The organism is Endozoicomonas sp. ALD040 (assembly GCF_049275945.1).
Lineage (GTDB): Bacteria > Pseudomonadota > Gammaproteobacteria > Pseudomonadales > Endozoicomonadaceae > Endozoicomonas_A.
The window spans coordinates 519044-576714 of record NZ_CP184829.1; the positions used below are offsets into that span (position 1 = coordinate 519044).

The 57671-nt window shown below is 47.7% G+C and carries 16 protein-coding genes and 5 tRNA genes (2 of these 21 running past the window's edge); 2 read left to right on the forward strand and 19 right to left on the reverse strand.

Going from position 1 to position 57671, the window contains the following annotated elements:
• A protein-coding gene (locus ACOJUN_RS01890; RefSeq protein ID WP_422137136.1) for a recombinase family protein crosses the window boundary here: on the forward strand, window positions 1–356 show its 3' end. 1228 nt of this gene lie to the left of the window's left edge; 356 of the gene's 1584 nt are visible here — the last part of the coding sequence; its start codon lies beyond the left edge, outside the window; the stop codon is at window positions 354–356.
• On the opposite strand, the gene ACOJUN_RS01895 is transcribed toward ACOJUN_RS01890, so the two are convergent.
• The 6 genes from ACOJUN_RS01895 to ACOJUN_RS01920 all read right to left on the reverse strand — a co-directional run bounded on the left by ACOJUN_RS01895 (window position 315) and on the right by ACOJUN_RS01920 (window position 1686).
• Window positions 315–390, reverse strand: a tRNA-Asn gene (locus tag ACOJUN_RS01895). The two genes, ACOJUN_RS01890 and ACOJUN_RS01895, sit on opposite strands and share 42 nt — an antisense overlap.
• A gap of 7 nt (window positions 391–397) precedes the next feature.
• Window positions 398–473 (reverse strand) — tRNA-Lys (locus ACOJUN_RS01900).
• A gap of 56 nt (window positions 474–529) precedes the next feature.
• A tRNA-Asn gene (locus tag ACOJUN_RS01905) sits at window positions 530–605 on the reverse strand.
• A gap of 6 nt (window positions 606–611) precedes the next feature.
• A tRNA-Lys gene (locus ACOJUN_RS01910) sits at window positions 612–687 on the reverse strand.
• A gap of 67 nt (window positions 688–754) precedes the next feature.
• Window positions 755–830: transfer RNA gene (locus ACOJUN_RS01915), tRNA-Asn, on the reverse strand.
• Between the two features lie 253 nt (window positions 831–1083).
• Window positions 1084–1686, reverse strand: a complete 603-nt coding sequence (locus tag ACOJUN_RS01920; protein WP_422134992.1) for a peroxiredoxin — start codon at window positions 1684–1686, stop codon at window positions 1084–1086.
• 483 nt (window positions 1687–2169) lie between these two features.
• On the opposite strand from ACOJUN_RS01920, the gene bfr reads away from it, so the two are divergent.
• On the forward strand, window positions 2170–2643 hold the full coding sequence (bfr, locus tag ACOJUN_RS01925) for a bacterioferritin (RefSeq protein ID WP_422134993.1): 474 nt from the start codon (window positions 2170–2172) through the stop codon (window positions 2641–2643).
• A gap of 41 nt (window positions 2644–2684) precedes the next feature.
• On the opposite strand, the gene grxD is transcribed toward bfr, so the two are convergent.
• The 13 genes from grxD to ACOJUN_RS01990 all read right to left on the reverse strand — a co-directional run.
• Window positions 2685–3017, reverse strand: a complete 333-nt coding sequence (grxD, locus tag ACOJUN_RS01930; protein ID WP_422134994.1) for a Grx4 family monothiol glutaredoxin — start codon at window positions 3015–3017, stop codon at window positions 2685–2687.
• A gap of 296 nt (window positions 3018–3313) precedes the next feature.
• Complete coding sequence (locus ACOJUN_RS01935) at window positions 3314–8629, reverse strand: hypothetical protein (RefSeq protein WP_422134995.1); 5316 nt, start codon at window positions 8627–8629, stop codon at window positions 3314–3316.
• A 383-nt stretch (window positions 8630–9012) separates the two neighbouring features.
• Window positions 9013–11892: a hypothetical protein gene (locus ACOJUN_RS01940; protein ID WP_422134996.1), complete on the reverse strand. Its 2880-nt coding sequence runs from the start codon at window positions 11890–11892 to the stop codon at window positions 9013–9015.
• Window positions 11893–11895: 3 nt separating this feature from the next.
• Window positions 11896–14097: a hypothetical protein gene (locus ACOJUN_RS01945; protein WP_422134997.1), complete on the reverse strand. Its 2202-nt coding sequence runs from the start codon at window positions 14095–14097 to the stop codon at window positions 11896–11898.
• A gap of 542 nt (window positions 14098–14639) precedes the next feature.
• Entirely contained in the window at window positions 14640–19811 is a 5172-nt protein-coding gene (locus ACOJUN_RS01950; protein WP_422134998.1) for a hypothetical protein, read from the reverse strand.
• Between the two features lie 380 nt (window positions 19812–20191).
• Window positions 20192–25057 carry a hypothetical protein gene (locus ACOJUN_RS01955; RefSeq protein ID WP_422134999.1) on the reverse strand — a complete coding sequence of 1622 codons (4866 nt, stop codon included), beginning with the start codon at window positions 25055–25057 and terminating at the stop codon, window positions 20192–20194.
• 380 nt (window positions 25058–25437) lie between these two features.
• Window positions 25438–30186, reverse strand: a complete 4749-nt coding sequence (locus tag ACOJUN_RS01960) for a hypothetical protein (RefSeq protein WP_422135000.1) — start codon at window positions 30184–30186, stop codon at window positions 25438–25440.
• Between the two features lie 502 nt (window positions 30187–30688).
• A complete protein-coding gene (locus ACOJUN_RS01965; protein WP_422135001.1) occupies window positions 30689–35623 on the reverse strand; it encodes a hypothetical protein in 4935 nt (1644 codons plus the stop codon).
• A gap of 503 nt (window positions 35624–36126) precedes the next feature.
• Window positions 36127–40752: a hypothetical protein gene (locus tag ACOJUN_RS01970; RefSeq protein WP_422135002.1), complete on the reverse strand. Its 4626-nt coding sequence runs from the start codon at window positions 40750–40752 to the stop codon at window positions 36127–36129.
• 504 nt (window positions 40753–41256) lie between these two features.
• Complete coding sequence (locus tag ACOJUN_RS01975; protein ID WP_422135003.1) at window positions 41257–46203, reverse strand: hypothetical protein; 4947 nt, start codon at window positions 46201–46203, stop codon at window positions 41257–41259.
• A 538-nt stretch (window positions 46204–46741) separates the two neighbouring features.
• A complete protein-coding gene (locus ACOJUN_RS01980) occupies window positions 46742–51199 on the reverse strand; it encodes a hypothetical protein (protein WP_422135004.1) in 4458 nt (1485 codons plus the stop codon).
• Between the two features lie 379 nt (window positions 51200–51578).
• Window positions 51579–56378 (reverse strand): hypothetical protein, encoded by a 4800-nt coding sequence (locus ACOJUN_RS01985; RefSeq protein WP_422135005.1) that lies wholly within the window; start codon window positions 56376–56378, stop codon window positions 51579–51581.
• 380 nt (window positions 56379–56758) lie between these two features.
• Window positions 56759–57671 carry the end of a hypothetical protein gene (locus ACOJUN_RS01990; protein ID WP_422135006.1) on the reverse strand. Its footprint extends 3368 nt past the window's final position, so only the last 913 of its 4281 coding nucleotides appear in the window; its start codon lies off the right edge, out of view; the stop codon is at window positions 56759–56761.

Sequence of the window (57671 nt, forward strand, 5' to 3'; positions counted from 1 at the left end):
ATCCGGAAGGGCCCGCAAACCTGGGAGATCTGATACCACGTCTGAGAGAAAATAATCAGAAGATCAAAACACTGGAGGAAGAGCTGGAAAAGCTTGCCCAAGAAAAAGCTCCAGAATTTGAAATCAGTGATGCAATGGTCGATGAAGTCGCAGACTTTTTTGCAGACCTGATGAGGGAGCAAAAAAACCCGAGGAAGATTCGTCAGTTCCTCAGTTCATTCATTGATGATATTTCGATAGGGGATGAAGAGATCAAGATTTCCTATGATCCCGCTGTCATTATCGACTCAACAGCGGTTCATAGTAGAAAAATATGGCTCCCCGAGCTGGACTCGAACCAGCGACCCAATGATTAACAGTCATTTGCTCTACCAACTGAGCTATCGGGGAATAAAAGTGGTGGGTCGTGTAGGATTCGAACCTACGACCAATTGGTTAAAAGCCAACTGCTCTACCAACTGAGCTAACGACCCACTGAACTTTCTGAATACACAATCCAGAAAGCTAACCCTTGCTAAGGAGTTTAAAATGGCTCCCCGAGCTGGACTCGAACCAGCGACCCAATGATTAACAGTCATTTGCTCTACCAGCTGAGCTATCGGGGAAGAAATTGGTGGGTCGTGTAGGATTCGAACCTACGACCAATTGGTTAAAAGCCAACTGCTCTACCAACTGAGCTAACGACCCAAGCCGTCTATTAAACACGCAGTTCAATAAACATTCAACTCTTCAATCAAAAGTGATTAGAAAGAGCTGGCTCCCCGAGCTGGACTCGAACCAGCGACCCAATGATTAACAGTCATTTGCTCTACCAACTGAGCTATCGGGGAATCGTTGTCGACGATGCTTTGCGTCATCACCTAACGGCAGCGAATATTAATGAGATTTCCGGCTGAGTCAAGTCCTTCTCCTCAGCTTTGTTCAAAAAGTTTCTGAAAAAAAGCACTGGAAATAACTTACTGATCTATAAAACAGGAGCCGAACGCCCGTAAGTTCTGGGCCTGTTCTCTAATACGCACCAACAGAAAAAAAAGCCGCCCGCAGGCGACTTTCTTTTCAATCATCAAATGACGAAGTCTGTAATTACAGGCCTTCAGCACTCTCAGACAGGTACTTGGCAACACCCGCAGGGGACGCGTCCATACCCTTATCACCTTTGCTCCAGCCAGCCGGGCAAACTTCACCGTGCTCTTCGTGGAATTGCAGAGCGTCAACCAGACGGACCAGCTCATCCATGTTACGACCCAGAGGCAGATCGTTAACGATCTGTGAGCGCACAACACCGTCCTTATCAATGAGGAAAGCACCACGGAAAGCGACACCGCCCTCAGACTCAACGTCGTAGGCTTTACAAATGTCGTGAGCCATGTCAGCGGCCAGAGTGTACTTAACAGGACCGATGCCACCTTCACTGACAGGCGTATTACGCCACGCGTTGTGAGTGAAGTGAGAGTCAATGGAAACACCGATAACTTCAACGTTGCGCTCTTTGAACGCATCGATGCGGTGATCCAGAGCGATCAGCTCGGATGGACAAACGAAAGTGAAGTCCAGTGGGTAGAAGAACAGAATACCGAACTTGCCACGAATCGCCTCGGACAGGGTAAACTCTTCAACAATCTCGCCATTGCCCAGGACGGCAGGAACAGTAAAGTCAGGAGCTTTCTTGCCAACCAGTACGCCCATGAATTTAATCTCCAAGGTTAAGTATGTATCACTGCGATCATGCAATCGTTGCAGTCATCGCAATCATTGAAGCGACATCATGATACACCTGATAACGGCCTTAGCCTATAAACCCCTGCACAAATATCTATAAATTTTCTCTTTCAAATGATAGATAAAATCTATCAAAGTCGACTAATCCATTTATTTCGGTGATCCGCTCATCCCATGCGATGGAAAATATACCCCTCTGAGACTTGATAGCGACCACAACCGATAACGCTAATAAGAAATATTCTCATTGTTTTTCAGACAGTTATCTTTGACAGAAGCCGATGAGGCTCCATACTTCCTGTGCCTGTAGTTTTTTGGAGAGAAGTATTCTACAGCTCCTGGAAATAGTTCCTGGAAAAAGTCCCTGGAAATAGTTCCTGGAAAAAGTCCCTGGAAATAGTTAATGGAATGAAAGCCCCCTTTAATTCATGACTGTATGGAGCCCCTGTTATGCAAGGCGAAAAAGGTGTTCTGGATCATCTGAATCAAGTACTTATGAATGAACTGACTGCCATTAATCAGTACTTTCTACACGCACGAATGCTAAAGAACTGGGGAGTCAACAAACTCGGCCAGTATATATATAAGGAATCCATTGACGAGATGTGGCATGCCGACTGGTTGATTGAGCGAATTCTTTTTCTGGAAGGCATGCCTGACTTCAAATACATGCAAAAGCCGATCATTGCCGCAGACGTTAAAGGCATTCTGGAAGCTGACCTGCAACAGGAGTTGAAAGCGATTCCACCTCTGAAGGATGCCATCGATGTCTGTGAAAAGGTGGGTGATTACGGCTCACGCCAGTTACTGGAAAAAATTCTGGCTGCGGAAGAAGAGCATATGGATAGTCTGGAAGTCCATCTGTACCGTATCAAAACCATGGGAATGGAAAATTATCTGCTCTCTCAGAGTGAGGAAGACTAGGCGGGAGGATTCTGTCCTCCCCACCTTGAAGAAGGCTGAAATTATTCAGCACCTTCCTCTTTGCCGACAGCAGCCTTGATCATCTTCTGAAGGTCGCCGCTGTTGTACATCTCGATCAAAATGTCGCTGCCACCCACCAGCTCCCCCTTAATCCAGAGCTGCGGGAAGGTTGGCCAGTTGGCGTATTTTGGCAGGTTGGCACGAATTTCCGGGTTAGCCAGAATGTCTACGAATGCGAACTGCTCGCCACAAGCCATCAGGACCTGCACAGCTTTGGAGGAAAATCCGCACTGAGGCAGCTTGGGAGAACCTTTCATATAGAGCAGAATGTCATGTGTTTCAATCTGCTCTTTAATTTGATCCATGATATCCATGAAATCACCTCATCACCGAAATGGAATCAACGGCTTTTCAAATAAGCTGTTGGAACTGGGGCTCTGCATTCTAAAGAAAATACCTGACTTACACCATTGGTTATACCGAAATCCGGTCAGATAATGACTGCCCAACCACTGCATGACCTACGGATTCAACCTTTCAGTATTCGCCTGAGCTCCTCAATTTCAGCCTCGTCAGCAAAATCTGTGGCGCATTTCTGTGTCGAAAGTGCTGGCAACCTCTTTCCAAGAAAGCTTTCTGGCCCAGTTTGCCAGAACGACACAAATCTTTTTTAGAAAATACTCCCACACCCATCAAGCAACTCCAGTTCCTGACAACTCTGATAAACATCAGGATCAACATCGGATAATAAAGGGTCTTGCTTTTTTAAACGCTCTATTTTGCTGCATGCCCGTTGCCTCCATACTTCCAGTATGTGGGTAGCGCTATCGATTTTGGCTTTTTTAAGGAGGGTCACTGTATGCATAAGCTCTATTTCATTCTCGTACTCCTCCAGTAAATTCAGTATTTCGGTGCCAAAAATTTCTGTCTGGTTCAGCTTTAACCATAAACTGGCAAAGGCCTGCTTTTCTCGTTTGTCGTCCAGAATAGCCAGAATATGAACAGGTAGCGGATTAAAGGAGGCTGCTTCAACAGCACCGTTTGCTCCCGGCTCTCCGTTTGCGGTCAGTCTGGCTTTGCGTCTTTGGATGTATACCGGGTCATCGGAATTTAAACGCCTTTGCCATTGGTCTGCTGTCACATAATAGTGTTCAGACGTCTCGGTGATTTTCAAAACAGTCCTGAACTGTTCCTCTGACCAGTTGCTGATTACCATTTTTTCATCCTGTATTTCCAGCTGTGGCATTGGAAAGCGGTAGTTTTGAACTCCGTCTCCTGGCAGTTCAACCTCAAGCCATTGCCCTTTGACGGTGAAAGACATCTCATTGAGGTTCTGCATCAACACAGCAATATAGCTCAGGGCTAACTGTTCTCCTGATGGGATAAGTCCAGTGACAGGTATCTCAACATGGTTATTGTCGGTTGTTCGCATCCCGGACAGAAAGTGATCGGGAATATCGTTATCCCAGGGTAGCAGACTATGGGTTTTGAGCAGCGCTTCGAACAGTATCTGGATGCCTTCTTTGGTAATGTCATGGGTTGTTAGTTGCAGGCAGGCTTCAAGCAGCTTGCTTAACCAATGGGTAGAATGCTCTTTGCTGAGTTTTTGCAAAGCGCTCAACGAGGGAAACAGATTGAATACAGCCCGGGCATGGCTGGTATCCAGAAAACGCAGCTGATCATCTTTTGTTAAGGGTTGCAGAATTTCCAGATAGAGCCCTTGCATATATTCGAGCTTCAGCACCGCCGACAATGGTTGCAACCGGGCTGAGTACTGCTCCCATAGTCCTTTATCCGGCAATGACTTCAGCCGCTTGGCAAAAAAGACAAAACGCTCCCTGTCTTCATCGGAAGAAAACAGAAACATTGCTCTATTTAACACGCGCAAAGGCACGGCTTTCATTGAATGGCGCCACAAAAAATGCTTATCCAGTTGATTAGCCTGAAGGTAACGTTTGACGCTTTTCCCTCCAGAAGAAGATAAAAGCCCTATCAATGATTCCAGCATCAGAACCGTTTTAGTCTGTACATGAAATTGGCAGAACTGTTTTAAAACCGTCCATTTTAGCGACCAGTCTGGCTTAGGGGTGGAAAGATAAAGAGCGACTGTTTTTATCTGGCAATTGTATTTGTCACCTTCTTCATCCTCTGAATCGCTATTGTATTCGTCATTTCCCTCATTATCCGGACTGTTATGTTCTCCAGTAAATTCTGTAGACAGCCACTGTTTCATTTGTGTTTCCTGATGTTGAAGCACTTCAGTAGCAGGTAGCCCCTCTGATTTCCAGAGTCTGGTCATAATTTGCAATAGCAGATAATTGGGTGCCCCCTGGTAACGTATCCAGCCCAGCACTTTTTTCACAGGCTCATATTTGGGCAAGCCTCGGCCATTATTCATGGACGAGAAAGCGCGGAACAACTTCATATTGAACACGCCATCTTTGTGTTTCCATTCCGGCCAGTTCAGCACCTCTTTCACTTTTTCATGTTTGAGCATGCCTCTGGTATTTTTCATGGACGAGAAAGCGCGGAACAGCTCCATATTGAACTCGCCAGCCTTGTCTTTCCATTCCGGCCAGCCCAGCACCTCTTTCACTTGCTGATGCCCGGGCACACCCCGACCATTATTCATCGACGAGAAAGCGCGTAATAACTTCATATCAAACACACCATCTCTGTCTTTCCATTCCGGCCAACCCAGAACCTCTTTCACTTCCTCATGTTTGGGCAAACCTCTTGCGCTGAACATTGATGAGAAGGCGCGAAACAGCTCCATACTGAACTCACCATCCATGTCTTTCCATTCTGGCCAGCCCAGCACCTCTTTCACTTGTTGATGCCCGGGCACGCACCGACCATTATTCATGGACGAGAAAGCGCGGAATAACTTCATATTGAACACACCATCCCTGTCTTTCCATTGCGGCCAGCCCAGAACCTCTTTCACTTCCTTATGTTTGAGCATGCCTCTAGAGGTGTACATCGATGAAAAAGAGCGGAACAGTTCCATATTGAACTCGCCATCTTTGTCTTTCCATTCCGGCCAGCCCAGTACATCTTTCACTTCCTCATGTTTGAGGATGCCTCTGCTATGATTCATGGACGAGAAGGCACGGAATAGATTCATATTGAACTCGCCATCCTTGTCTTTCCATTCCGGCCAGCCCAGCACCTCTCTCACTTCATCATGTTTGAGCATGCCTCCAGCGGCGTACATCGATGAGAAAGAGCGGAACAGTTCCATACTGAACTCGTCATCCTTGTCTTTCCATTCCGGCCAAGACAGCACCTCTTTCACTTCCTCATGTTTGAGCATGCCTCTGCCATGATTTATGGATGAGAAGGCACAGAACAGCTCCGTATTCAACTCGCCATCCTTGTCTTTCCATTCCGGCCAGCCCAGCACCTCTTTCACTTCCTCATGTTTGAGCACGCCTCTGGTGTGATTCATGGATGAGAAGCTGCGGAACAATTTCATATTGAACTCTCCATCCCCGTCTTTCCATTCCGGCCAACCCAGCACTTTTTTTACTTCCTCATGTTTGAGCATGCCTTTATTACTGTTCATGGATGAGAAGGCGCGGAGCCGCTCCATACTGAATGAGCCATACTTGTCGTTCCATTCAGGCCAGGCCAGCACCTCTTTCACTTCCTCATGGTTGAGCATGCCTCTGCTATGGTTCATGGACGAGAAGGCGCGGTACAGCTCCATATTGAACACGCCATCCTTGCCTTTCCACTCCGGCCAACCCAGCACCTCTTTCACTTCCTTATGTTTGAGCATGCCTCTGGTATGATTCATGGACGAGAAGGATCGGAACAGCTCAATGTTAAACTCGCCATCCTTGTCTTTCCATTCCGGCCAAGACAGCAACTTTTTCACTTCCTCATGTTTGGGTAAGCCTCTAGTGTTGTACATGGATGAGAAAGTGCGGAATAGCTCCGTATTGAACTCGCGATTCTTGTTTTTCCATTCCGGCCAGCCCAGCACCTCTTTCACCTGCTTATATTTGAGCATGCCTTTGCTACTGTTCATGGACGAGAAGGCGCGAAACAGCTCCATACTGAATTTGCCATCCTTGTCTTTCCACTCCGGCCAGCCCAGCACCTCTTTCACTTCCTCATGTTCAAGCATGCCTCTGCCATGGTTCATAGACGAGAAGGCGCGGAACAGCAACGTATTGAACTCGCCATCCTTGTCTTTCCACAACGGCCAGCCCAGTACCTCTTTCACTTCCTCATGTTTGGGCACACCATGGCCATTATTCATGGACGAGAAAGAGCGGAACAGTTCGATATTGAACTCGCCATTCTTGTTTTTCCATTCAGGCCAGCCCAGTATTAATTTCACTTTCTTATGTGTGGGCAAACCTTTGCTATTATCCATGGACGAGAAGGCTCGGAACAGTTCCATATTGAACTCGCCAGCTTTGTCTTTCCATTCCGGCCAGCCCAGCACCTCTTTGACTTCCTCATGTTTGGGCAAGCCTCTGCCATGATTCATGGACGAGAAAGAGCGGAACAGTTCGATATTGAACTCACCATTCTTGTTTTTCCATTCTGGCCAGCCCAGGATTGCTTTCACTTCCTTATGTGTGGGCACGCCTTTGGTATTATTCATGGACGAGAAGGAAGTCAAAACATCCAAACTTGCTAAATATTCGAGTTCACTCTGGCTACTTTCTGCAAAACTACGGATATGTTTTTTACTATTATGTAGCATGCCGGTCAGCATGCCTGTATTTTTGAAGTTTTCAGAAAGGTGCCCAAAAAATGCGGTGGCATTATCGAAGAGGCCATTAAAAGAATTTCTCTCTACGAAACCAAGCAGCTTATAAAAAGAGTCCTTTACAGTGATGTTTTTTTTCTTGAATACCTCTATCAGGGTTTGCGCTTTTTCCAGCTCTTCCTGACTTAATTTGTACTTGATATTTGCTTTTATTTTTTCCAATGGGTCATCGGGGATCTGAGTGTCTGGCGGTTTCTTTTTTTTGGCCGCTGGTTCAGCAACAGCTGTTGAATTTTTTCTCTTTCTACCCGGGCCCTTCTTTTTTTTCGGAGCGGGCTCTGGTGAATCCGGTTCTGCTTCTTCCCGGATTCGCCCTACCCTTTTGTTACCCTGAATGCCCGACAGGCACTTGTTGCACAACAACGCTGAAGCTGCCGTCTGATTTGCTACACGTCCTAATTCCTGTGGATTCAATGCCTTGTCACACCTCGAACAAGCGACAAGCGAATGTCTGGTATTCTGCTCAGCTGAGGGTTTCAGTGGGTCATCGCCTCCACGACCATTGGCGCCTGTCGAACCGGTTCCCAAGTTACGGGCAGAAGGTCCGCTTGTCTGGCCGGTCTGACCAGTTGTCGCGGTCGTTGATGCTTTGGTCGTTCGGGAGGATTTGTTCTTTTTCCCGTTGCCCGTCTGTCGGCCAGAATATTTGCCAGAAACCATCTCACGGTAAACTCTGAGTTCCTGACCATTCTCTGCCAGCCATGTTTGAACCAGCCCCGGTTGCATCGTGCCGGGGGCTGAGCTTTCCAGATCAAGAAGATCGGCTTCAATTACCATGATCCGGTCTGACAAAATTCGGGCAAGTGTGGTTTGGCCTGTCATAATTGCCCAATGTCGTTTGATTCGTAATATTGGAAGCAGTTGCTTTTTTTGCTGCAGACAAGTTTGGACAGGGTCAGGAATAAGGGTAAGGTCAGGTTGGGGCTCTGAGTCAAGACTCCCGCTGTTTCTGTCAGGTGGCTTATCGTCATCATCTCCTCCGGCGGTGCCCCTGACGATCAGTCCATTAGAAGTGTTCTCCAGAACTTCAGGGGGCACGTAAAACTCTAACAACTCGTTCCCAGGCTCCGGAGGCTGTCGCAAAAGCCCAATAACTCGTTCCCACGCTCCGAGGTCGTCATTTCCGCGAAAGCGGGAATCCAGCGCCAACGGTGGATCCCTGCCTTCTCGGGGATGACAAGGCCAATGGGGAACCATAGTTTTGTGACACCCTCGAAGAGGATCGGGCTGTCCAGGTTCAGCCAACTTATTGGAATACAGGAAATGAGCTGGTAGCGGGCTTGAGCCGACTAATTCCAATGCATGCATCGAACTCCCAAACAACATCGTCACTGGCAGAAGCAGTGATCGGACCATCAAGCAGGCAGTTTTTTTTTGTTGTGAGCGTCTCATAGATCCCGGCTAACAAAATCAGCTTCTGTGAATCCATTCGCTAGTGGAAAAAATCCGTACGTCATCCGACTTAGGCCTGATGATTCACGTTTGCGCTAGATTTTATAGCACCGCACTGGCAAGGTTGCCATGAACGGAGTTGACAGACAGTTTGTTTTCAGAAGCCTTATCAGACGACACAAGTCTTTTTAGAAAATACTCCCACACCCATCAAGCAGCTCCAGTTCCTGACAACCCTGATAAACATCAGGATCAACATCGGATAATAAAGGGTCTTGCTTTTTTAACTGTTCTATTTTGTTGCACGCCCGTTGCCTCCATGCTTCCAGTATGTGGGTAGCGCTATCGATTTTGGCTTTTTTAAGGAGGGTCACTGTATGCATAAGCTCCATTTCGCTCTCATACTCATCCAGTAAATTCAGTATTTCGCTGCCAAAAATTTCTGTCTGGTTCAGTTTTAACCATAAACTGCCAAACGCCTGTTTTTGTGGTTCCAATTCATTCGCCGACTGACATGCTTCAGCTTGCCTGGATTGAACGTTATCCAGTTTCTGCCATTGATCTGCAGTCAAATAATAGTGTTCAGATATCCCGGTGATTTTCAAAACAGTCCTGAACTGTTCCTCTGACCAGTTGCTGATTACCATTTTTTCATCCTGTATTTCCAGCTGTGGCATTGGAAAGCGGTAGTTTTGAACTCCGTCTCCTGGCAGTTCAACCTCAAGCCATTGCCCTTTGACGGTGAAAGACATCTCATTGAGGTTCTGCATCAACACAGCAATATAGCTCAGGGCTAACTGTTCTCCTGATGGGATAAGTCCAGTGACAGGTATCTCAACATGGTTATTGTCGGTTGTTCGCATCCCGGACAGAAAGTGATCGGGAATATCGTTATCCCAGGGTAGCAGACTATGGGTTTTGAGCAGCGCTTCGAACAGTATCTGGATGCCTTCTTTGGTAATGTCATGGGTTGTTATTTGCAGGCAGGCTTCAAGCAGCTTGCTTAACCAATGGGTAGAATGCTCTTTTCTGAGTTTTTGCAAAGCGCTCAACGAGGGAAACAGATTGAATACAGCCCGGGCATGGCTGGTATCCAGAAAACGCAGCTGATCATCTTTTGTTAAGGGTTGCAGAATTTCCAGATAGAGCCCTTGCATATATTCGAGCTTCAGCACCGCCGACAATGGTTGCAACCGGGCTGAGTACTGCTCCCATAGTCCTTTATCCGGCAATGACTTCAGCCGCTTGGCAAAAAAGACAAAACGCTCCCTGTCTTCATCGGAAGAAAACAGAAACATTGCTCTATTTAACACGCGCAAAGGCACGGCTTTCATTGAATGGCGCCACAAAAAATGCTTATCCAGTTGATTAGCCTGAAGGTAACGTTTGACGCTTTTCCCTCCAGAAGAAGATAAAAGCCCTATCAATGATTCCAGCATCAGAACCGTTTTTGTCTCTTTATGGTATTGGCAGAACTGTTTTAAAACTGTCCATGTTAGCGACCAGTCTGGCTTAGGGGTGGAAAGATAAAGAGCGACTGTTTTTATCTGGCGACTGCATTTGTCCTCTTCATCATCTGAGTCGCTATTGTATTCGTCATCTCCTTCATTATCCGGGTTGCTGTGTTCTCCGGTAAGTTCTGTAAGCAGTAACTGTTTCAGTTGTGTTTCCCAGTGTTGCAGCATCTTGATAGCAGGCAGCCCTTCTGATACTAGGAGCCTGAGCATTATTTGCAGTAGCCTGTGATTGAGCGCCCCTCGGCAACCTATCCAGTCCAGCACTTTTTTCACAGACTCATGTTTGGGCAAGCCTTGGCCGTGATTCATAGAGGAGAAAACGCGGAGCAGCTTCATATTGAGTTCGCCACCCTTGTGTTTCCATTCAGGCCAGCCGAGCACCTCCTTCACGCTTTCATGTTTGAGCATACCTCTTCTATTGTTCATGGATGAAAAGGCGCGGAACAGTTCCATATTGAACTCGCCATCCTTGTGTTTCCATTCAGGCCAACCCAACATCTCTTTCACTTGCTCATGTTTGAGCATGCCTTTACCACTGTTCATGGATGAGAAGGAACGGAACAGATCCATAATGAACTCGCCACCCTTGTCTTTCCATTCAGACCAGGCCAACACCGCTTTCACTTCCTTTTGTTTGAGCATGCCTTTGCCACTGTTCATGGATGAGAAGGCGCGGAACAGCTCCATACTGAACTCGCCAAACTTGTCTTTCCATTCCAGCCAGCCCAGCACCTCTTTCACTTCCTCGTGTTTAATCAATCCCTTGCTGCTATTCATGGACGAGAGGGCGCGGAACAGCTCAATGTTGAACTCGCCATACTTGTCTTTCCATTCCGGCCAGCCCAGCACCTCTTTCACTTCCTGTTGTTTTAGGGTGCCTTTGCCATGATTCATAGATGAGAAGGCGCGGAACAGCTCCATACTGAACTCGCCATCCTTGTCCTTCCATTCCGGCCAGCCCATCACCTCTTTCACTTCTTTTTTTTTGAGCACGCCTTTACCATTGTTCATGGATGAGAAGGCGCGGAACAGCTCCATACTGAACTCGCCATCCTTGTCCTTCCATTCAGGCCAGCCCAGCACCTCTTTCACTTGCTCATGTTTGAGCATGCCTTTGCGATTGTTCATTGACGAGAAGGATCGGAACAACTTCGTATTAAACTCGCCATCCCTGTCTTTCCATTCCGGCCAGCCCAGCACCTCTTTCACTTCCTCTTGTTTGAGCATGCCTTTGCCACTGTTCATGGATGAGAAGGAGCGGAACAGCTCCATACTGAACTCGCCATCCTCATCTTTCCATTCCGGCCAACCCAGCACCTCTTTCACTTGCTCATGTTTGAGCATGCCTTTGCCATGATTCATAGACGAGAAGGAGCGGAACAGCTCAATGCTTAACTCGCCATCCTTGTCTTTCCATTCCGGCCAGCCCAGCACCTCTTTGACTTCCTCATGTTTAATCATGCCCTTGCTGCTATTCATAGACGAGAAGGCGCGGAACAGCTCCATACTGAACTCGCCATCCTTGTCCTTCCATTCTGGCCAGTCCAGCACCTCCTAGACTTCCTCATGTTTAATCATGCCCTTGCTGCTATTCATAGATGAGAAGGAGCGGAACAGCTCTATACTGAACTCGCCATCCTTGTCCTTCCATGCCGACCAGCCCAACACCGCTTTCACTTCCTTTTGTTTGAGCATGCCTTTGCCACTATTCATGGATGAAAAGGCGCGGAACAGCTCCATACTGAACTCGCCAAACTTGTCCTTCCATTCCGGCCAGCCCAGCACCTTTTTCACTTCCTTTTTTTTGAGCACGCCTTTACCATTGTTCATGGATGAGAAGGCGCGGAACAGCTCCATACTGAACTCGCCATCGTTGTCTTTCCATTCCGGCCAGCCCAACATCGCTTTCACTTCCTCTTGTTTGAGCATGCCTTTACCACTGTTCATGGATGAGAAGGAGCGGAATAGCTCAATACTGAACTCGCCAACCTTGTCTTTCCATTCCGACCAGGCCAGCACTTCTTTCACTTCTTCATGTTTAATCATGCCTTTACCACTGTTCATGGATGAGAAGGCGCGGAACAGTTCCATACTGAACTCGCCATCCTTGTCTTTCCACTCCGGCCAGCCCAACACCTCTTTCACTTGCTCATGTTTGAGGATGCCTTTGGCATGATTCATAGACGAGAAGGATCGGAACAACTTCGTATTAAACTCACCATCCCTGTCTTTCCATTCTGGCCAGCCCAGTATTGCTTTCACTTGTTCATGTGTGGGCACGCCTTTGCCATTATTCATGGACGAGAAAGAAGTCACTACATCTGAACTCGCTAAATATTCGAGTTCATCCTGGCTACGCTCTGCAAAACTACGGATATGTTTTTTGCTATTATCCAGCATGCCGGTCAACATGCCTGTATTTTTGAAGTTTTCAGAAAGGTACCCAAAAAAGGCGGCGGCATTATCGAAGAAACCATTAAAAGAATCTCTATCTACGAAACCAAGCAGCTTATAAAAGGTCTTTTTTACAGTGATGTTTTTTTTCTTGAATATCACCATCAGGGTTTGCACTTTTTTCAGCTCTTCCTGACTTAATTCGTACTTGATATTTGCTTTTATTTTTTCTAACGGATCATCGGGAATTTGAGTGTCTGGCAGTTTCTTTTTTTTGGCCGCTGGTTCAGCAACAGCTGTTGAATTATTTCTTTTTCTACCCGGGCCTTTCTTTTTTTTCGGAGCGGGCTCTGGTGAATTCGATTCTGCTTCTTCCCGGATTCGTCTTACCCTTTTGTTACCTTGAATGCCCGACAGGCACTTGTCGCACAACAACGCTGAAGCTGCTGTCTGATTTGCTACACGTCCTAACTCCTGCGGATTCAATGCCTTGTCACACTTCAAACAAGCTACATGCGAATGTCCGGCATCCTGCCCAGCTGAGGGTTTCAGTGGGTCATCGCCTCCACGACCATTGGCACCTGTCGAACCGGTTCCCCTGATACGGGCGGCAGATCCGCTTGCCTGGCCGGTCTGAACTATTGTCGCGGTCGGTGATGCTTTGGTCGTTCGGGAGGATGAATTCTTTTTCCCGTTACCCGTCTGTCGGCCAGAATATTTGCCAGAAACCATCTCACGGTAAACTCTGAGTTCCTGATCATTCTCTGCCAGCCATGTCTGAACCAGCCCCGGTTGAATCGTGCCAGGGTCTGACCTTCCCAGATCAAGAAGATCGGCTTCAATCACCATGATCCGGTCTGACAAAATTCGGGACAGGGTGGTCTGGCCTGTTATAATGGCCCATAGTCGTTTGATTTGTAATATTATAAGCAGTTGCTTTTTTTGCTGCAGACAAGCTTGGACAGGATCAGGAATAAGGGTAAGGACAGGTTGAGGTTTTGGGTCAGGACTCCGGCTGTTTCCGTCAGGTGGCTTATCGCCATCATCTCCTCCGGCGGCGCCCCTGGCGATCAGTCCATTAGAAGTGTTCTCCAGAACTTTAGGGGGCGCGTAAAACTCTAACAACTCGTTTCCAGGCTCCGGAGGCTGTCGCAAAAGCCCAACAACTCGTTCCCACGCTCTGAGGTCGTCATTCCCGCGAAGGCGGGAATCCAGCGCCAACGGTGGATCCCTGCCTTCTCGGGGATGACAAGGCCAGGGGGGCACCGGGCAGTATGGTTCTGGTGGTGAGTCAGTGTGGATTCCCGCCTTCGCGGGAATGACGAGAATGAAGCCGGGAATGACGGGAATGACGGGAGTCAACTCGTGACACCCTCGAAGAGGATCGGGCTGTCCAGGTTCAGTCAACTTATTGGAATACAGGTAGTGAGCTGGTAGCGGGCTTGAGCCGACTAATTCCAATGCATGCAGCGAATCCCCAAACGACATCGTCACTAGCACAAGCAGTGATCGAACCATCGAGCAGGCAGCTTTTTTTTGTTGTGAGCGTCTCATAGATCCCGGCTAATAAAATCAGCTTCTGTGAATCCCTGCTAGTAGAAAAAATTCGTACGTCATCCGGCTTAGGAGCCTGACCGAGAATAGCGCCCGTAGCGAGGACGGCAGAAAATTGAGGATGAAAATTCGGTTTTGTGAGGAGAATAGCGAGCTATTTGACGAACAAAAGCGGATTTACAGACCAATTTGCTGCCGCCGCAGTAGGGCAGTCTATTCTCGGTCAGGCTCCTTAGGCCTGATGATTCACGTTTGCGCTAGATTTTATAGCACCGCACTGGCAAGCTTGCTATGAACAGAGTTGGCAGACAGTTTGTATTTAGAAGCCTTATCAAACGACGAAAGTCTTTTTAAAAAATACTCCCGCATTCATCAAGCAGCTCCAGTTCCTGACAACTCTGATAAACATCAGGATCAACATCGGATAATAAAGGGTCTTGCTTTTTTAACTGTTCTATTTTGTTGTACGCCCGTTGCCTCCATGCTTCCAGTATGTGGGTAGCGCTATCGATTCTGGCTTTTTTAAGGAGGGTCGCTGTATGCATAAGCTCCATTTCGCTCTCATACTCCTCCAGTAAATTCAGTATTTCGGTGCCAAAAATTTCTGTCTGGTTGAGCTTTAACCATAAACTGCCAAACGCCTGTTTTTGTGGTTCCAATTCATTCTCTGGCTGACATGCTTCAGCTTGCCTGGATTGAACGTTATCCAGTTTCTGCCATTGATCTGCAGTCAAATAATAGTGTTCAGATATCCCGGTGATTTTCAAAAAAGTCCTGAACTGCTCCTCTGACCAGTTGCTGATGGCCATTTTTTCACTCTGTATTTTCAGCTGTGGCATTGGGTAGCGATAGGTCTGAACATCATCACCCGATACTTCAACCTCAAGCCACTGACCTTTGACGGTAAAAGACATCTTATTGAGGTTCTGCATCAACACAGAGATATAGCTCAGGGCCAACTGTTCTCCTGATTGGATAAGTCCGGAGACAGGTATCTCAACATGGTTATTGTCGGTTGTTCGCATCCCGGACAGAAAGTGATCGGGAATATCGTTATCCCAGGGTAGAAGACTATGGGTTTTGAGCAGTGCTTCGAACAGTATCTGGATGCCTCCTTTGGTGATGTCATGGGTTTTTAGTTGCAGGCAGGCTTCAAGCAGCTTCTTCAACCAATGGGAAGAATGCTCTTTGCTGAGTTTTTGCAGGGCACTCAACGAGGGAAACAGATCAAATACAGCCTGGGCATGGCTGGCATCCAGAAAACGCAGCTGATCATCTTTTGTTAAGGGCTGCAGGATTTCCAGGTAGAACCTTTGCATAGAGTCGAGTTTCAGCACCGCCGACAAGGGTTGCAATAGGGCAGAGTACTGCTCCCATAGTCTTTTATCCGGCAATGACTTCAGCCGCTTGACAAAATAGACAAAACGCTCCCTGCCTTCATCGGAAGAACACAGGAACATTGCTCTATTTAACATGTGCAAAGGCACGGCTTTTATTGAATGACGCCACAAAAAATGCTGATCCTGTTGATTAGCCTGAAGGTAGCGTTTGACGCTTTTCCCTCCAGAAGAAGATAAAAATCCTATCAATGATTCCAGCATCAGAAGCGTTTTAGTCTCTTTATGCAATTGGCAGAACTCTTTTAAAACCCTCCATTTTAGCGACCAGTCTGGCTTAGGGGTGGAAAGATAAAGAGCAACTGTTTTTATCTGGCGATTGTATTTATCCTCTCCTTCATTATCCGGGCTGCTGTGTTCTCCGGTAAGTTCTGTAAGCAGTAACTGTTTCAGTTGTGTTTCCCAGTGTTGCAGCATCTTGATAGCAGGTAGCCCTGTTGATACCCAGAGCCTGGACATGATTTGCAGTAGCCTGTGATTGGGCGCTCCGCAGCAACCTATCCAGTCCAGCACTTTTTTCACAGGATCATGCTTGGGCAAGCCTTGGCCGTGATTCATAGACGAGAAAACGCGGAACAGCTTCATATTGAGTTCGCCACCCTTGTGTTTCCATTCAGGCCAGCCGAGCACCTCTTTCACTTTTTCATGTTTGAGCATACCTCTGTTATTATTCATGGATGAAAAGGCGCGGAACAACTCCATATTGAACTCGCCATTCTTGCCTTTCCATTCCGGCCAGCCCAACATCTCTTTCACTTCCTTTTGTTTGAGCATGTCTTTGCCACTATTCATGGACGAGAAGGCGCAGAACAGCTCCATATTGAACTCGCCATCCTTGTCCCTCCATTCCGGCCAGCTCAGCACCTCTTTCACTTGCTCATGCTTGAGGATGCCTTTACCATTGTTCATGGATGAGAAGGAGCGGAACAGCTCCATACTGAACTCGCCATCCCTGTCTTTCCATTCCGACCAGGCCAGCGCCTCTTTCACTTCCTCATGTTTAAGGATGCCTTTACCGTTGTTCATGGATGAGAAGGAGCGCAACAGCTCCATACTGAACTCGCCATTCTTGTCTTTCCATTCCGGCCAGCCCAGCACCTCTTTCACTTGCTCATGTTTGAGGTTGCCTCTGCCATGATTCATGGATGAGAAGGAGCGGAACAGCTCCATACTGAACTCGCCATACTTGTCCTTCCATTCAGGCCAACCAAAAATCTCTTTCACTTCCTTTTTTTTGGGCACGCCTTTACTATTGTTAATGCATGAGAAGGAGCGAAACAGCTCAATGTTGAACTCGCCTTCTTTGTCCTTCCATTCCGGCCAGCCCAGTAACTCTTTCACTTCCTCATGTTTGAGCATACCTTTGCCACTATTCATTGACGAAAAGGATCGGAGCAACTTCGTATTAAACTCGCCATCCCTGTTTTTCCATTCCGGCCAGTTCAGCACCTCTTTCACTTCCTTTCGTTTGAGCATGCCTTTACCATTGTTCATGGATGAGAAGGAGCGGAACAGCTCCATATTGAACTCGCCATCCTTGTCTTTCCATTCCGGCCAGCCCAGCACCTCTTTCACTTGCTCATGTTTGAGGATGCCTTTACCTCTGTGCATGGATGAGAAGGAGCGGAACAGCTCGATATTGAACTCGCCATCCTTGTCTTTCCATTCCGGCCAGCCCAGCACCTCTTTCACTTGCTCATGTGTGGGCACGCCTTTACCACTGCTCATGGATGAGAAGGAGCGGAACAGCTCTATATTGAACTCGCCATCCTTGTCTTTCCATTCCGGCCAGCCCAGCATCTTTGTCACTTGCTCATGTTTGAGCATGCCTTTACCATTGTTCATGGTTGAGAAGGAGCGGAAATACTCAATGTTGAACTCGCCATTCTTGTCCTTCCATTCCGGCCAGCCCAGCAGCTCTTTCAATTGCTCATGTTTGAGGATGCCTCTACGATTGCTCATAGACGAGAAGGAACGGAACAGTTCCATATTGAACTCGCCATCCTTGTCTTTCCATTCCGGCCAGCCCAGCACCTCTTTCACATGCTCATGTGTGGGCACGCCTTTACTATTGTTCATGGATGAGATGGAGCGGAACAGCTCCATATTGAACTTGCCATCCTTGTCTTTCCATTCCAGCCAGCCCAGCACCTCTTTAACTTGCTCATGTTTAATCATGCCTTTGCCATGATTCATAGATGAGAAGGAGCGGAATAGCTCAATACTGAACTCGCCATCCCTGCCTTTCCATTCCGACCAGGCCAGCACCTCTTTCACTTGCTTATGTTTGATGATGCCTTTGTTATGATTCATGGATGAGAAGGAGCGGAACAGCTCCATATTGAACTTGCCATCCTTGTCTTTCCATTCCAGCCAGCCCAGTACCTCTTTCACTTCCTCATGTTTAATCATGCCCTTGCTGCTATTCATAGACGAGAAGACGCGGAACAGCTCCATACTGAACTCGCCATCCTTGTCTTTCCACTCCGGCCAGCCCAGCATCTCTTTCACTTCCTCATGTTTGGGTAAGCCTTGGCCATTATTCATGGACGAGAAAGAGCGGAACAGTTCGATATTGAACTCGCCATCTTTGTCTTTCCATTCAGACCAGCCCAGTATTGCTTTCACTTGTTCATGTGTGGGCACGCCTTTGCTATTATTCATGGACGAGAAAGAAGTCACTACCTCTAAACTCGCTAAATATTCGAGTTCATCCTGGTTACGCTCTGCAAAACTACGGATATGTTTTTTGCTATTATTCAGCATGCTGGTCAGCATGCCTGTATTTTTGACGTTTTCAGAAAGGTGCCCAAAAAAAGCAGCGGCATTATCGAAGAAGCCATTAAAAGAATCTCTATCTACGAAACCAGACAGCTTATAAAAAGTGTTTTTTACAGTGATGTTTTTTTTCTTGAATACCGCCACCAGGGTTTGCACTTTTTCCAGCTCTTCCTGACTTAATTCGTACTTGATATTTGCTTTTATTTTTTCTAACGGATCATCTGGAATTTGAGTGTCAGCCGGTTTCTTTTTTTTGGCCGCTGGTTCAGCAACAGCGGTTGAATTATTTCTCTTTCTACCCGGCCCCTTCTTTTTTTTCGGAGCGGGCTCTGATGAATACGGTTCTGTTTCTTCCCGGATTCGTCTTACCCTTTTGTTACCTTGAATTCCCGACAGGCACTTGTCGCACAACAACGCTGAAGCTGCTGTCTGATTTGCTACACGTCCTAATTCCTGTGGATTCAGTGCTTTGTCACACTTCGAACAAACGACAACTGAATTTCCGGTATTCTGCTCAGCTGAGGGTTTTAGTGGGTCATCGCCTCCACGACCATTGGCGCCTGTCGAACCGGTTCCCCTGTCACAGGCAGAAGGTCCGCTTGTCTGGCCGGTCTGACCTGTTGTTGCGGTCGTTGATGCTTTGGTCTTTCGGGAGGTTGTATTCCTTTTCCCGTTACCCGCCTGTCGGCCAGAATATTTGCCAGAAACCATCTCACGGTAAACTCTGAGTTCCTGACCATTCTCTGCCAACCATGTCTGAACCAGCCCCGGTTGAATCGTGCCAGGGTCTGACCTTTCCAGATCAAGAAGATCAGCTTCAATCACCATGATCCGGTCTGACAAAATCCGCGCCAGCGTGGTCTGGCCTGATATAATCGCCCATAGTCGTTTGATTTGTAATATTATAAGCAGTTGCTTTTTTTGCTGCAGACAAGTTTGGACAGGATCTGGAATAAGGGTAAGGACAGGTTGACGCTCTGGGTCACGACTCCCACTGTTTCCGTCAGGTGGCTTATCGTCATCACCTCCTCCGTCGGTGCCCCTGACGATCAGTCCATTAGAAGTGTTCTCCAGAACTTCAGGGGGCTCGTAAAACTCCAACAACTCGTTCCCACACTCCGGAGGCTGTCGCAAAAGCCCAACAACTCGTTCCCACGCTCCGAGGTCGCCATTCCTGCGTAGGCGGGAATCCAGCTCCAACGTTGGATCCCTGCCTTCTCGGGGATGACAAGGCCAGGGGGGCACCGGGCAGTATGGTTCTGGTGGTGAGTCAGTGTGGATTCCCGCCTTCGCGGGAATGACGAGAATGAAGCCGGGAATGAAGCCGGAAATGACGGGAGTCAACTCGTGACACCCTCGAAGAGGATCAGGCTGTCCAGGTTCAGTCAACTTATTGGAATACAGGTAGTGAGCTGGTAGCGGGCTTGAGCCGACTAATTCCAATGCCTGCAGCGAATTTCCAAACAACATCGTCACTAGCACAAGCAGTGATCGGAGCATCGAGCAGGCAGCTTTTTTTTGTTGTGAGCGTCTCATAGATCCCGGCTAATAAAATCAGCTTCTGTGAATCCATTCGCTAGTGGAAAAAATTCGTACGTCATCCGGCTTAGGCCTGATGATTCACGTTTGCGCTAGATTTTATAGCACCGCACTGGCAAGCTTGCCATGAACGGAGTTGGCAGACAGTTTGTTTTTAGAAGCCTTATCAAACGACGAAAGTCTTTTTAAAAAAAACTCCCGCATTCATCAAGCAACTCCAGTTCCTGACAACTCTGATAAACATCAGGATCAACATCGGATAATAAAGGATCTTGCTTTTTTAACTGTTCTATTTTGTTGCACGTCCGTTGCCTCCATACTTCCAGTATGTGGATAGCGGTATCGATTTTGGCTTTTTTTAGGAGGGTCACTGTATGCATAAGCTCCATTTCGCTCTCATACTCCTCCAGTAAATTCAGTATTTCGCTGCCAAATATTTCTGTCTGGTTGAGCTTTAACCATAAACTGCCGAACGCCTGTTTTTGTGGTTCCAATTCATTCTCTGCCTGACATGCTTCAGCTTGCCTGGATTGAACGTTATCCAGTTTCTGCCATTGATCTGCAGTCAAATAATAGTGTTCAGATATCCCGGTGATTTTCAAAAAAGTCCTGAATTGTTCCTCTGACCAGTTGCTGATGGCCATTTTTTCACTCTGTATTTTCAGCTGTGGCATTGGGTAGCGATAGGTCTGAACATCATCACCCGATACTTCAACCTCAAGCCACTGACCTTTGACGGTAAAAGACATCTCATTAAGGTTCTGCATCAACACAGCGATATAGCTCAGGGCCAACTGTTCTCCTGATTGGATAAGTCCGGAGACAGGTATCTCAACATGGTTATTGTCGGTTGTTCGCATCCCGGACAGAAAGTGATCGGGAATATCGTTATCCCAGGGTAGAAGACTATGGGTTTTGAGCAGTGCTTCGAACAGTATCTGGATGCCTTCTTTGGTGATGTCATGGTTTTTTAGTTGCAGGCAGGCTTCAAGCAGCTTCTTTAACCAATGAGAAGAATGCTCTTTGCTGAGTTTTTGCAGGGCGCTCAACGATGGAAACAGGTCGAACACAACCCGGGCATGGCTGGCATCCAGAAAACGCAACTGTTGATCCTTTGTTAAGGATTGCAGGATTTCCAGATAGAGCCTTTGCATAGAGTCGAGTTTCAGCACCGCCGACAAGGGTTGCAACCGGGCTGAGTACTGCTCCCATAGTCTTTTATCCGGCAATGACTTCAGCCGCTTGGCAAAAAAGACAAAACGCTCCCTGTCTTCATCGGAAGAACAAAGGAACATTGCTCTATTTAATACGCGCAAGGGCACGGTTTTCATTGAATGACGCCACAAAAAATGCCGATCCTGTTGATTAGCCTGGAGGTAGCGTTTGATGCTTTTCCCTCCAGAAGAAGATAAAAGCCCTATCAATGGTTCCAACATCAGAACCGTTTTAGTCTGTTCATGAAATTGGCAGAACTCTTTTAAAACCGTCCATGTTAGTGACCAGTCTGGCTTAGGGGTGGAAAGATAAAGAGCGACTGTTTTTATCTGGCGATTGAATTTTTCGTCATCTTCTTCATCCTCTGAATCGCTATTGTATTCGTCATTTTCCTCATTATCCGGGCTGTTATGTTCTTCAGTAAATTCTGTAGACAGCCACTGTTTCATTTGTGTTTCCCGATGTTGAAGCACTTGAATAGCAGGTAGCCCCTCTGATTTCCAGAGTCTGGACATAATTTGCAATAGCAGATGACTGGGTGCCCCCTGGTAACGTATCCAGCCCAGCACTTTTTTCACAGGCTCATATTTGAGCAAGCTCCGGCCATTATTCATGGACGAGAAAGCGCGGAACAACTTCATATTGAACCCGCCCTTGTCTTTCCATTCCGGCCAGCTCAGCACCTCTTTCACTTTTTCATGTTTGAGCATGCCTTTGGTATTTTTCATGGACGAGAAGGCGCGGAACAGCTCCATATTGAACTCGCCCTTGTCTTTCCATTCCGGCCAGCCCAGCACCTCTTTCACTTGCTGATGCCCGGGCACACCCTGACCATGACTCATCGACGAGAAAGCGCGTAATAACTTCGTATTGAACACACCATCTCTGTCTTTCCATTCCGGCCAGCCCAGCACCTCTTTCACTTGCTTATGTTTGAGCATGCCTTTGCTATGATTCATAGACGAGAAGGCGCGGAACAGCGCCATATTGAGCTCGCCATCCTTGTCTCTCCATTCCGGCCAGCCCAGCACCTCTTTCACTTGCTTATGTTTGAGCATGCCTTTGCTATGATTCATAGACGAGAAGGCGCGGAACAGCGCCATATTGAGCTCGCCATCCTTGTCTCTCCATTCTGGCCAGCCCAGCACCTCTTTCACTTGTTCATGTTTGAGCATACCTTTGCCATAATTCATAGATGAGAAGGCGCGGAACAGCTCCATACTGAACTCGCCATCCTTGTCTTTCCATTCCAGCCAACCCAACACCTCTTTCACTTCCTTTTGTTTGAGCATGCCTTTGCCTCTATTCATAAACGAGAAGCCGCGGAACAGCTCCATACTGAACTCGCCATCCTTGTCTTTCCATTCCAGCCAAGCGAGCACATCTTTCACTTGCTCATGTTTGAGCATGCCTTTGCCATGATTCATAGACGGGAAGGTCTGGAACAGCTCCATACTGAACTCGCCATCCTTGTCTTTCCATTCCGGCCAGCCCAGCACCTCTTTCACTTGCTCATGTTTGAGCATGCCTTTGCCATGATTCATAGATGAGAAGGAGCGGAACAGCTCCATATTGAATTCGCCATCCTTGTCCTTCCATTCCGGCCAGCCCAGCACCTCTTTCACTTCCTTTTGTTTGAGCATGCCTTTGCCGTTATTCATAGACGAGAAGGCGCGGAGCAGCTCCATACTGAACTCACCATCCTTGTCTTTCCATTCCGGCCAGCTCAGCACCTCTTTCACTTGCTCATGTTTGAGCATGCCTTTGCAATTGTTCATAGATGAGAAGGCGCGGAACAGCTCCATACTGAACTCGCCATCCTTGTCTTTCCATTCCGGCCAGCCCAGCACCTCTTTCACTTGCTCATGTTTGAGCATGCCTTTGCCATGATTCATAGATGAGAAGGTGCGGAACAGCTCCATACTGAACTCGCCATCCTTGCCTTTCCATTCCGGCCAGCCCAGCACCTCTTTCACTTGCTCATGTTTGAGCATGCCTTTACCATTGTTCATGGATGAGAAGGCGCGGAACAACTCCATACTGAACTCGCCATCCTTGTCCTTCCATTCGGGCCAGCCCAGCACCTCTTTCACTTCCTTTTTTTTGAGCACGCCTTTACCATTGTTCATGGATGAGAAGGAGCGGAAAAGCTCCATACTGAACTCGCCATCCTTGTCTTTCCATTCCGGCCAGCCCAGCACCTCTTTCACTTGCTCATGTTTGAGCATGCCTTTGCCATTATTCATAGACGAGAAGGGGCGGAGCAGCTCCATACTGAACTCACCATCCTTGTCTTTCCATTCCGGCCAGCTCAGCACCTCTTTCACTGGCTCATGTTTGAGCATGCCTTTGCTATTATTCATGGATGAGAAGGCGCGGAACAGCTCCATACTGAACTCACCATCCTTGTCTTTCCATTCCGGCCAGCCCAGCACCTCTCTCACTGCCTCATGCTCGGGTACGCCGTGGCCATTATTCATGGACGAGAAAGAGCGGAACAGTTCGATATTGAACTCGCCATCTTTGTCTTTCCATTCAGACCAGCCCAGTATTGCTTTCACTTGCTCATGTGTGGGCACGCCTTTGCCATTATTCATGGACGAGAAAGAAGTCACTATATCTAAACTCGCTAAATATTCGAGTTCATCCTGGCTACGCTCTGCAAAACTACGAATATGTTTTTTGCTATTACCCAGCATGCCGGTCAGCATGCCTGTATTTTTGACGTTTTCAGAAAGATACCCAAAAAAAACGATGGCATTATCGAAGAAACCATTAAAAGACTTTCTATCTACAAGACCAGACAGCTTATAAAAAGTATTTTTTACCGTGATGTTTTTTTTCTTGAATACAGCTACCAGGGTTTGCACTTTTTCCAGCTCTTCCTGACTTAATTCGTACTTGATATTTGCTTTTATATTTTCTAACGGATCATCGGGAATTTGAGTGTCTGGCGGTTTCTTTTTTTTGGCCGCTGGTTCAGCAACAGCGGTTGAATTATTTCTCTTTCTACCCGGCCCCTTCTTTTTTTTCGGAGCGGGTTCTGATGAATCCGGTTCTGTTTCTTCCCGGATTCGTCTTACCCTTTTGTTACCTTGAATGCCCGACAGGCACTTGTCGCACAACAACGCTGAAGCTGCTGTCTGATTTGCTACACGTCCTAATTCCTGTGGATTCAGTGCTTTGTCACACTTCGAACAAACAACAACTGAATTTCCGGTATTCTGCTCAGCTGAGGGTTTTAGTGGCTCATCGCCTCCACGACCATTGGCGCCTGTCGAACCGGTTCCCCTGTTACAAGCAGAAGGTCCGCTTGTCTGGCCGGTCTGACCTGTTGTTGCGGTCGTTGATGCTTTGGTCTTTCGGGAGGTTGTATTCTTTTTCCCGTTACCCGCCTGTCGGCCAGAATATTTGCCAGAAACCATCTCACGGTAAACTCTGAGTTCCTGACCATTCTCTGCCACCCATGTCTGAATCAGCCCCGGTTGAATCGTGCCTGGGTCTGACCTTTCCAGATCAAGAAGATCGGCTTCAATCACCATGATCCGGTCTGTCAAAATCCGCGCCAGCGTGGTCTGGCCTGATATAATCGCCCATAGTCGTTTGATTTGTAATATTATAAGCAGTTGCTTTTTTTGCTGCAGACAAGTTTGGACAGGATCAGGTATAGCTCCGAGGTCGTCATTCCCGCGTAGGCGGGAATCCAGCTCCAACGGTAGATCCCTGCCTTCTCGGGGATGACAAGGCCAGGGGGGCACCGGGCAGTATGGTTCTGGTGGTGAGTCAGTGTGGATTCCCGCCTTCGCGGGAATGAAGCCGGGAATGACGGGAGTCAACTCGTGACACCCTCGAAGAGGATCGGGCTGTTCAGGTTCAGCCAACTTATTGGAATACAGGAAATAAGCTGGTAGAGGGCTTGAGCCGACTAATTCCAATGCCTGCAGCGAATCTCCAAACAACATTGCCACTAGCACAAGCAGTGATCGGACCATCGAGCAGGCAGCTTTTTTTTGTTGTGAGCGTCTCATAGATCCCGGCTAATAAAATCAGCTTGTGTGAATCCATTCGCTAGTGGAAAAAATTCGTACGTCATCCGGCTTAGGCCTGATGATTCACGTTTGCGCTAGATTTTATAGCACCGCACTGGCAAGCTTGCCATGAACGGAGTTGGCAGACAGTTTGTTTTTAGAAGCCTTATCAAACGACGAAAGTCTTTTTAAAAAAAACTCCCGCATTCATCAAGCAACTCCAGTTCCTGACAACTCTGATAAACATCAGGATCAACATCGGATAATAAAGGGTCTTGCTTTTTTAACTGTTCTATTTTGTTGCACGTCCGTTGCCTCCATACTTCCAGTATGTGGATAGCGGTATCGATTTTGGCTTTTTTAAGGAGGGTCACTGTATGCATAAGCTCCATTTCGCTCTCGTACTCCTCCAGTAAATTCAGTATTTCGCTGCCAAAAACTTCTGTCTGGTTGAGCTTTAACCATAAACTGCCAAACGCCTGTTTTTGTGGTTCCAATTCATTCTCTACCTGACATGCTTCAGCTTGCCTGAATTGAACGTTATCCTGTTTCTGCCATTGATCTGCAGTCAAATAATAGTGTTCAGATATCCCGGTGATTTTCAAAACAGTCCTGAACTGCTCTTCTGACCAGTTGCTGATGGCCATTTTTTCATTCTGTATTTCCAGAAGTGGCATTGGAAAGCGGTAGTTTTGAACTCTGCCACTTGATACTTCAACCTCAAGCCATTGCCCTTTGACGGAAAAAGACATCTCATTGAGGTTCTGCATCAATACAACAATATAGCTCAGGGCCAACTGTTCTCCTGTTTGGATAAGACCGGAGACAGATATCTCAACATGGTTATTGTCGTTTGTTCGCATCCCGGACAGAAAGTGATCGGGAATATCGTTATCCCAGGGTAGAAGACTATGGGTTTTGAGCAGCGCTTCAAACAGTATCTGGATGCCTTCTTTGGTGATGTCATGGGTTTTTAGTTGCAGGCAGGCTTCAAGCAGCTTGCTTAACCAATGGGAAGAATGCTCTCTGCTGAGTTTTTGCAGGGCGCTTAACGAGGGAAACAGGTCGAACACAGCCTGGGCATGGCTGGCATCCAGAAAACGCAACTGATCTTCTTTTGTTAAGGGTTGCAGAATTTCCAGATAGAGCCTTTGCATAAAGTCGAGTTTCAGCACCGCCGACAATGGTTGCAACAGGGCTGAGTACTGCTCCCATAGTCTTTTATCCGGCAATGACTTCAGCCGCTTGACAAAATAGACAAAACGCTCCCTGTCTTCATCGGAAGAACACAGGAACATTGCTCTATTTAACACGCGCAAAGGCACGGTTTTCATTGAATGACGCCACAAAAAATGCCGATCCCGTTGATTAGCCTGAAGGTAGCGTTTGACGCTTTTCCCTCCAGAAAAAGATAAAAGCCCTATCAATGGTTCCAGCATCAGAACCGTTTTAGTCTGTTCATGAAATTGGCAGAACTCCTTTAACACCGTCCATGTTAGCGACCAGTCTGGCTTAGGGGTGGAAAGATAAAGAGCGACTGTTTTTATCTGGCGATTGCATTTGTCATCCTCTTCATTCTCTGAATCGCTATCGTATTGGTCATCTCCTTTATTATTCGAGTTGTTATGTTCTCCGGTAAATTCTGTAAACAGCCACTGTTTCAGTTGTGTTTCCCGGTGTTGCAGTACCTCAGTAACAGGTAGTCCTGCTGATGCCCACAGCCTGGTCATAATTTGCAGCAGACTATGATTGGGTGCCCGCCGGTAACCTATCCAGCCCAGCACTTTTTTCACAGGCTCATGTTTGGGCAAGCCCTGGCCATTATTCATGGACGAAAAAGCCCGGAACAACTTCAGATTGAACTGGTCACCCCTGTGTTTCCATTCCGGCCAGCCTAGCACCTCTTTCACTTTCTTTTGTTTGAGCATGCCTTTACCATGGTTTATGGATGAGAAGGCGCGGAACAGCTCCATATTGAACTCGCCATACTTGTCCTTCCATTCCGGCCAGCCCAGCACCTCTCTCACTTCCTCATGTTTGAGCATGCCTTTGCTCCTATTCATAGATGAGAAAGAGCGGAACAGCTCCATACTGAACTCGCCATCCTTGTCTTTCCATTCCGGCCAGCCCAACACCTCTTTCACTTCCTCATGTTTAATCATGCCCTTGCTGCTATTCATGGACGAGAAGGCGCGGAACAGCTCAATGTTGAACTTGCCATCCTTGTCTTTCCATTCCAGCCAGCCCAGCACCTCTTTCACTTCCTCATGCTTAATCATACCCTTGCTGCTATTCATGGATGAGAAGGCGCGGTGCAGCTCCATACTGAATTCGCCATCCTTGTCTTTCCATTCCGGCCAGCCCAGCACCTCTTTCACTTGCTCATGTTTGAGGATGCCTTTACCATTGTTCATAGACGAGAAGGAGCGGAACAGCTCCATACTGAACTCGCCATCCTTGTCTTTCCATTCCTGCCAATCCAGCACCTCTTTCACTTGCTCATGTTTGAGCATGCCTTTGCCATTATTCATAGACGAGAAGGAGCGGAACAGCTCCATACTGAACTCGCCATCCTTGTCTTTCCATTCCTGCCAGCCCAGCATCTCTTTCACTTCCTCTTGTTTGAGTATGCCTTTACCACTGTGCATGGATGAGAAGGCGCGGAACAGCTCAATGTTGAACTCGCCATGCTTGTCCTTCCATTCCAACCAGGCCAGCACCTCTCTCACTTCCTCATGTTTGAGCATGCCTTTTCCACTATTTATGGATGAGAAGGCGCGGAACAGCTCCATACTGAACTCACCATTCTTGTCTTTCCATTCAGGCCAACCCAACATATCTTTCACTTCCTTTTGTTTGAGCATGCCTTTGCCATGATTCATGGATGAGAAGGCGCGGAACAGCTCCAAACTGAATTCGCCATTCTTGTCTTTCCATTCCGGCCAACCCAGCACCTCTTTCACTTGCTCATGTTTGAGGATGCCTTTGCAATGATTCATAGATGAGAAGGTACGGAACAGTTCCATACTGAACTCGCCATACTTGTCTTTCCATTCCAGCCAGCCCAGCACCTCTTTCACTTCCTCTTGTTTGAGCATGCCTTTACCACTGTTCATGGATGAGAAGGCGCGGAACTGCTCTATATTGAACTCGCCATCCTTGTCTTTCCATTCCGGCCAGCTCAGCACCTCTTTCACTTCCTCATGTCTAATCGTGCCCTTGCTGCTATTCATGGATGAGAACGAGCGGAACAGCTCCATATTGCGCTCACCATCCCTGTTTTTCCATTCCGGCCAGCTCAGCACCTCTTTGACTTTCTCATGTCTGGGCAGGCCCTGACCATGATTCATGGACGAGAAGGCGCGGAACAGCTCCGTATTGAATTCGGCATTCTCATCTTTCCATTCTGGCCAGCCCAGTATTGCTTTCACTTCCTTATTCGTGGGCACACCTTTGCCATTATTCATGGACGAGAAAGAAGTCACTACATCTAAATTCGCTAAATATTCGAGTTCATCCTGGCTACGCTCTGCAAAACTACGGATATGTTTTTTGCAATTATTCAGCATGCTGGTCAGCATGCCTGTATTTTTGACGTTTTTAGAAAGGTGCCCAAAAAAGGCGGCGGCATTATCGAAGAAGCCATTAAAAGAATCTCTATCTACGAAACCAAGCAGCTTATAAAAAGTGTTTTTTACAGTGATGTTTTTTTTCTTGAATACCTCTATCAGGGTTTGCGCTTTTTCCAGCCCTTCCTGACTTAATTCGTACTTGATATTTGTTTTTATTTTTTCCAATGGGTCATCGGGGATCTGATTGTCTGTCGGTTTCTTTTTTTTGGCCGCTGGTTCAGCAACAGCTGTTGAATTATTTCTCTTTCTACCCGGGCCCTTCTTTTTTTTCGGAGCGGGTTCAGGTGAATCCGGTTCTGCTTCTTCCCGGATTCGTCTTACCCTTTTGTTACCTTGAATTCCCGACAGGCACTTGTCGCACAGCAACGCTGAAGCTGCTGTCTGATTTGCGACACGTCCTAATTCCTGTGGATTCAATGCCTTGTCACACTTCGAACAAGCGACAACCGAATGTCCGGTATTCTGCTCAGCTGAGGGTTTCTGTGGGTCATCGCCTCCACGACCATTGGCGCTTGTCGAACCGGTTCCCCTGTTACGGGCAGCAGATCCGCTTGTCTGGCCGGTCTGACCTGTTGTCGCGGTCGTTGATGCTTTGGTCGTTCGGGAGGATGAATTCTTTTTCCCGTTACCCGTCTGTCGGCCAGAATATTTGCCAGAAACCATCTCACGGTAAACTCTGAGTTCCTGATCATTCTCTGCCACCCATGTCTGAATCAGCCCCGGTTCAATCATGCCAGGGTCTGACCTTTCCAGATCAAGAAGATCGGCTTCAATCACCATGATCCGGTCTGACAAAATCCGGGCCTGCGTGGTCTGGCCTGTCATAATCGCCCATAGTCGTTTGATTTGTAATATTATAAGCAGTTGCTTTTTTTGCTGCAGACAAGTTTGGACAGGATCAGGAATAAGGGTAAGGTCAGGTTGGCGCTCTGGTTCAGGACTCCCGCTGTTTCCGTCAGGTCGCTTATTGCCATCATCTCCACCGGCGGTGCCCCCGGCGATCAACGCATTGGAAGTGTTCTCCAGAACTTCAGGGGGCACGTAAAACTCCAACAACTCGTTCCCACGCTCCGGAGGGTGTCGCAAAACTCCAACAGCTCGTTCGGATGCTCTGAGGTCGTCATTCCCGCGAAGGCGGGAATCCAGCGCCAACGGTGAATATCTGCCTTCTCGGGGATGACAAGGCCATTGGGGCACCGGGCAGTAAGGTTCTGGTGGTGAGTCAGTGTGGATTCCCGCCTTCGCGGGAATGACGAGAATGAAGCCGGGAATGACGAGAATGAAGCCGGGAATGATGGAAGTCAACTCGTTCCCACGCTCCGGCGTGGGAATGCATATCTCCCCTGAAAGCCAGATACTACCACTTGAGATAACATATGGGCTCCCACGCCCGGGACTTACAGGGCCTGAAAGCATGGAAACCAGAGTTTTGTGACACCCTCGAAGAAAATCGGGCTGTTCAGGTTCAGCCAACTTATTGGAATACAGGAAATAAGCTGGTAGAGGGCTTGAGCCGACTAATTCCAATGCCTGCAGCGAATCTCCAAACAACATTGCCACTAGCACAAGCAGTGATCGGACCATCGAGCAGGCAGCTTTTTTTTGTTGTGAGCGTCTCATAGATCCCGGCTAATAAAATCAGCTTCTGTGAATCCATTCGCTAGTGGAAAAAATTCGTACGTCATCCAACTAGGCATGATGATTGACGTTTGCGCTAGATTTTATAGCACCGCACTGGCGAGCTTGCCATAAACGGATTTGGCAGACAGTTTGTTTTCAGAAGCTTTATCAGACGACACAAGTCTTTTTAAAAAATACTCCCACACCCATCAAGCAACTCCAGTTCCAGACAACCCTGATAAACATCAGGAGCAACATCGGATAATAAAGGGTCTTGCTTTTTTAACTGTTCTATTTTGTTGCACGCCCGTTGCCGCCATGCTTCCAGTATGTGGGTAGCGGTATCGATTTTGGCTTTTTTAAGGAGGGTCACTGTATGCATAAGCTCCATTTCGCTCTCATACTCCTCCAGTAAATTCAGTATTTCGGTGCCAAAAATTTCTGTCTGGTTGAGCTTTAACCATAAACTGCCAAACGCCTGTTTTTGTGGTTCCAATTCATTTTCTGGCTGACATGCTTCAGCTTGCCTGGATTGAACGTTATCCAGTTTCTGCCATTGATCTGCAGTCAAATAATAGTGTTCAGATATCCCGGTGATTTTCAAAACAGTCTTGAACTGTTCCTCTGACCAGTTGCTGATGGCCATTTTTTCATCCTGTATTTCCAGCTGCGGCATTGGAAAGCGGTAGTTTTGAACTCCATCACCCGGCACCTCAACCTCAAACCACTGCCCTTTGACGGTGAAAGACATTTCATTGAGTTTCTTCATGAGCACAGCGATATAGCTCAGGGCCAACTGTTCTCCTGATGGGAGTCCGGAGACAGGTATCTCAACATAGTTGTTGTCGGTCGTCTGCATCCCGGACAAAAAGTGATCGGGGATATCGTGATCCCAGGGTAGAAGACTATGGGTTTTGAGCAGCGCTTCGAACAGTATCTGGATGCCTTCTTTGGTGATGTCATGGGTTTTTAGTTGCAGGCAGGTTTCAAGCAGCTTTTTTAACCAATGGGAAGAATGTTCTTTGCTGAGTTTTTGCAGGGCGCTCAACGAGGGAAACAGATCAAATACAGCCTGGGCATGGCTGGCATCCAGAAAACGCAGCTGATCATCTTTTGTTAAGGGTTGCAGAATTTCCAGATAGAGCCCTTGCATATATTCGAGTTTCAGCACCGCCGACAATGGTTGCAACAGGGCTGAGTACTGCTCCCATAGTCTTTTATCCGGCAATGACTTCAGCCGCTTGACAAAAAAGACAAAACGCTCCCTGTCTTCATCGCAAGAACACAGAAAGATTGCTCTGTTTAACACGCGCAAAGGCACGGCTTTCATTGAATGACGCCACAAAAAATGCCGATCCAGTTGATTAGCCTGAAGGTAACGTTTGACACTTTTTCCTCCAGAAGAAGATAAAAGCCCTATCAATGATTCGAGCATCAGAAGCGTTTTAGCCTCTTTATGCAATTGGCAGAACTGTTTTAAAACCGTCCATTTTAGCGACCAGTCTGGCTTAGGGGTGGAAAGATAAAGAGCGACTGTTTTTATCTGGCGATTGTATTTATCATCTCCTTCATTATCCGGGTTGCTGTGTTCTCCGGTAAGTTCTGTAAGCAGTAACTGTTTCAGTTGTGTTTCCCGGTGTTGCAGCATCTTGATGGCAGGTAGCCCTGCTGATGCCCAGAGCCTGGTCATAATGTGCAGTAGCCAATGACTGGGTGCCTCATGGTAACGTATCCAGCCCAGTACTTTTTTCACATCCTCATGTTTGGGTAAGCCCAGGCAATGATTCAAGGAGGAGAAAGTGCGGAACAACTTCATATTGAACTCACCATTCTTGTCTTTCCATTCCGGCCAGCCGAGTACCTCTTTCACTTCCTTTTGTTTGGGCATGCCTCTTGTGGCGTGCATAGACGAAAAAGAACGAAACAACTCCATGCTGAACTCGCCATCCTTGTCTTTCCATTCCGGCCAGCCCAGCACCGCTTTCACTTGCTTGTGTTTGAGTATTCCCTGGCTACCATTTATGGACGAGAAGGATCGGAACAACTTGATATTAAACTCGCCATCCTTGTCTTTCCATTCCGGCCAGCCCAACACCTCTTTCACTTCCTCTTGTTTGAGCATGCCTTTACCACCGTGCATGGATGAGAAGGAGCGGAACAGCTCCATACTGAACTCGCCATCCTTGTCCTTCCATTCCGGCCAGCTGAGCACCTCTTTCACTTGCTCACGTTTGAGCATACCTTTGCCATGATTCATAGACGAGAAGGCGCGGAACAGTCCCATACTGAACTCGCCATCCTCGTCTTTCCATTCCAACCAGTCGAGCACCTGTATCAGTTGCTCATGTTTGAGCATGCCTTTGCAATGATTCATAGACGAGAAGGAACGGAGCAGCTCCAAACTGAACTCACCATCCTTGTCCTTCCATTCCGGCCAGCCCAGCACCTCTTTCACTTGCTCATGTTTGAGCATGCCTTTGCCATTGTTCATGGATGAAAAGGAGCGGAACAGCTCGATACTGAACTCGCCATCCTTGTCTTTCCATTCCGGCCAGCCCAGCACCTCTTTCACTTGCCCATGTTTGAGCATGCCTTTACCATTGCTCATGGATGAGAAGGCGCGGAACAGCTCCATACTAAACTCGCCATCCTTGTCCTTCCATTCCGGACAGCCCAGCACCTCTTTCACTTCCTCTTGTTTGAGGATGCCTTTGCCATGATTCATAGATGAGAAGGCGCGGAACAGCTCCATACTGAACTCGCCATCCTTGTCCTTCCATTCCGGCCAGCCCAGCACCTCTTTCACTTGCTCATGTTTGAGCATGCCTTTGCCATTGTTCATGGATGAAAAGGAGCGGAACAGCTCCATACTGAACTCGCCATCCTTGTCTTTCCATTCCGGCCAGCCCAGCACCTCTTTCACTTGCCCATGTTTGAGCATGCCTTTACCATTGTTCACGGATGAGAAGGCGCGGAACAGCTCCATGCTGAACTCGCCATCCTTGTCTTTCCATTCCGGCCAGCCCAGCACCTCTTTCACTTCCTCTTGTTTGAGGATGCCTTTGCCATGATTCATAGATGAGAAGGCGCGGAACAGCTCCATACTGAACTCGCCAGCCCCGTCTTTCCATTCCGGCCAGCCCAGCACCTCTTTCACTTCTTCACGTTTAAACATGCCCTTGCTGCTATTCACAGACGAGAAGGCGCGGAACAGCTCCATATTGAACTCGCCCTTCTTGTCTTTCCATTCCAGCCAGCCCAGCACCTCTTTCACTTCCTTTTGTTTGAGAATGCCTTTGCCATGATTCATAGACGAGAAGGTGCGGAACAGCTCCATATTGAACTCGCCATTCTTGTCTTTCCATTCCAGCCAGCCCAGCACCTCTTTCACTTCCTCTTGTTTGAGCATGCCCTTGCTGCTATTCATGGATGAGAAGGACCGGAACAGCTCCATACTGAACTCGCCATCCTTGTCTTTCCACTCCGGCCAGCCCAGCACCTCTTTCACTTGTTCATGTTTGAGCATGCCTTTGCCACTATTCATTGACGAGAAGGATCGGAACAACTTCGTATTAAACTCGCCATCCCGGTCTTTCCATTCTGGCCAGCCCAGTATTGCTTTCACTTGTTCATGTGTGGGCACGCCTTTGCTATTATTCATGGACGAGAAAGAAGTCACTACATCTAAACTCGCTAAATATTCGAGTTCATCCTGACTACGCTCTACAAAACTACGGATATGTTTTTTGCTATTATTCAGCATGCTGGTCAGCATGCCTGTATTTTTGACGTTTTCAGAAAGGTGCCCAAAAAAGGCGGCGGCATTATCGAAGAAACCATTAAAAGACTTTCTATCTACAAGACCAGGCAGCTTATAAAAAGTGTTTTTTACAGTGATGTTTTTTTTCTTGAATACCGCCAACAGGGTTTGCACTTTTTTCAGCTCTTCCTGACTTAATTCGTACTTGATATTTGCTTTTATTTTTTCTAACGGATCATCGGGAATTTGAGTATCTGGCGGTTTCTTTTTTTTCGGAGCGGGTTCTGGTGAATCCGGTTCTGCTTCTTCCCTGATTCGTCTTACCCTTTTGTTACCTTGAATGCCCGACAGGCACTTGTCGCACAACAACGCTGAAGCTGCTGTCTGATTTGCTACACGTCCTAATTCCTGTGGATTCAATGCCCTGTCACACTTCGAACAAGCGACAACCGAATGTCCGGTATTCTGCTCAGCTGAGGGTTTCTGTGGGTCATCGCCTCCACGACCATTGGCGCTTGTCGAACCGGTTCTTCTGTTACGGGCAGCAGATCCGCTTGTCTGGCCGGTCTGACCTGTTGTTTCGGTCGTTGATGCTTTGGTCGTTCGGGAGGATGAATTCTTTTTCCTGTTACCCGTCTGTCGGCCAGAATATTTGTAAGAAACCATCTCACGGTAAACTCTGAGTTCCTGACCATTCTCTGCCAGCCATGTTTGAACCAGCCCCGGTTGCATCGTGCCAGGGTCTGACCTTTCCAGATCAAGAAGATCGGCTTCAATCACCATGATCCGGTCTGACAAAATCCGGGACAGGGTGGTCTGGCCTGCCATAATCGCCCATAGTCGTTTGATTTGTAATATTACAAGTAGTTGCTTTTTTTGCTGCAGACAAGTTTGGACAGGATCAGGAACAAGGGTAAGGTCAAGTTGACGCTCTGCTTCAGGACTCCCGCTGTTTCCGTCAGGTCGCTTATTGCCATCATCTCCACCGGCGGTGCCCCCGGCGATCAACGCATTGGAAGTGTTCTCCAGAACTTCAGGGGGCACGTAAAACTCCAACAACTCGTTCCCACGCTCCGGAGGGTGTCGCAAAACTCCAACAGCTCGTTCGGATGCTCTGAGGTCGTCATTCCCGCGAAGGCGGGAATCCAGCGCCAACGGTGAATATCTGCCTTCTCGGGGATGACAAGGCCATTGGGGCACCGGGCAGTAAGGTTCTGGTGGTGAGTCAGTGTGGATTCCCGCCTTCGCGGGAATGACGAGAATGAAGCCGGGAATGACGAGAATGAAGCCGGGAATGACGAGAATGAAGCCGGGAATGACGAGAATGAAGCCGGGAATGAAGCCGGGAATGATGGAAGTCAACTCGTTCCCACGCTCCGGCGTGGGAATGCATATCTCCCCTGAAAGCCAGATACTACCACTTGAGATAACATATGGGCACCCACGCCCGCGACTTACAGGGCCTAAAAACATGGGAGCCAGAGTTTTGTGATGCCATCGGAGAAAATCGGGCTGTTCAGGTTCAGCTAACTTATAGGAATACAGGAAATAGGCTGGTAGCGGACTTGAGCCGACTAATTCCACTGCATGCAGCGACCCACCAAATAATATTGTCACCAGCAGAAGCAGTGATCGAACCCTCGATAGGGCCGTTTTGTTTTTTTGTGAGCGTTTCATAGATCCAGGCTTAAAAAATCAGCATCTGTGAACCCATTCGCTAGTGGAAAAAATTCGCACGTCATCCGGCCTAGGCCTGATGATTCACGTTTGCGCTAGATTTTATAGCACCGCACTGGTGAGCTTTCCATAAACGGATTTGGCAGACAGTTTGTTTTTAGAAGCTTTATCAGACGACAAAAGTCTTTTTAGAAAATACTCCCGCATCCATCAAGCAACTCCAGTTCCTGACAACTCTGATAAACATCAGGATCAACATCTGATAATAAAGGGTCTTGCTTTTTTAACTGTTCTATTTTGTTGCACGCCCGTTGCCGCCATTCTTCCAGTATGCAGTTATCGGTATCGATTCTGGCTTTTTTAAGGAGGGTCACTGTATGCATAAGCTCCATTTCATTCTCGTACTCCTCCAGTAAATTCAGTATTTCGGTGCCAAAAATTCCTGTCTGGTTGAGCTTTAACCATAAACTGCCAAACGCCTGTTTTTGTGGTTCCAATTCATTCGCCGACTGACATGCTTCAGCTTGCCTGAATTGTACGTTATCCAGTTTCTGCCATTGATCTGCGGTCAAATAATAGTGTTCAGATATCCCGGTGATTTTCAAAACAGTCTTGAACTGTTCCTCTGACCAGTTGCTGATGGCCATTTTTTCATCCTGTATTTCCAGCTGTGGCATTGGAAAGCAGTAGTTTTCAACTCCGTCACCTGGCACTTCAACCTCAAGCCACTGAGCTTTGACGGTGAAAGACATCTTATTGAGCTTCTGCATCAACACTGCAATATAGCTCAGAGCCAACTGTTCTCCTGATTGGATAAGACCGGAGACAGGTATCTCAACATGGTTGTTGTCGATCGTTTGCATACCGGACAAAAAGTGATCGGGAATATCGTTATCCCAGGGTAGAAAACTATGGGTTTTGAGCAGCGCTTCAAACAGTATCTGGATGCCTTCTTTGGTGATGTCATGGGTTTTTAGTTGCAGGCAGGCTTCAAGCAGCTTCTTTAACCAATGGCAAGAATGCTCTTTGCTGAGTTTTTGCAGGGCGCTCAACGAGGGAAACAGATCAAATACAGCCCGGGCATGGCTGGCATCCAGAAAACGCAGCTGATCATCTTTTGTTAAGGGTTGCAGAATTTCCAGATAGAGCCCTAGCATATATTCGAGTTTCAGCACTCCTGACAATGATTGCAACCGGGCTGAGTAATGCTCCCATAGTCTTTTATCCGGCAATGACTTCAGCCGCTTGACAAAATAGACAAAACGCTCCCTGTCTTCATCGCAAGAACACAAAAACATTGCTCTATTTAACACGCGCAAAGGCACGGCTTTCATTGAATGACGCCACAAAAAATGCTGATCCTGTTGATTAGCCTGAAGGTAGCGTTTGACACTTTTCCCTCCAGAAGATAAAAGCTCTATCAATGATTCCAGCATCAGAACCGTTTTTGTCTCTTTATGGTATTGGCAGAACTGTTTTAAAACTGTCCATGTTAGCGACCAGTCCGGCTTAGGGGTGGAAAGATAAAGAGCGACTGTTTTTATCTGGCTATTGCATTTGTCCTCTTCATCATCTGAGTCGCTATTGTATTCGTCATCTCCTTCATTATCCGGTTTGCTGTGTTCTCCGGTAAGTTCTGTGAGCAGTAACTGTTTCAGTTGTGTTTCCCGGTGTTGCAGCAGCTTGATAGCAGGTAGCCCTTCTGATACCCAGAGCCTGGTCATGATTTGCATTAGCCTGTGATTGAGCGCCCCCCGGCAACCTACCCAGTCCAGAACTTTTTTCACAGGCTCATGTTTGGGCAAGCCTTGGCTGTGATTCATGGACGAGAAAACGCGGAACAGCTTTATATTGAGTTCGCCATTCTTGTGTTTCAATTCAGGCCAGCCGAGCACCTCTTTCACTTTCTCATGTTTGAGCATACCTCTGCTATTATTCATGGACGAAAAAGTGCGGAACAGTTCCATACTGAACTCGCCATCCTTGTCTTTCCATTCCGGCCAACCCAGCAACTCTTTCACTTCCTCTTGTTTGAGCATGCCTTTACCATTGTTCATGGATGAGAAGGAGCGGAACACCTCCATATTGAACTCGCCACCCCTGTCTTTCCATTCCGGCCAGTCCAGCACCTCTTTCACTTTCTCATGCTTGAGCATGCCTCTGCTATTATTCATGGACGAAAAAGCGCGGAACAGCTCCATACTGAACTCGCCATCCTTGTCTTTCCATTCCGGCCAACCCAGCAACTCTTTCACTTCCTCTTGTTTGAGCATGCCTTTACCATGGTTCATGGATGAGAAGGAGCGGAACACCTCCATATTGAACTCGCCATCCCTGTCTTTCCATTCCGGCCAGTCCAGCACCTCTTTCACTTCCTCATGTTTGAGCATACCTTTGCTACTATTCATAGATGAGAAAGAGCGGAACAGCTCCATACTGAACTCGCCATCCCTGTCTTTCCATTCCGGCCAGCCCAGCACCTCTTTCACTTCCTCTTGTTTGAGGATGCCTTTGCCATGATTCATAGACGAGAAGGCGCGGAACAGCTCCATACTGAACTCGCCATCCTTGTCTTTCCATTCCGGCCAGCCCAGCACCTCTTTGACTTCCTCTTGTTTGAGGATGCCTTTGCCATGATTCATAGACGAGAAGGCGCGGAACAGCTCCATACTGAACTCGCCATCCTTGTCTTTCCATTCCGGCCAGCCCAGCACCTCTTTCACTTCCTTTTTTTTGAGCACGCTCTTGCCATGACTCATAGACGAGAAGGCGCGGAACAGCTCCATACTGAACTCGCCATCCTTGTCTTTCCATTCCGGCCAGCCCAGAACCCCTTTCACTTCCTTTTGCTTGAGCATGCCTTTGCCAATACTCATTGACGAGAAGGATCGGAATAACTTCGTATTAAACTCGCCATCCCTGTCTTTCCATTCCGGCCAGCCCAGCACCTCTTTCACTTGCTGATGTTTGAGGATGCCTTTACCGTTGTTCATGGATGAGAAGGAACGGAACAGCTCGATACTGAACTCGCCATTCTTGTCCTTCCATTCCGGCCAGTCCAGCACCTCTTTCACTTCCTCATGTTTAATCATGCCCTTGCTGCTATTCATAGACGAGAAGGCGCGGAACAGCTCCATATTGAACTCGCCATCCTTGTCCTTCCATTCCGGCCAGCCCAGCACCTCTTTCACTTGTTCATGTTTGGGCATGCCTTTGCCATTATTCATAGACGAGAAGGATCGGAACAACTTCGTATTAAACTCGCCATCCCTGTCTTTCCATTCTGGCCAGCCCAGTATTGCTTTCACTTGCTCATGTCTGGGCACGCCTTCGCCATTATTCATGGACGAGAAGGAATTCAATACATCCAAACTTGCTAAATATTCGAGTTCATTCAGGCTACGTTCTGCGAAACTACGGATATGTTTTTTTTTATTACCCAGCATGCCGGTCAGCATGCCTGTATTTTTGAAGTTTTCAGAAAGGTGCCCAAAAAAGGTGGCAGCATTATCGAAGAAACCATTAACAGACTTTCTATCTACAAGACCAGGCAGCTTATAAAAAGTGTTTTTTACAGTGATATTTTTTTCCTTGAATACCGCCACCAGGGTTTGCACTTTTTGCAGCTCTTCCTGACTTAATTCGTACTTGATATTTGCTTTTATTTTTTCCAGTGGGTCATCGGAGATCTGGGTGTCTGGCGGTTTCTTTTTTTTGGCCGGTGGTTCAGCAACAGCTGTTGAACTATTTCTCTTTCTACCCGGGCCCTTCTTTTTTTTCGGAGCGGGTTCTGATGAATCCGGTTCTGCTTCTTCCCGGATTCGTTTTACCCTTTTGTTACCTTGAATGCCCGACAGGCACTTGTTGCACAACAACGCTGAAGCTGCTGTCTGATTTGCTACACGTTCTAATTCCTGTGAATTCAGTGCCTTGTCACACTTCGAACATGCGACAAGCGAATTTCCGGTATTCTGCTCGGCTGAGGGGTTTAGTGGGTCATCGTCTCCACGACCATTGACGCCTGTCGAACCGGTTCCCCTTTTACGGGCAGCAGGTCCCCTTGTCTGGCCGGTCTGACCTGTTGTTGCGGTCGTTGCTGCTTTGGTCGTTCGGGAGGATGAATTCTTTTTCCCGTTACCTGTCTGTCGGCCAGAGTATTTGCCAGAAACCATCTCACGGTAAACTCTGAGTTCCTGACTATTCTCTGCCATCCATGTCTGAACCAGCCCCGGTTGGATCGTACCAGGGTCTGACCTTTCCAGATCAAGAAGATCGGCTTCAATCACCATGATCCGGTCTGACAAAATCCGGGACAGGGTGGTCTGGCCTGCCATAATCGCCCATAGTCGTTTGATTTGTAATATTACAAGTAGTTGCTTTTTTTGCTGCAGACAAGTTTGGACAGGATCAGGAATAAGGGTAAGGACAGGTTGGCGCTCTGGTTCAGGACTCCCGCTGTTTCCGTCAGGTCGCTTATTGCCATCATCTCCACCAGCGGTGCCCCCGGCGATCAACGCATTGGAAGTGTTCTCCAGAACTTCAGGGGGCACGTAAAACTCCAACAACTCGTTCCCGCGCTCCGGAGGGTGTCGCAAAACTCCAACAGCTCGTTCGGATGCTCTGAGGTCGTCATTCCCGCGAAGGCGGGAATCCAGCGCCAACGGTGAATATCTGCCTTCTCGGGGATGACAAGGCCATTGGGGCACCGGGCAGTAAGGTTCTGGTGGTGAGTCAGTGTGGATTCCCGCCTTCGCGGGAATGACGAGAATGAAGCCGGGAATGACGAGAATGAAGCCGGGAATGATGGAAGTCAACTCGTTCCCACGCTCCGGCGTGGGAATGCATATCTCCCCTGAAAGCCAGATACTACCACTTGAGATAACATATGGGCACCCACGCCCGCGACTTACAGGGCCTAAAAGCATGGGAGCCAGAGTTTTGTGATGCCATCGAAGAAAATCGGGCTGTTCAGGTTCAGCCAACTTATTGGAATACAGGAAATGAGCTGGTAGCGAGCTTGGGCCGACTAATTCCAATGCATGCAGCGAATCCCCAAACAACATCGTCACCAACAGAAGCAGTGATCGGACCATCGAGCAGGCAGCTTTTTTTTGTTGTGAGCGTCTCATAGATCCCGGCTAATAAAATCAGCTTCTGTGAATCCATTCGCTAGTGGAAAAAAATTCGTACGTCATCCGGCTTAGGCCTGATGATTCACGTTTGCGCTAGATTTTATAGCACCGCACTGGCAAGCTTGCCATAAACGGATTTGGCAGACAGTTTGTTTTTAGAAGCTTTATCGTACGACACAAGTCTTTTTAGAAAATACTCCCACACCCATCAAGCAGCTCCAGTTCCTGACAACTCTGATAAACATCAGGATCAACATCTGATAATAAAGGGTCTTGCTTTTTTAACTGTTCTATTTTATTGCACGCCCGTTGCCTCCACACTTCCAGTATGTGGGTAGCGCTATCGATTTTGGCTTTTTTAAGGAGGGTCACTGTATGCATAAGCTCCATTTCGCTCTCGTACTCCTCCAGTAAATTCAGTGTTTCGCTGCCAAAAATTTCTGTCTGGTTGAGCTTTAACCATAAACTGGCAAATGCCTGTTTTTGTGGTTCCAATTCATTCTCTGCCTGAAATGCTTCAGCTTGCCTGGATTGAACGTTATCCAGTTTCTGCCATTGATCTGCGGTCAAATAATAGTGTTCAGATATCCCGGTGATTTTCAAAACAGTCTTGAACTGTTCCTCTGACCAGTTGCTGATGGCCATTTTTTCATCCTGTATTTCCAGCTGTGGCATTGGAAAGCGGTAGTTTTGAACTCTGCCACTTGGTACTTCAACCTCAAGCCATTGCCCTTTGACGGAAAAAGACATCTCATTGAGGTTCTGCATCAATACAGCAATATAGCTCAGGGCCAACTGTTCTCCTGTTTGGATAAGACCGGAGACAGGTATCTCAACATGGTTATTGTCGTTTGTTCGCATCCCGGACAGAAAGTGATCGGGAATATCGTTATCCCAGGGTAGAAGACTATGGGTTTTGAGCAGCGCTTCAAACAGTATCTGGATGCCTGCTTTGGTGATGTCATGGGTTTTTAGTTGCAGGCAGGCTTCAAGCAACTTGTTTAACCAATGGGAAGAATGCTCTTTGCTGAATTTTTGCAGGGCACTCAACGAGGGAAACAGGTCGAATACAGCCTGGGCATGGCTGGCATCCAGAAAACGCAGCTGATCATCTTTTGTTAAGGGTTGCAGAATTTCCAGATAGAGCCCTTGCATATATTCGAGTTTCAGCACCCCTGACAATGCTCGCAATAGAGCAGAGTACTGCTCCCATAGTCTTTTATCCGGCAATGACTTCAGCCGCTTGGCAAAATAGACAAAACGCTCCCTGTCTTCATCGGAAGAACACAGGAACATTGCTCTATTTAACACGCGCAAAGGCACGGCTTTCATTGAATGACGCCACAAAAAATGCCGATCCAGTTGGTTAGCCTGAAGGTAACGCTCGACACTTTTCCCTCCAGAAGAAGATAAAAGCCCTATCAATGATTTCAGCATCAGAAGCGTTTTAGCCTCTTTATGCAATTGGCAGAACTGTTTTAAAACCGTCCATGTTAGTGACCAGTCTGGCTTAGGGGTGTAAAGATAAAGAGCGACTGTTTTTATCTGGCGATTGTATTTATCCTCTCCTTCATTATCCCGGTTGCTGTGTTCTCCGGTAAGTTCTTTAAGCAGTAACTGTTTCAGTTGTGTTTCCCGGTGTTGCAGCAGCTTGATAGCAGGTAGCCCTGCTGATACCCAGAGCCTGGACATGATTTGCAGTAGCCTGTGATTGGGCGCCCCACGGCAATCTATCCAGTCCAGCACTTTTTTCACAGGCTCATGTTTGGGCAAGCCTTGGCTGTGATTCATGGACGAGAAAAGGCGGAACAGCTTTATATTGAGCTCGACACCCTTGTGTTGCCATTCAGACCAGCCCAGCACCTCTTTCACTTCCTTTTGTTTGAGCATGCCTTTGCAATGATTCATAGACGAGAAGGCGCGGAACAACTTCGTATTGAACTCGCCATCCTTGTCTTTCCATTCCGGCCAGCCCAGCACCTCTTTCACTTCCTTTTGTTTGAGCATGCCTTTGCCACTATTCATGGATGAGAAGGAGCGGAACAGCTCCATACTGAACTCGCCATCCTTGTCTTTCCATTCCGGCCAGCCCAGCACCTCTTTCACTTGCTCATGTTGAAGCATGCCTTTGCCTTTATTCATGGATGAGAAGGGGCGGAACAGCTCCATATTGAACTCGCCATCCTTGTCTTTCCATTCCGGCCAGCCCAGTACCTCTTTCACTTCTTTTTGTTTGAGCATGCCTTTGCTTCTATTCATGGATGAGAAGGAGCGGAACAGCTCTATACTGAACTCGCCATCCTTGTCTTTCCATTCCGGCCAGCACAGCATCTCTTTCGCTTCTTCTTGTTTGAACACGCCTTTACCATTGTTCATGGATGAGAAGGAGCGGAACAGCTCCATACTGAACTCGCCATCCTTATCTTTCCATTCCGGCCAGTCTAGCACTGCTTTCACTTCCTCATGGTTGGGCAGGCTTTTTTTATTATTCATGGACGAGAAGGAGCGGAACAGCTCCATACTGAACTCGCCATCCTTGTCTTTCCATTCCGGCCAACCCAACATCTCTTTCACTTGCTCGTGTTTGGGTACGCCGTGGCCATTATTCATGGACGAGAAGGAGCGGAACAGCTCAATGTTGAACTCGTCATCCTTGTCTTTCCATTCCGGCCAGCCCAACACCTCTTTCACTTGCTCATGTTTGAGGATGCCTTTACCATTATTCATGGACGAGAAGGAGCGGAACAGCTCAATGTTGAACTCGCCATCCTTGTCTTTCCATTCCGGCCAGCCCAGCACCTCTTTCACTTCCCCTTGTTTGAGGATGCCTTTGCCATGATTCATAGATGAGAAGGTTCGGAACAGCTCCATACTGAACTCGCCATCCTTGTCCTTCCATTCCGGCCAGCCCAGCGCCTCTTTCACTTCTTTTTTTTTGAACACGCCTTTACCATTGTTTATGGATGAGAAGGAGCGGAACAGCTCCATATTGAACTCGCCATCCTTGTCCTTCCATGCCGGCCAGCCCAGCACCTCTTTTACATGCTCATGTTTGAGCATGCCTTTACCGTTGTTCATTGACGAGAAGGATCGGAACAACTTCGTATTAAACTCGCCATCCTTGTCTTTCCATTCCGGCCAGCCCAGCACCTCTCTTGCATCCTCTTGTTTGAGCATGCCTTTACCACTGTGCATGGATGATAAGGAGCGGAACAGCTCAATGTTGAACTCCCCATCCTTGTCTTTCCATTCCGGCCAGCCCAGCACCTCTTTCACTTGCTCATGTTTAATCATGCCCTTGCTGCTATTCATGGATGAGAAAGCACGCAACAGCTCAATGTTGAGCTTGCCATCCTTGTCTTTCCATTCCGGCCAGCCAAGCACCTCTTTAACTTGCTCATGTTTGAGCATGCCTTTGCCATTATTCATGGATGAGAAGGAGCGGAACAGCTCCATACTGAACTCACCATCCTTGCCTTTCCATTCCGGCCAGCCGAGCACCTCTTTCACTTGCTCATGTTTGAGCATGCCTTTGCCATTATTCATGGAAGAGAAAGAGCGGAACAGTTCGATATTGAACTCGCCATCTTTGTCTTTCCATTCAGACCAGCCCAGTATTGCTTTCACTTCCTTATTTGTGGGCACACCTTTGCCATTATTCATGGACGAGAAAGAAGTCACTATATCTAAACTCGCTAAATATTCGAGTTCATCCTGGCTACGCTCTGCAAAACTACGGATATGTTTTCTGCTATTACCCAGCATGCCGGTCAGCATGCCTGTATTTTTGACGTTTTCAGAAAGGTGCCCAAAAAAGGCGGCGGCATTATCGAAGAAGCCATTAAAAGAGTTTCTATCTACGAAACCAAGCAGCTTATAAAAAGTGTTTTTTACAGTGATGTTTTTTTTCTTGAGTACCGCCACCAGGGTTTGCACTTTTTTCAGCTCTTCCTGACTTAATTCGTACTTGATATTTGCTTTTATTTTTTCTAACGGATCATCGGGAATTTGAGTGTCTGGCGGTTTCTTTTTTTTGGCCGCTGGTTCAGCAACAGCTGTTGAATTTTTTCTCTTTCTACCCGGGCCCTTCTTTTTTTTCGGAGCGGGTTCTGGTGAATCCGGTTCTGTTTCTTCCCGGATTCGTCTTACCCTTTTGTTACCTTGAATGCCCGACAGGCACTTGTCGCACAACAACGCTGAAGCTGCTGTCTGATTTGCTATACGTCCTAATTCCTGTGGATTCAGTGCTTTATCACACTTCGAACAAGTGACAAGCGAATTTCCGGTATTCTGCTCAGCTGAGGGGTTTAGTGGGTCATCGTCTCCACGACCATTGGCGCCTGTCGAACCGGTTCCCCTTTTACGGGCAGCAGGTCCCCTTGTCTGACCTGTCTGACCTGTTGTTTCGGTCGTTGATGCTTTGGTCGTTCGGGAGGATGAATTCTTTTTCCTGTTACCCGTCTGTCGGCCAGAATATTTGTAAGAAACCATCTCACGGTAAACTCTGAGTTCCTGACCATTCTCTGCCAGCCATGTTTGAACCAGCCCCGGTTGAATCGTGCCAGGGTCTGACCTTTCCAGATCAAGAAGATCGGCCTCAATCACCATGATCCGGTCTGACAAAATCCGGGCCAGCGTAGTTTGGCCTGTTATAATCGCCCATAGTCGTTTGATTTGTAATATTATAAGCAGTTGCTTTTTTTGCTGCCGACAAGTTTGGACAGGATCAGGAATAAGGGTAAGGTCAGGTTGGGGCGCTGGGTCAGGACTCCCGCTGTTTCCGTCAGGTGGCTTATTGCCATCATCTCCACCGGCGGTGCCCCCGGCGATCAACGCATTGGAAGTGTTCTCCAGAACTTCAGGGGGCACGTAAAACTCCAACAACTCGTTCCCACGCTCCGGAGGGTGTCGCAAAACTCCAACAGCTCGTTCGGATGCTCTGAGGTCGTCATTCCCGCGAAGGCGGGAATCCAGCGCCAACGGTGAATATCTGCCTTCTCGGGGATGACAAGGCCATTGGGGCACCGGGCAGTAAGGTTCTGGTGGTGAGTCAGTGTGGATTCCCGCCTTCGCGGGAATGACGAGAATGAAGCCGGGAATGACGAGAATGAAGCCGGGAATGATGGAAGTCAACTCGTTCCCACGCTCCGGCGTGGGAATGCATATCAACTCGTTCGCACGCTCCGGCGTGGGAATGCATATCTCCCCTGAAAGCCAGATACTACCACTTGAGATAACATATGGGCACCCACGCTCGCGACTTACAGGGCCTAAAAGCATGGGAGCCAGAGTTTTGTGACACCCTCGAAGAAAATCGGGCTGTTCAGGTTCAGCCAACTTATTGGAATACAGGAAATGAGCGGGTAGCGGGCTTGGGCCGACTAATTCCAATGCATGCAGCGAATCCCCAAACAACATCGTCACCAACAGAAGCAGTGATCGGACCATCGAGCAGGCAGCTTTGTTTTGTTGTGAGCGTCTCATAGATCCAGGCTAATAAAATCAGCTTCTGTGAATCCATTCGCTAGTGGAAAAAATTCGTACGTCATCCGGCTTAGGCCTGATGATTCACGTTTGAGCTAGGTTTTATAGCACCGCACTGGCAGGGTTGCCATGAACGGAGTTGGCAGACAGTACGTTTTAGAAGCCTTATCAGACGACACAGGTCTTTTTAAAAAATACTCCCACACCCATCAAGCAACTCCAGTTCCTGACAACTCTGATAAACATCAGGATCAACATCTGATAATAAAGGGTCTTGCTTTTTTAACTGTTCTATTTTGTTGCACGCCCGTTGCCGCCATTCTTCCAGTATGCAGTTATCGGTATCGATTCTGGCTTTTTTAAGGAGGGTCACTGTATGCATAAGCTCCATTTCATTCTCGTACTCCTCCAGTAAATTCAGTATTTCGGTGCCAAAAATTTCTGTCTGGTTGAGCTTTAACCATAAACTGCCGAACGCCTGTTTTTGTGGTTCCAATTCATTCTCTACCTGACATGCTTCAGCTTGCCTGGATTGTACGTTATTCAGTTTCTGCCATTGATCTGCGGTCAAATAATAGTGTTCAGATATCCCGGTGATTTTCAAAACAGTCTTGAACTGTTCCTCTGACCAGTTGCTGATGGCCATTTTTTCATCCTGTATTTCCAGCTGTGGCATTGGAAAGCAGTAGTTTTCAACTCCGTCACCTGGCACTTCAACCTCAAGCCACTGACCTTTGACGGTGAAAGACATCTTATTGAGCTTCTGCATCAACACTGCAATATAGCTCAGAGCCAACTGTTCTCCTGATTGGATAAGACCGGAGACAGGTATCTCAACATGGTTGTTGTCGATCGTTTGCATACCGGACAAAAAGTGATCGGGAATATCGTGATCCCAGGGTAGAAGACTATAGGTTTTGAGCAGCGCTTCGAACAGTATCTGGATGCCTTCTTTGGTGATGTCTTGGGTTCTTAGTTGCAGGCAGGCTTCAAGCAGCTTCTTTAACCAATGGGAAGAATGCTCTTTGCTGAGTTTTTGCAGGGCGCTCAACGAGGGAAACAAATCGAATACAGCCCGGGCATGGCTGGCATCCAGAAAACGCAGCTGATCATCTTTTGTTAAGGGTTGTAGGATTTCCAGATAGAGCCTTTGCATATATTCGAGTTTCAGCACTCCTGACAATGGTTGCAATAGGGCAGAGTACTGCTCCCATAGTCTTTTATCCGGCAATGACTTCAGCCGCTTGACAAAAAAGACAAAGCGCTCCCTGTCTTCATCGCAAGAACACAGAAATATTGCTCTATTTAACACACGCAAAGGCACGGCTTTCATTGAATGACGCCACAAAAAATGCCGATCCTGTTGATTAGCCTGAAGGTAGCGTTTGACACTTTTTCCTCCAGAAGAAGATAAAAGCCCTATCAATGATTCGAGCATCAGAAGCGTTTTAGCTTCTTTATGCAATTGGCAGAACTGTTTTAAAACCATCCATTTTAGCGACCAGTCTGGCTTAGGGGTGGAAAGATAAAGAGCGACTGTTTTTATCTGGCGATTGTATTTATCATCTCCTTCATTATCCGTGTTGCTGTGTTCTCCGGTAAGTTCTGTAAGCAGTAACTGTTTCAGTTGTGTTTCCCAATGTTGCAGCATCTTGGTAGCAGGTAGCCCTTCTGATACCCAGAGCCTGGGCATGATTTGCAGTAGCCTGTGATTGGGCGCCCCCCGGCAACTTGTCCAGTCCAGCACTTTTTTCACAGGCTCATGTTTGGGCAAGCCTTGGCCGTGATTCATAGACGAGAAAACGCGGAACAGCTTTATATTGAGCTCGCCCCCCTTGTGTTTCCATTCAGGCCAGCCGAGCACCTCTTTCACTTTCTCAAGTTTGAGCATGCCTTTGCCACCATTCATGGACGAGAAGGCGCAGAACAGCTCCATATTGAACTTGCCATCCTTGTCTTTCCATTCCAGCCAGCCCAACACCTCTTCCACTTCCTTATGTTTGAGGATGCCTTTGCCATGATTCATAGATGAGAAGGAGCGGAACAGCTCCATACTGAACTCGCCATCCTTGTCTTTCCATTCCGGCCAACCCAGAATCTCTCTAACTTCCTCATGTCTGAGGATGCCTTTGCCATGACTCATAGACGAGAAGGAACGGAGCAGCTCCATAGTGAACTCACCATCTTTGTCTTTCCATTCCGGCCAGCTCAACACCTCTTTCACTTGCTCATGTTTGAACATGCCTTTGCCATTGTTCATGGATGAGAAGGAGCGGAATAGCTCCATACTGAACTCGCCATCCTTGTCTTTCCATTCCGACCAACCCAGCACCTCTTTCACTTGCTCATGTTTGAGGATGCCTTTGCCATGGTTCAAAGACGTAAAGGAACGGAACAACTCCATACTGAACTTGCCATCCTTGTCTTTCCATTCCGGCCAGCCCAGCACCTCTTTCACTTGCTCATGTTTGAGCATGCCTTTACCATTGTTCATGGATGAGAAGGAGCGGAACAGCTCCATGTTGAAATCGCCATCCTTGTCTTTCCATTCCGGCCAGCCCAGCACCTCTTTCACTTGCTCATGTTTGAGGATGCCTTTGTTATGATTCGTAGACGAGAAGGAGCGGAACAGCTCCATACTGAACTCACCATCCTTGTCTTTCCACTCTGGCCAGCTCAGCACCTCTTTCACTTGCTCATGTTTGAGCATGCCTTTGCCATTGTTTATGGATGAGAAGGAGCGGAACAGCTCCATACTGAACTCACCATCCTTGTCTTTCCATTCCGGCCAGCCCAGCACCTCTTTCACTTGCTCATGTTTGAGCATGCCTTTGCCATTATTCATGGATGACAAGGAGCGGAACAGCTCCATACTGAACTCACCATACTTGTCCTTCCATTCCGGCCAGCCCAGCACCTCTTTGACTTCCTCATGTTTAATCATGCCCTTGCTGCTATTCATAGACGAGAAGGAGCGGAACAGCTCCATACTGAACCCGCCATCCTCGTCTTTCCACTCCGGCCAGCCCAGCACCTCTTTCACTTGTTCATGTTTGAGCAAGCCTTTGCCACTATTCATTGACGAGAAGGCTCGGAACAACTTCGTATTAAACTCGCCATCCCTGTCTTTCCATTCTGGCCAGCCCAGTATTGCTTTCACTTGCTCATGTCTGGGCACGCCTTCGCCATTATTCATGGACGAGAAGGAATTCAATACATCCAAACTTGCTAAATATTCGAGTTCACTCAGGCTACGTTCTGCGAAACTACGGATATGTTTTTTTTTATTACCCAGCATGCCGGTCAGCATGCCTGTATTTTTGACGTTTTCAGAAAGATGCCCAAAAAAAGCGATGGCATTATCGAAGAAGCCATTAAAAGAATCTCTCTCTACGAAACCAGACAGCTTATAAAAAGTGTTTTTTACAGTGATGTTTTTTTTCTTGAATACCGCCAACAGGGTTTGCACTTTTTTCAGCTCTTCCTGACTTAATTCGTACTTGATATTTGCTTTTATTTTTTCCAATGGGTCATCGGGGATCTGATTGTCTGTCGGTTTCTTTTTTTTGGCCGCTGGTTCAGCAACAGCTGTTGAATTATTTCTCTTTCTACCCGGGCCCTTCTTTTTTTTCGGAGCGGGTTCAGGTGAATCCGGTTCTGCTTCTTCCCGGATTCGTCTTACCCTTTTGTTACCTTGAATGCCCGACAGGCACTTGTTGCACAACAACGCTGAAGCTGCTGTCTGATTTGCTACACGTTCTAATTCCTGTGGATTCAATACCTTTTCACACTTCGAACAAGCGACATCCGAATGTCCGGTATCCTGCTTAGCAGAGGGTTTCAGTGGGTCATCGCCTCCACGACCATTGACGCCTGCCGAACCGGTTCCCCTTTTACGGGCAGCAGGTCCCCTTGTCTGGCCAGTCTGACCTGTTGCTGCGGTCGTTGATGCTTTGGTCGTTCGGGAGGATGAATTCTTTTTCCCGTTACTCACCTGCCGGCCAGAATATTTGCCAGAAACCATCTCACGGTAAACTCTGAGTTCCTGACCATTCTCTGCCAGCCATGTTTGAACCAGCCCCGGTTGCATCGTGCCAGGGTCTGACCTTTCCAGATCAAGAAGATCGGCTTCAATCACCATGATCCGGTCTGACAAAATCCGGGACAGGGTGGTCTGGCCTGCCATAATCGCCCATAGTCGTTTGATTTGTAATATTACAAGTAGTTGCTTTTTTTGCTGCAGACAAGTTTGGACAGGATCAGGAATAAGGGTAAGGTCAGGTTGGGGCGCTGGTTCAGGACTCCCGCTGTTTCCGTCAGGTGGCTTATTGCCATCATCTCCACCGGCGTTGCCCCCGGCGATCAACGCATTGGAAGTGTTCTCCAGAACTTCAGGGGGCACGTAAAACTCCAACAACTCGTTCCCACGCTCCGGAGGGTGTCGCAAAACTCCAACAGCTCGTTCGGATGCTCTGAGGTCGTCATTCCCGCGAAGGCGGGAATCCAGCGCCAACGGTGAATATCTGCCTTCTCGGGGATGACAAGGCCATTGGGGCACCGGGCAGTAAGGTTCTGGTGGTGAGTCAGTGTGGATTCCCGCCTTCGCGGGAATGACGAGAATGAAGCCGGGAATGATGGAAGTCAACTCGTGACACCCTCGAAGAGGATCGGGCTGTTCAGGTTCAGCCAACTTATTGGAATACAGGAAATGAGCTGGTAGCGAGCTTGGGCCGACTAATTCCAATGCCTGCAGCGAATCTCCAAACAACATTGCCACTAGCACAAGCAGTGATCGGACCATCGAGCAGGCAGCTTTGTTTTGTTGTGAGCGTCTCATAGATCCAGGCAAATAAAATCAGCTTCTGTGAATCCATTCGCTAGTGGAAAAAATTCGCACGTCATCCGGCCTAGGCCTGATGATTCACGTTTGCGCTAGATTTTATAGCACCGCACTGGTGAGATTCCATAAACGGATTTGGCAGACAGTTTGTTTTTAGAAGCTTTATCAGACGACAAAAGTCTTTTTAAAAAACACTCCCACACCCATCAAGCAACTCCAGTTCCTGACAACTCTGATAAACATCAGGATCAACATCGGATAATAAAGGGTCTTGCTTTTTTAACTGTTCTATCTTACTGCACGCCCGTTGCCGCCATTCTTCCAGTATGCAGTTATCGGTATCGATTCTGGCTTTTTTAAGGAGGGTCACTGTATGCATAAGCTCCATTTCGCTCTCGTACTCCTCCAGTAAATTCAGTATTTCGGTGCCAAAAATTTCTGTCTGGTTGAGCTTTAACCATAAACTGCCAAACGTCTGTTTTTGTGGTTCCAATTCATTCTCTGGCTGACATGCTTCAGCTTGCCTGAATTGAACGTTATCCAGTTTCTGCCATTGATCTGCAGTCAAATAATAGTGTTCAGATATCCCGGTGATTTTCAAAAAAGTCCTGAACTGCTCTTCTGACCAGTTGCTGATGGCCATTTTTTCATCCTGTATTTCCAGCTGTGGCATTGGAAAGCGGTAGTTTTGAACTCCGTCACCTGGCACCTCAACCTCAAGCCACTGCCCTTTGACGGTAAAAGACATCTTATTGAGGTTCTGCATCAACACAGCGATATAGCTCAGGGCCAACTGTTCTCCTGATTGGATAAGTCCGGAGACAGGTATCTCAACATGGTTATTGTCGGTCGTTTGCATCCCGGACAAAAAGTGATCGGGGATATCGTTATCCCAGGGTAGAAGACTATGGGTTTTGAGCAGCGCTTCAAACAGTATCTGGATGCCTTCTTTGGTGATGTCATGGGTTTTTAGTTGCAGGCAGGCTTCAAGCAGCTTGTTTAACCAATGGGAAGAATGCTCTTTGCTGAGTTTTTGCAGGGCGCTCAACGAGGGAAACAGATCGAATACAGCCTGGGCATGGCTGGCATCCAGAAAACGCAGCTGATCATCCTTTGTTAAGGGTTGCAGAATTTCCAGATAGAACCTTTGCATAGAGTCGAGTTTCAGCACCGCCGATAATGGTTGCAACAGGGCTGAGTATTGCTCCCATAGTCTTTTATCCGGCAATGACTTCAGCCGCTTGGCAAAATAGACAAAACGCTCCCTGTCTTCATCGGAAGAACACAGGAACATTGCTTTATTTAACACGCGCAAAGGCACGGCTTTCATTGAATGACGCCACAAAAAATGCCGATCCAGTTGATTAGCCTGAAGGTAACGTTTGACACTTTTCCCTCCAGAAGAAGATAAAAGCCCTATCAATGATTCCAGCATCAGAAGCGTTTTAGTCTCTTTATGCAATTGGCAGAACTGTTTTAAAACTGTCCATTTTAGCGACCAGTCTGGCTTAGGGGTGGAAAGATAAAGAGCGACTGTTTTTATCTGGCGATTGTATTTATCATCTCCTTCATTATCCGGGTTGCTGTGTTCTCCGGTAAGTTCTGTAAGCAGTAACTGTTTCAGTTGTGTTTCCCAGTGTTGCAGCATCTTGATAGCAGGTAGCCCTGCTGATGCCCAGAGCCTGGACATGATTTGCAGTAGCCTGTGATTGGGCGCCCCCCGGCAACCTATCCAGTCCAGCACTTTTTTCACAGGCTCATGTTTGGGCAAGCCTTGGCTGTGATTCATGGACGAGAAAACGCGGAACAGCTTTATATTGAGCTCGCCACCCTTGTGTTTCCATTCAGGCCAGCCGAGCACCTCTTTCACTTTCTCATGTTTGAGCATGCCTTTGCCACTATTCATGGACGAGAAGGCGCGGAACAGCTCCATATTGAATTCGCCATCCTTGTCTTTCCATTCAGGCCAACCCAACACCTCTTTCACTTCCTTATGTTTGAGCATGCCTTTGCCATTATTCATAGATGAGAAGGCGCGGAACAGCTCCATACTGAACTCGCCATCCTTGTCTTTCCATTCCGGCCAGCCCAGCACCTCTTTCACTTCCTCATGTTTGAGGATGCCTTTGCCATGATTCATAGATGAGAAGGCTCGGAACAGCTCCATATTGAACTCGCCATCCTTGTCTTTCCATTCCGGCCAGCCCAGCACCTCTTTCACTTCCTTTTTTTTGAGCACGCCTTTACCATTGTTCATAGATGATAAAGAGCGGAACAGCTCCATACTGAACTCGCTATCCTCGCCTTTCCATTCCGGCCAACCCAGCACCTCTTTCACTTGCTTATGTTTGAGCATGCCTTTCTGACTATGCATGGATGAGAAGGAGCGGAACAGCTCCATACTGAACTCGCCATCCTTGTCTTTCCATTCCGGCCAGGCGAGCACCTCTTTCACTTCCTCTCGTTTGAGGATGCCTTTGCCATGATTCATAGATGAGAAGGCCCGGAACAGCTCCATACTGAACTCGCCATCCTTGTCTTTCCATTCCGGCCAGCCCAGCACCTCTTTCACTTCCTTTTTTTTGAGCATGCCTTTGCCATGTTTCATAGACGAGAAGGCGCGGAACAGCTCCATACTGAACTCGCCATCCTTGTCTTTCCATTCCGGCCAGCCCAGCACCTCTTTCACTTCCTCATGTTTGAGCATGCCTTTGCCACTATTCATTGACGAGAAGGATCGGAACAACTTCTTATTAAACTCGCCATCCCTGTCTTTCCATTCTGGCCAGCTCAGCACCTCTTTCACTTCCTTTTTTTTGAGCACGCCTTTACCATTGTTCATGGATGAGAAGGGGCGGAACAGCTCCATACTGAACTCGTCATCCTCGTCTTTCCATTCCGACCAGCCCAGCACCTCTTTGACTTCCTCATGTTTAATCATGCCCTTGCTGCAATTCATAGACGAGAAGGAGCGGAACAGCTCCATACTGAACTCGCCATCCTTGTCTTTCCATTCTGGCCAGCCCAGCACCTCTTTCACTTGCTCATGTTTGAGCATGCCTTTGCCATTGTTCATGGATGAGAAGGAGCGGAACAGCTCCATACTGAACTCGCCATCCTTGTCTTTCCATTCCGGCCAGCCCAGCACCTCTTTCACTTGCTCATGTTTGAGCATGCCTTTGCCATTATTCATGGATGAGAAGGAGCGGAACAGCTCCATACTGAACTCACCATACTTGTCCTTCCATTCCGGCCAGCCCAGCACCTCTTTGACTTCCTCATGTTTAATCATGCCCTTGCTGCTATTCATGGATGAGAAGGAGCGGAACAGCTCCATACTGAACTCGCCATCCTTGTCCTTCCATTCCGGCCAGCCCAGCACCTCTTTCACTTGCTCATGTTTGAGCATGCCTTTGCCATTATTCATTGACGAGAAGGAGCGGAACAACTTCGTATTAAACTCGCCATTCCTGTCTTTCCATTCCGGCCAGCCCAGTATTGCTTTTACTTCCTCATCTGTGGGCACGCCTTTGCCAGCGTTCATGGACGATAAGGATGTCAATACATCCAGACTTGCTAAATATTCGAGTTCATTCTGGCTACGCTCTGCAAAACTACGGATATGTTTTTTGCTATTATTCAGCATGCCGGTCAGCATGCCTGTGTTTTTGACGTTTTTAGAAAGGTGCCCAAAAAAGGCGGCAGCATTATCGAAGAAGCCATTAAAATAATCTCTATCTACGAAACCAAGCAGCTTATAAAAAGTGTTTTTTACAGTGATGTTTTTTTCCTTGAATACCGCCATTAAGGTTTGCACTTTTTCCAGCTCTTCCTGACTTAATTCGTACTTGATATTTGCTTTTATTTTTCCTAATGGTTCATCGGGAATTTGAGTGTCTGCCGGTTTCTTTTTTTTGGCCGCTGGTTCAGCAACAGCGGTTGAATTATTTCTCTTTCTACCCGGGCCCTTCTTTTTTTTCGGAGCGGGCTCTGATGCATCTGGTTCTGCTTCTTCCCGGATTCGTCTTACCCTTTTGTTACCTTGAATGCCCGACAGGCACTTGTTGCACAACAATGCTGAAGCTGCTGTCTGATTTGCTACACGTCCTAATTCCTGTGGATTCAATGCCTTGTCACACTTCGAACAAGCGACAAGCGAATTTCCGGTATTCTGCTCGGCTGAGGGGTTTAGTGGGTCATCGTCTCCACGACCATTGGCGCCTGTCGAACCGGTTCCCCTTTTACGGGCAGCAGATCCGCTTGTCTGGCCGGTCTGACCTGTTGCCGCAGTCGTTGATGCTTTGGCCGTTCGGGAGGATGAATTCTTTTTCCCGTTACCAGCCTGACGGCCAGAATATTTGCCAGAAATAATCTCACGGTAAACTCTGAGTTCCTGACCATTCTCTGCCAGCCATGTCTGAACCAGACCCGGTTGAATCGTGCCAGGGTCTGACCTTTCCAGATCAAGAAGATCGGCTTCAATCACCATGATCCGGTCTGACAAAATCCGGGCCAGCGTTGTTTGGCCTGTGATAATCAACCATAGCCGTTTGATTTGTAATATTTGAAGCAGTTGCTTTTTTTGCTGCAGACAAGCTTGGACAGGATCAGGAATAAGGGTAAGGACAGGTTGGGGTTCTGGGTCAGGACTCCCGCTGTTTCCGTCAGGTGGCTTATCGCCATCATCTCCTCCGGCGGCGCCCCTGGCGATCAGTCCATTAGAAGTGTTCTCCAGAACTTTAGGGGGCGCGTAAAACTCCAACAACTCGTTTCCACGCTCCGGAGGCTGTCGCAAAACTCCAACAGCTCGTTCCCATGCTCTGAGGTCGTCATTCCAGCGAAGGCGGGAATCCAGCGCCAACGGTGGATCCCTGCCTTCTCGGGGATGACAAGGCCAGGGGGGCACCGGGCAGTATGGTTCTGGTGGTGAGTCAGTGTGGATTCCCGCCTTCGCGGGAATGAAGCCGGGAATGACGGGAGTCAACTCGTGACACCCTCGAAGAGGATCGGGCTGTTCAGGTTCAGCCAACTTATTGGAATACAGGAAATAAGCTGGTAGCGGGCTTGAGCCGACTAATTCCAATGCCTGCAGCGAATCCCTAAACAACATCGTCACTAGCAGAATCAGTGATCGGACCATCGAGCAGGCAGCTTTGTTTTGTTGTGAGCGTCTCATAGATCCCGGCTAATAAAATCAGCTTCTGTGAATCCATTCGCTAGTGGAAAAAATTCGTACGTCATCCGGCTTAGGCCTGATGATTCACGTTTGCGCTAGATTTTATAGCACCGCACTGGCAAGGTTGCCATGAACGGAGTTGACAGACAGTTGATTTTTAGAAGCTTTATAAGACGACACAAGTCTTTTTAGAAAATACTCCCACACCCATCAAGCAACTCCAGTTCCTGACAACCCTGATAAACATCAGGAGCAACATCGGATAATAAAGGGTCTTGCTTTTTTAACTGTTCTATTTTTCTGCACGCCCGTTGCCGCCATGCTTCCAGTATGCGGTTATCGGTATCGATTCTGGCTTTTTTAAGGAGGGTCACTGTATGCATAAGCTCCATTTCACTCTCGTACTCCTCCAGCAAATTCAGTATTTCGGTGCCAAAAATTTCTGCCTGGTTGAGCTTTAACCATAAACTGCCAAACGCCTGTTTTTGTGGTTCCAATTCATTCTCTGGCTGACATGCTTCAGCTTGCCTGAATTGAACCTTATCCAGTTTCTGCCATTGATCTGCAGTCAAATAATAGTGTTCAGACATCTCAGTGATTTTCAAAAAAGCCCTGAACTGTTCCTCTGACCAGTTGCTGATTTCCATTTTTTCACTCTGTATTTTCAGCTGTGGCATTGGGTAGCGATAGGTCTGAACATTATCACCCGACACTTCAACCTCAAGCCACTGCCCTTTGACGGTAAAGGACATCTCTTTGAGGTTCTGCATGAGCACAGCGATATAGCTCAGGGCCAACTGTTCTCCTGATTGAATAAGTCCGGAGACAGGTATCTCAACATGGTTGTTGTCGGTCGTTTGCATCCCGGACAAAAAGTGATCGGGAATATCGTTATCCCAGGGTAGAAGACTATGGGTTTTTAGCAGCGCTTCAAACAGTATCTGGATGCCTTCTCTAGTGATGTCATGGGTTTTTAGTTGCAGGCAGGCTTCAAGCAGCTTGCTTAACCAATGGGAAGAATGCTCTTTGCTGAGTTTTTGCAGAGCGCTCAACGAGGGAAACAGATCGAATACAGCCTGGGCATGGCTGGCATCCAGAAAA

Excerpts from the sequence above, each read along its gene's own strand:
- ACOJUN_RS01920 (WP_422134992.1), bottom strand. The coding sequence starts at position 1,686 with ATGGGCGTACTGGTTGGCAAGAAAGCTCCTGACTTTACTGTTCCTGCC.
- bfr (WP_422134993.1), top strand. The coding sequence starts at position 2,170 with ATGCAAGGCGAAAAAGGTGTTCTGGATCATCTGAATCAAGTACTTATG.
- grxD (WP_422134994.1), bottom strand. The coding sequence starts at position 3,017 with ATGGATATCATGGATCAAATTAAAGAGCAGATTGAAACACATGACATT.
- ACOJUN_RS01935 (WP_422134995.1), bottom strand. The coding sequence starts at position 8,629 with ATGGTTCCCCATTGGCCTTGTCATCCCCGAGAAGGCAGGGATCCACCG.